Origin of the sequence: Wolbachia endosymbiont of Laodelphax striatellus, from assembly GCF_007115015.1 — a bacterium.
Classification (GTDB): domain Bacteria; phylum Pseudomonadota; class Alphaproteobacteria; order Rickettsiales; family Anaplasmataceae; genus Wolbachia.
This window is the reverse complement of sequence record NZ_MUIX01000001.1, coordinates 1,201,122-1,258,792: the sequence shown is the minus strand read 5'-3', so window position 1 is coordinate 1,258,792 and position 57,671 is coordinate 1,201,122. Positions and strand designations below refer to the sequence as shown.

The following is a 57,671-nucleotide window of genomic DNA, read 5'->3' as shown; positions in this document are numbered from 1 at the left end:
ATTAAACCCTGTAGTGCAGCCGCTCATTTTGAATAAAAAACCACACATAATGATGGTGTGCGGAGTGAATGGTAATGGAAAAACTACAACTATAGGTAAACTTGCCTATAAATATAAGGAAAAAGGGAAATCCGTTATGCTTGTTGCGTGCGACACATTCAGAGCTGCTGCGAGTGAGCAATTAAATATTTGGGCAGAACGTTCTGATTGCTCTATTGTTACTGGAGAGCACGGTAGCGATTCTGCAAGTGTGGCATATAGAGCTGTAAATCAAGCGATAAAAGATAGCGTTGATGTTGTTTTAATTGATACAGCAGGAAGGCTACAAAACAATGTAAATCTCATGCAAGAGCTGTCAAAAATACATAGAACGATAAAGAAATTGGATGATACTGCTCCTCATGATGTTATTTTAGTTCTTGATGGAACTACTGGCCAAAATGCTTATAGCCAATTAGAGGCCTTTAGTAAAATGGTTGGTGTTACCGGGTTAATTGTAACAAAGCTAGATGGTACTGCCAAAGGTGGAGTAGTGATTGGGCTTGCAGAAGCTTATAAGGTGAAATTACACGCTATAGGAATTGGTGAAAGTATAGAAGACCTGAGGGAATTTACTGGCAAAGAGTTTGCTGAAGCGCTGTTTAAATGTGATTGAAGATTTCCTTTAACTTTTTCATATGACCAAGCTTCAATTTTTAGATGGTGTCATTCCAGTACTTCCTATCCGAGTAGCCTTTTCTTGCCATCCCAGTCTGGGATCCAGATTGCAAGTGGGTTGGGTGAGCCGTTAACGTATAAAAATTACTTCCGCATATTTTCAATCTTATTATAATTACAAATAGAGATATTTTAAGAGCTCAAAATCTATCTTTAGTCTGCAGACTTTTTAGTTAATTTTTCAATAAAAATGTAGTGTATCTTCTTCAGTGTGCGTGGGTGCACACACATACTTAATCTCTGTCGTATGTGCACTGCATTTTTTTCTAACTCTTTTTTACACAGGAGGATTTTATGTCCAGAATTCCAGATACTTGACCTTTACTTTAGCTAATAATGGGCGCCCATGGTTTTTATAAAAAAAATACAAAAAATCACTTCAGCTTATCACTCATGCTTAAAAAGTGATTATATTAATATAATATTCATATTTGTATTCTAGTATTGATATATTTAGAAAATTAAGGAGTATATTATGATAGGAAGTATGTGGAATTTTAAAAAGGAAGCAAACTTACAACAAAAATCGGATGATCTTTCGAGTCACACTGCAACGGGAGGAATTCTTCGTATATGCTCCAGCAAATGTAAAAATACTTCATCACGGCAAGAATGCCTAGAAAAATGTTTTCGAGAATCACCATTTTATAGTCTTGAACTTTCCGAACTTCATTCACAAATTAGTGAGAAATTAGCAGATAGTGCAAAAAATCTTTATGATGAGAGCGAAAAATTATTGCTTATAGCAGAGGAAATACACAATCAAGATTTAATGTATCTTTAATAACAAAAAAGAGGATATTCTATATCTTCTTTTTTTTTATGCGATAATTAGCTACTTGTTTTCGTATTCGTCCAGGCAAGGTAGTTATGAGTAAAAACAGCAAATGGTCAGTGCGTGAAACTGGAATCCAGCTAAACACTTTACAATGTTTTTGATGACGAAAAGACTGGATGCCAGTGTCTTGGCACTGGGATGACAGGAGTGTGAGATAAGGCTACATACATACTCCAACAGGTATGATGGTGTCATTCCAGTCTGGAATCCAGAAAAAAAAGAAGCCTATGTCACCTACTCAGATGACATTATGGAAGCTGGGATAACATCCTTCCCACAAGCAAAATGTTCATGCAGATAATATTTAATTGTGATTGAAGACCTCTTTTAACTCTTTTATATGACCAAGCTTAATTATTTCAATATCATGAGAAGAATAATTGCCATTTTTAGGCATAATCGCTTTTTTAAATCCTAATTTTTGTGCTTCCCTTAGCCTGAGATCAGCATGTGAAACATTCCTAATTTCTCCTGAAAGTGCAACTTCACCGCAGATTATTGAAGAAGTTGGTAGCGGTAAATTTACTAAACTTGAAATAAGGGAAGCAGCAACAGCAAGATCAGCTGATGGTTCCTGTATTTTGAGTCCTCCTGCAATGTTTAGGTATACTTCTTTATCATGCAAAAACATTTTACAACGAGCACTTAGAACCGCGATTATCATAGCTAATCTATTAATATCCCAACCAACTACTGCTCTTCTTGGAGTTGCCATATTAGTCCTTGCTATTAATGCTTGCACTTCCATTAAGATTGGTCTTGAGCCTTCAACTCCTGCAAATACGGCGCTGCCAACTACTTCTCTATCATGTACGGTCAAGAATAATGATGATGGATTATCAACAGGCATGAGTCCTGCTTTAGACATCTCAAAAACACCAATTTCATTTGCAGGGCCAAATCTATTTTTAATAGTACGTAAAATGCGATATTGATTACTATTTTCACCCTCAAAATATAGTACTGTATCTACCATATGCTCCAGGGTTTTAGGCCCCGCTATTTGTCCATCTTTCGTTATATGGCCAACTATTAAGAGAGAAACACCATATTGCTTTGCAAGAACAGTCAATTCATGAGCGCAGGTACGGACTTGAGTTACAGTTCCTGGTGCTGATGTGACTTTGCTATCATACATTGTTTGTATAGAATCAATTATCAAGAACTTAATACTCTTATTTTTTCTTATTGTTGCTACTACATCAGTTAAAGATACTGTAGATAAAAGCTTAATTTTAGGTTCATTTATTTTAAGACGCTTTGCTCTGAGGCTCACTTGCTCTAAAGATTCCTCGCCAGATACATAAAGACATTCAAAAGAGGAAAGTTGTACAACATTAGCTGCAATCCTAAGCAAAAGAGTAGATTTTCCAATTCCAGGTTCACCACCAATTAAAATGCTAGCACCTTGAACGATACCTCCACCAAAAACTCTATCTAACTCTTCTATTCCTGTTAAAAAACGATCGGGGGTAATAATTTCACTATCTGATAACGCTTTTATTGAAATTGGTGCAGATGTACTTCTCGTTTCTGTTTTTAGTACTATTTCTTCGACAACCGTATCCCAACTGTCACATGCAATACACCTTCCTACCCACCTTCCAGTGCTATGACCGCAGAATTGACATACGTATGCAGTTTTCATAAAAGCCAAAATTATTATTGTAATAAAAATTAGCTAAATAAGTGAAATAAATTTAAATAGAGAAAATTACCAATCACACTTTTTATCTTGTGGTTTTATTTGCAATATTGCTACTAAGCTGACTAATAAGCAAAAAATTACATAAAGCCCAGCAGCAAAGTCTATTTTAGGAAACATTATAGTAAACCAAGTGCATATCATAGGAGTAAATCCACCATGCAGGGCATAAGAAATGTTACGTGATAAACTCACACCACTAAATCTAACATTAGTAGGAAAAAGCTCAGCAGTAACTATCCCTATAGGATTAATACCCCTCTCGATTATAGAAAGAGCCATCACACTCAACATAATTATTAGGTAGCTTTTATAGTAATATGCAATAGATAACATAGGACAACATATTACCATTGTTATCACTATAAATAAGATTGCAGTGCGTTCTCTTCCTGTTTTATCAGCTAAAATTCCAAGCACTATTGAAGATATCGGCATTAATATACTGGTTATAATGAGTACAACTTCGTTGACATACGTTGTTACATAAGTTTCAACAGACACTATTTCTTTTGCAATTGTTCTAAGAAATATGGTAAATCCAACAGCAACATTAACAGGTACAGATATTAAAATGGCAAGTATCAGAGCTCTTTTATAGCGTTTTGTAAGCTCTATTATTGGTAAATTAGGTAAATTTCTTTGTTCTCGATTTTTTTCATACACTGGAGTTTCTCCTAGTGTATATATACTATATGCGCTTATTAATCCTAAAATGGCTGAAAAAATAAACGGCAGCCTCCAACCCCAAGCGTTAAAATCAGTGGTTTTTTTACAGATGATCACTGCAACCACAGAGAGCAATATGCCAATGGAGCGACCAAAACTTATTATTCCAAAAAACATTCCTAGTTTTTTCTTATTAGGTAAATGCTCTATGAGATAAACAGAGCTACCTCCTTGCTCAGCGCCAAGTGCAACCCCTTGTATCAGATGGATTGTAAGAAGCAACATAGTAGAGGTTATTCCTATTTTACTATAACTTGGAATAAACGCAACGAGACTAGAAGGAATCGATATTAGCAAGATAGCAATCGTTAACGCCATTCTCCTTCCATACCTATCACCAATGTGACCAAATACAGATGCACCAAGTGGTCTTACCATTGCACCCAGTCCTGCAATTCCAAACAATTGCAATATGCTGTAGTAGATATCTTTTGCATAACAAAATTCTCTACTAATTATATTAACCAGATCAATAAAGAGCATATGGTCATACCATATTGCGATTCTACAGAGTATTGTTGCAATCAATACTCTTGTTTGTTGATTGTACACTTAGTTTAATTTGTAAATGTCTACTTATTTTTATTTTGGCTGCTTTTTAGAACTTTGCAACTCAAGCGTATGGCTTATATGTAAATATTATTAAAATTGGAACTTGCATAACCAGCCAGTCTGGGATCAAATAAAAAAATCTGGTCATCCGCTGGAATGACATGGTGGAATGTGTCATTCCAGTACTCCTTTTCTTGTCATCCCAGTGCTCCGACACTGGGATGACACCTCTCTTAAATTACTTTAGCTACAAATATCAAGAAATTTACCAAGTAGAAAAAAGACAAAAGAAACCCCCTATTAGCTAGCTCTAATCCTGAAAATTGGCCTGTCTTAAACAGCCCGTTTCAGCTTATATGGTTAAAAAACTGGAAGTTTTGTAAAGAAATAAGATGCACATAGTGCAAAAAATTAAAAATAAGACGACAACTGTGTTATGCTTTTGTCGTTTAATCTGCACAGACGAAGATAAATAGTATAGCGTTATCCTTATGGTAAGGGAGTTGAAAAAATTTATAAAGCAGGTTCTTTCATTAGTTTTTTTGCGAACATCAAACAATTACTTAGAAAAATTGGAAAGACCATTAAAATATTTTTTTACTTTTTATTCTATATATTTCAACATATTACCTTTAAGTACTAATAATTATGGCATTATTAATAGTTGAGTCGCCAGCAAAGGCAAAGACGATAGGTAAATATTTGAGTAAAGAATTCAAAGTGGCTGCATCTTTTGGCCACGTCAGAGATCTGCCAGCGAAGAATGGTTCTGTTGATCCTGATAATGACTTTGCCATGAAGTATGAGATTATTGAAAAAGCAGAAAAGTATGTAAAAGAGTTAGTCAAGGAAGCTAGTAAAACATCAGATATATACCTTGCAACAGATCCAGACAGAGAAGGGGAAGCAATAGCTTGGAATGTGATAGAGGCACTAAAGGAAAGAAAAGCAATCAATGATGAAAGCAACATTCATAGAGTAGTCTTTAACGAAATAACAAAAAGAGCAGTGCAAGAAGCTATAAAAAATCCACGTGAAATTAATATGGACTTAGTGCGTGCACAGCAAGCACGCAGAGCTTTGGATTATCTAGTTGGATTTAGCTTGTCACCGCTGCTGTGGACAAAATTGTCGGGAAGCAAATCTGCAGGGCGAGTGCAGTCTGTTGCATTAAAGCTTATATGCGAACGAGAGGATGAAATCAGTAAGTTTATAACACAGGAGTATTGGAGCATAAAGGCAGAAATGCAAAATAGCAAAGATGAGGCTTTTTTTGCTATGCTAAGCCACTATGACAATAAAAAGCTAGAAAAATTTGATATTAAGAATGAAGAAGAGGCAAAGAACTTAGTCAGGGAGATCGAGTCAAGGCAGTATGCTGTAAGCACAGTAGAACGCAAGCAAGTTAAGAGAAACCCGCTTCCTCCATTTATCACCTCAAGTCTTCAGCAAGATGCAGTGAATAAACTGTATTTTAATGTGAAAAATGTTATGCGAGTAGCGCAAAATTTATATGAAGGTATCAATATTGGTGGTGAAATCGTAGGGTTGATAACTTACATGCGTACAGATGGGTTTCATATTGCAGATGAGGCTATAAACTCAATTAGAGGGTCAATTAAGTCGTTATATGGTGATAAATATTTACCGCAGTCTCCTCGTAAATATGTAAAAAAGGTCAAAAATGCTCAAGAAGCACATGAAGCAATCCGGCCAACTGATATTAATAGAACGCCGGGTAGTATTAAGGATTACTTAACGCCAGAGCAATTTAAATTGTACGATTTAATCTGGAAAAGAACCATTGCAAGTCAAATGGAATCAGCGATTCTTGATCAAGTGGTGGTTGAAATTAGTTCTATTGACCAGAAAGTGATTCTGCGAGCAAGTGGATCGAGTATATTCTTTGATGGTTTTTATAGAGTCTACCAAGATAACATAGAAGCCGAAAATGAAGGCCTGTTACCTGCCATGAAAGAAGAGGAAGCGTGCAAGTTGATTTCTGTTGATCCGAAACAGCACTTTACTCAACCGCCACCTCGTTATAGTGAAGCGAGTATAGTAAAAAAAATGGAAGAAGTCGGTATAGGTCGCCCATCAACTTATGCAACAATTATTTCGGTATTACAAGATCGTGAATATGTTTCATTGGATAACAAAAGATTTATTCCAAGCAGCCGCGGTAAAATCGTGACTATATTTTTGGAAACTTTTTTTCAGCGTTGTGTAGAGTATGACTTTACAGCACAAATGGAAGAAAGGCTTGATTCAATCTCAAATGGACATGCAGATTGGAAAAAAGAACTAGGCTATTTTTGGGTGCCATTTTTTAATCATGTAAATTCTGTTAAGCAAATGACACATGATGAGATTTTTAGTGGTATTCATGATTTGGTAGTCAATTGGTTTTGCTCAGAGGAAGGAAAGGAAGAAATAGGTAAGAAATGTCCTAATTGCTCTGGTGGTATATTGAAATTAAATTTTGGAAAAGCCGGTGTGTTTCTTGGATGTTCTAACTATCCTGCATGCAATCATACAAAAGAAATTACGGGCAGTAATGACAATTCAGAATATCCAAAAAGTTTGGGTATAGATGATGTGACAGGCCAAGAGGTAATGATCAAAAAAGGTCCTTTTGGACTTTATCTGGAGTTTAATAGTGAGTCAGAAAAGAAAAAAAAGATTTCTGTACCAAAAGATATAAATGTTAATGATATTGATCTAAATACCGCCACTCGATTACTTTCCCTGCCGAAAATAATCGGAGAGCACCCTGAAACTGGAAAAGAAGTAAAAATAGGTCTTGGACGATTTGGGTACTATATTCTCTATGATGGTCGATACTTTTCTCTTAAAAAAAGCTCTAAGGAGGTATTAGACACACAATTAAACGAAGCTATACAAATTATTGAGAGCAGCCCACGCAAAGAGCTAAAATCTCTTGGTTTTAATGAAAAGGGAAAAGAAGTTTTTATCTGCAACGGTAGGTACGGATTCTATATAAAATGCGGTAAAACAAACGTTGCTTTGGGCAAGAATGCAGATATTGAAAGTATAGATCTGAAGAAAGCCTTAGAGTTAATTAAGAATAAAAAGTAGACTTCTTGCATAACCATTCTTTATATGTTCTTTATTGTTGTTCCAGCGCTACACGCTGGAACTGAGAAAAAAAGAGCCTGAATTACAAGAAAGAAAATATTCAGATAACGAGAAAGTTGTCATCTGGTTAGCAGCTACAGTCGTGTGACGCAGACGTGCTAACAGGAAAATAGTCTCAAGCTTTACTGGCAAAATGAAAAGTAAGACCAGCTTCTATACCGTGTGTGTGAAACACTTGATTGCCTATACTGATACTTTCTTTGTGTAACTTCTGGTCCGATGGTTTTTGACTTTTATTCAATTCTAATATCTTTTTTCCATCTGGGTTTACCGGTTGCTTTGCTTTCATTTCTCCTAACACCTCTGCTTCAAAATCAACATTACTACCAAGAACACCAAAACCTCTATATCCGATGTGCATATTTACATCTTCGTTTATACGATAATCAAAGCCAGCTTTCAATTGACCTGCAGGTCTTATTGACGATTTTTCAAACATTGTCATTCTTGTTGCACCGACTCCAACTCCAACATAAGGAGAAAAAGATAAACTATCACTTTTCCAATAATGATAAACATTTGCCATTACAGATGCGTTTTCTACTTGGTCATGATTAATTACAGTTTTATACATATAAGTTTTTTTATTAGCACTCTCACCAACGTCTTTTAGATACGAAACAGTTACTTGATTACTTGATAAACCAATATTATCTACTTTTACAGAAGAGTACATCCCTTCCAATTCAGCTCTATAGCTATTATTGCCTAGTTCTCCTGTGTAACCAAACGTTACATTTGCAGCAAAAGGTGGTTTATAATCTCCTTTATACTTACTTATTAACTGACCTTCTGTTCTCTGAGCGTCTATGTCATTTATAGATACACGGTTATCATCTGTAGCATCTTTGCCTCCAATTTTTGCTTTCAACTTACCCAAGTTCAAATATTGACCGTAATATCCACCACCAAAGTAAAATCCTTCTGTTTCACTTGCAAAAGATTGTTGTGACAACAATAAAGCAAGTGCTGTAACTGCTAATGTTTTTTTACTCATCATGACTATTCCTCTAGTTAAAATAGCTAATCTAGTACTAATTAATTAAAAATGATTTAATATGAAAAAACTAATTATTTTCTAAGCTAAAAAATAGGTAAAATTAACCTCTATCCTCGATTTTATTGCCGTCTAGTTTGTCCTCATCTTCAAATTCATCATCATCGTCAAATTCATCCTTACTGTCTTCATCATCAAACCCATCATCGTCTTCCTCATCATCAAACCCATCACCACCTTCAAACTTATCATCAATATCCTCGTCTTCAAATCCATCTTCAATCTCTGGCTCATCGTATACTGCATCTTCAGTTTTAGCTTCAACAGGATAATCAGCAGCTTCAATAGCATTACTCTCTTCTTCATTACTAATCTTATCTTTGTTAGCAGCAGAAAAGACCTTGTTTGGATCATATGGCTCTTGTGTAGGCACACGTGTTGGTTTAATCAGCCTTCTTGTGAATGTGCTATCACTATAGTACAAAATTTTCTTTGACTTAATTGGATAAGTCGATTCTATCAAAATTATCTGATCATCACGTGGCAGCATAATAATTTCTTGAGGTAAGAGCAATGCTCTCTGTGTTTCAGAGATATGCAATGATCTTGATGCAGGATTCAAGTCTAAAAATTTAGGTTTGTTTAATGATTCTTGTTGTACAGTTTTGTTTCCTATAAGCTGAGATATCAAATTAGCCGTTTCAATATTATTGGCTGCAAAAGTTATTCTATAGGTTGAGTTTGATAAAAAGGAGTTCATTCCTGCTTCTTCATATATTCCTTTAAGCTGTTCAGTATCTTGAACAATTAAAAATAACCTTACTCGATAGCCACGAAAGTATGCGATGCCCGTTTGAAATTGCTCCATTTTTCCAAGTGTTGGAAACTCATCCATTAAAAATAATACGCCGTAAGGCTCGTCATCCGATGGCAATTTTCTACATAAAAACTCAGTTGCCTGTTGGTAAAAAACCTGCATTAAAGGCCTGAGCCTAGTTAAGTTATCAGGAGTTAAACCAACATAAACTGTAGTTTTCTTCTTTTTAAAATCCAAAATATTAAAATCACTTGATGCAGTTGCAGTATCGATCAATGGGTTTGCCCACAATTCAAGCGACGAGTTCATAGTTGACACAACACCTGATCTTTCTTTGTCAGCCTTTTGCAAAAAAGCTGCAATGTTCATATACGCTACCGGATGTATTATTTTACCCATTGTGTCCAAAACTACAGCAAGATTGTAAACTACGTCATCGCTACGCATCGTACGCACAACCTCACCAAAAGATTTAACTTTCTCTGGTGCAGCAAGTAAATATAGTACCACCCCAACAAATAAGCTTCTTGCTTCGTTTTGCCAAAAATCTTGTTCAGGCATGATTAGGTTAGCTATTTTTTGCACATCGTCAACCATCTGTCCAGGTTTTTCACTAATCCATTCCAGTGGATTATAACAATGGCTTACCCCATCTGGCTGAGCTGGGTTCCATACATATACTTTTTGTCCTTGTCGCTCTCGCCAACCACTTGTTATTTCATAGTTTTCTAATTTTATATCATGCACAATTACCGAATCATTCCAAAATAACAAATTAGGAATTACAAAACCAACACCTTTACCAGAGCCTGTAGGTGCAAAGAGCAATGCATGCTGAAACCCATCAGCAATAAAATATCCTCTCTTATCCTTACCAAGCAATAGACCTTTTTTGCTTCTTAATCCCGCTTTTCGTATATCTTTCTCTGATGCCCACTGTGAATCTCCATGAAGTGATTCTTTCTTTTTAAATGGCCGCCACTCAATTAGTCTTTCTCTCACATTCCACAAAATAATCATCAAAACAATTTGAGGCAGTACAGAAGATACAACTAATTTAATTTTGAGCTCAAAGCTATATAACTCTGGATGATGCCAACAATATTGTATATGATCAAAAATTGTCGGCCAGAGAGCTTGAGGAAAAGGTGTCAAGCTAGGATTAATTGCTCTAAAATCTACACCATCTGGACCGTCAACAAACAGGTAGAATAATATACCAGACAAATAGAAGCAAAATTCAAGTATGCTAAAAGATACTACACCTCCTATGAGAATATTGCGTAGGTGATTTCCATTACTCATAAACTACTTTTTCTTAACTTACGTATAAATTTAAGTATTTTCATTTGAAGATCTAGTAAATAATATTTCAGAAATGCTTCTTTTTCCACCACTGGTCCTTTTGAGTTGAATAACAATGTCAATTACATTTCTAATGTATGGTATGATCTGATCTGGGGGAATGCCAAGATTTGCTTGCATAACCATAAGTTTTATTTGCTCAAGAGCCATTGCCGGACTATCTGCATGAAGAGTTGATATTGACCCTGGGTGGCCAGTGTTTATTGCTCTAAGAAAACTAAAAGCTTCTGCTCCACGCAGCTCACCAACTATTATTCTATCTGGTCTTAAACGTAAGCACGCTTCTATCAAATCTTGAGTGGTTACTTTTGCTCTGCCCTGCCCTCCTTTAGAAGCAATAAGATGTACTCTATTCGGATGATCATTCAAAACTATCTCTCTTGCATCTTCAACAGTAATAATTCTTTCTTCAGATGGAATAGCACGCAAAGTAGCATTAGTAAAAGTGGTTTTACCAGTGGAAGTTCCACCACTAATTATGATATTTTTCTTACTTATTACAGCATATTCTAAAAACTCTTTTATTTTTTTTTGTTTCAGTAGCAAATCTAGGTGACGATCTACTGGATTATCGGTCACTCCTATAACAGTTTCAGAAAAAGCCCCCATTTTTTCATAATCATCCAATGCCAATTGCATAGAAGAAGGTTTGCGAATTGAAATGACTACTTTATCAGGCTCACATGCTGGAGGAAACACTATCTGTATACGATAACCATTTGGTAATGTAGCTGAAAGCAGCGGTGTCTCTTCGCTCAGTTTTTGTTCTGTAGCTTGAGCAATCAACCTGCTCAGAGATTTTAAATGATTAAGATCAAATATTTCTAACTTTTCGCATCTTATTTCACCGCGATTTTCAATCCATACTTCCTTCGGTTTATTTATTGATATTTCATTTACACCTTCCTCTTGAAATATCCCTTGTAATGGCTCCAAGTATGTATCAAGTGCAGCATAGTTCATTTCAGTTATTTAATATTGACTGTGGAGGAAATACTATATCTTGGTTAACAAATACTTTCAATGCAGTTCCTTGATTAACATAAATAGTTGGTTTTTTATCTACACTCCTATCAACTATATCTCGCATGTCTTTGGAAAAATCATTGATTGACTTCCCAATTGCTTCATCATAAACAGATTTGCTTCTTTTCTGAGTTTGCCTCAACAGTTGACGTACATCGTCTAAAGTTATACCGATATTGTCACTAGTAATTGCATCAACTCCACTAGCTCCAGAACTTTTTATCACACTTACTATTTCTTCCTTTATTATTCTCAGCAAATCCTGATCACTTTTAGCATTTCGAATTTTTTCAATAGCCCTAATACCCAATTTCCATTTTTCGTCTCCTACCTTCCCAACTTCAGTTTTTATAGAATTCTCCAATCTCTCAACAATAGCCCCTTTGAGAGAAGAAATATCTATTTCAGTTGCAGTAATAGACTTCACTGCATCCATGGCAGTTAGCGCATCGATAAGATTAGAGGCTTTTTGTCCTATAACGGCTGAGCCAATCGAAACACCAGCAAGTGCCACTGAAGAGAATAATGCACTTGCTATTTTATTATCAACTATTCCAGCTATCCCTGCCCTTCCAAGCTCATCGGTACCAGATGATGAAATAGCAACATCTATACCATGAGGAAGAATGATCCTATTCCAATTTATGTTCACGCGGGCTTTTGCAACATTTGAGTCGAATGAATAACCACCTATTAACCTTGAACCTTTTGGTATTAAAATTGTATCACCAGTTTCTGCATAAACGTCTCTACTAACAACAGCACGGAGCATTCCTTGTAAGTCAGAACTTATTGCAGTTTCAAGAATAGCGTCAATAACTTTACCTTGAATAATCATTAAACCAAGCTTTCCAGCTTTGGTAGCTTTGCTCGATTGTGCTGAGGTATTGGATAAAACAGCATCTGTAGCTTTACCTTCCCCACTACTACCTGAAATTGCTAACATTTGTGCACTACGTCTGTCTCTAGGATAACCGCCACCCCCTATTGTAGGAAATGAAGTAGGCAAATTGCTAATAACATTACCAGAAGGAAAATTTTGCTTTGGTAAAACAGGTATATTTGACAAGGGAATTTCTTTTAGTTGCTCTTCTTTTTTTGTCACTTCCTCTTTTTTGATTTGTTTTACTTCTGGTATGACTTGTGGAATAGGAAGAGGAGGTAAGGGTGGCAAGAGATCAGTTGCTATCCTCTCGGAAACTACTACATTATCTGGAACTTGTTCTAACTTTCCTTTCAATTCTTGAATGTTTTGCTTTGTTTCCTCTTTTTTAACAATCTCTGGACCCTCTTTATTAGAAGGACTAAAATAAAGATAGTACACTCCACCAACTAAGAGCGCTACCATAACTATCATCAATGCCTTATAACCTTGATTAGAGCCAACTGTTACTACCTTGCTTTCTATCTCTGATTCATCTTCTACACTATTATGCCTTTCTTTACTCATATTATATGTACCACAACTAAAGTGACCTATTTATAACTTCAACTTCACTACCTTCATAACGCATTAATAGCTTTTTATGTACTCCTTTTATTACAACATAATCATCAAATAACAGCCTTTTACAGGATTCGCCTTCTATAAAAATCTGAGGAATTTTATTACTATTTCTAAACTTTAAATAGGTTAAATAACCATCATCGAATAACTCAATTGGAACTATATCTACGTTACCACCTTCATCAATATATGTATAGTTGTACCTCGTATTATTTTCTTGTATTATTTTTTCTGGCTTTTCTGTAATGTATTGCATTTGAGTAGGTAAAGAAACCTCATCTAAATCAACATCAAATTCATCTTCTTCTTGAGGATAATAAAAACGTATTACGTAAGATATATCCTTTTCAACGGAATAATCATGATCCACTTTTTTAGCATCAGTATCTGGGTATTTATCGTAATTTGGTCTTGAAATTAGATCAAAAATGTAATTTCTCTTTTTAGTTGTCGTAATAATCATGTTAGTGCGACTACTGACTTCAAATGGCATGACAAGCAGTTTATTATCATAAGGATTAATTTTCCAACTTGATGCATCACCAACAGCAATATTTTTGACTTTTTCCCCTTCTGCAAACTCAATATAAGAATAGTAACCTTGACTAAAAATTACTGTAAACACCTCATTAGGGCTATATACAAAAGTCTTTATTCTACTATCTACAGAAATAGGTTTATTATTAATAGATGCATTTAAGTTACCACTTATTAGTAAAGCTAAAACTAACAATATCCTACACATATTCATCATCTACTCTATATGAAATAACTTGAAACCCTAACGGGTTAATATATCTTTGCTGATCATTCATTTCAAGCGATGCATATTTATACGACATCACAACTATCTTATTTTTCCTTGAGGAATTTCCATCTTTTCGTGTAAATTCTATAGAAAATCTCACTTGAAGAGCATCATTACCTAATTTTTGAATTGAACGAATTTTTAACTCACCTTTAGCATCTGAATATAAATTAAAAAGGTCATTCATATTCTGCGATTTTATATAATTGCTAAATTCACTATATACACTAGGCGAAGAAAACAACCTTACTTTTGTATAATAATTATAATTATAATTATATGGGTCAAAAACCTCTCTTGCTTTTATATACTCTGAAATAAAATAATCGTTCAGCGTTTCATTTGCAGAATATTGTTTTACTGTAACAGGATCAACCAATTGCACTATGCCTGACTTTTTATCAATTTCTATAACGAATGGCTCAATAGTGCTACTTGTGCTAATTTTAAATATAGCTAATATGCTTATAGAAATTGCAACTAGTAATATTAATGTAAATAAAAGTAAAGTATTTCTCTGAGCAACAACTGTGCTATAGCGACTTGAATTCCAATTTATATCCTTATCCAATGACTCATTACTTTTTTCTTGTTTTAAAAATTTCAGCATCTCAATATTCTTAAAAATCTTAACTTATATTAATTAACATAGCAAGCTAACAAAGTAGTTATAACAAAAAAGCTAATAAACCCTTAATCCATGGCCTAACTTGCCAAATTTTGTTTCCATATATGAATCATTATATTCATTGCGTTCCATAATAAGTGGTACACACTTTGTAACTTCTATACCGTTATTTTTCAACTCTGATAACTTTCTACCATTGTTTGTAAGTAATTGTATTTTGTTAATGTTCAATTTCTTAAGTATTTTAGCTGCAACAGCAAAGCTCCTTTCATCATCTTCAAAACCCAATACTCTATTTGCATCAACAGTATCAAGATTATATTTTCTTTGCATACTGTATGCTCTTAACTTATTAGTTAAACCAATGCCTCTCCCATCTTGCATCAAGTATAATATAATGCCATTCCCAAAGTCAGTCATTATTTGAATCGCTTGATGCAACTGGCTTCTGCAATCACATGATAAGCTGTCTAATAAGTCTCCTGTATAGCATGAAGAATGAATTCTCACTAATGGCTCATTATCTTTATCTGGATTGCCAATGATAATTGCATAATGTTCTCTTCCGCCACTTTTGGTTCTATAAGATATGATATCTACTTCTTGAGTCTGCTTTAAAAATAATGATGTTTTGCACACTTCATATACATCCTGATTTTCTTGAAAATTATTTATGAATGACTTGTCCAGTGCAATAACGTCATTTTTCTCGCACCAATTTCGCATTTCATGGTTATTCTCAAAAGTCATATCAGCCACTAACGCGTATGGCAATAATTCTGAGAACTTAAGCAAGGCAATAGCACATTCATCTATTGTCTTTGAGCATTGCAACTCTTTCATGCAATCTTCCTTTGAACAGTTTATTAAATAGAGCAGTTCATCAAAATTATTTACCAACAGACGTTTGCTGTTATGTTCTTTATTCTGAGATATGTATTTTACGTTACTTGAAGTTAAAGTAACATATACATTACTTGATATAAGCTTGTATTGATTAAATAAATCTCTTTCTAAAACCTCAGCAGCAGCAAACAATAGGTAATTACTTTCATCATATATTACAATTGGCCGACCGCGCCTGATTTCGCTGATAGCTCTTTCTACCTTATTGCTACTCTGATTTCCTATAAACATTTTTACCCATATTAAACAGCGATCAAAACTGGTGCGGCCGAGAAGACTTGAACTTCCAAGGCCTTATGAGCCACAGCGACCTCAACGCTGCGTGTCTACCAATTCCACCACGGCCGCACTTTATTCTAGTTTCTATATAATTACTTTAAATTACTTAACCATTTTAGGATTTTTCATCTAAAGTGTCAATCTGATACTAGGATAATTTAGGAAATGGTGCGACCTGAAAGTCTTCGGTCATATTGTTTAAAAGGAGAGGAATTCATTCAGAAAGAAACTGAAAGGATTCTAAAACTTATTAAACCAGATGTTTTGCCGTCTGAGTCTACGCATCAGTGCGAATCGGGCAACCGGTTGGTGCCAAGCGATGCGGACAATGAACCTCCTCTTGAAAAAGAAGATGCTCAATCGTGAGAGGAGCATAAACTACAAGTATCATGTGGTTGGAGAGCTAGGCTAGTGGTATGGTGAACGTAAGTGAAGCTTCATAAGTATCGTAATGATTAAGGAGCTAAAGATGCTGATAAGCTCTGACCAAAAGGTAATGTGGATAAGTTACATTTTTCATTTCTAGATGTACGCAAATAATAATTCCACCGGTATAGAGAAGCCACCTAACCCACTGTTGTATGACTGGAGAAACAGGGTAAGCCTGTATTTTCGCCTACATGGCAAGCAAACCGCAAGGAATGCTGATGGAAGTGCAGGTAAAGGAGAATGGAGAAAGCGAATGCCATTTTGTAACGAAATGGATAGAATTTGTAACATTAATTCGCGTGAAAACGAGCAGACTTCCATTTGGTCCCTCGTGACAAGAAACTTTGTTAACCACTTAAGGTAGGAAAGCAGATGATTACAAGTAAACCTGTAAGTGCATCTACCGAAAGCTTTGAAGCATGGAAGCAATTGCCATGGAAGAAATGCCAGAAAGTTATTGTGAGGCTACAAAGACGTATTGTTAAGGCTGTCCAAGAAGGAAGATGGGGTAAGGTAAAAGCTTTACAACATCTTCTCACACGCTCTTTTAGCGGAAAAGCTTTGGCTGTTAAGAGAGTAACTGAAAACCAAGGAAAAACCACAGCAGGTGTAGATCGTCAACTATGGTCAACTTGCAATGCTAAATTTCAAGGAATAAAGCTGTTAAAACAAAGAGGATATAAACCTTCTCCGCTCAAACGAATTTATATCAGTAAATCTAATGGCAAAAGAAGGCCTCTCGGTATACCCACGATAAAAGATAGAGCGATGCAAGCATTATATCTGTTTGCTCTGGAACCGATAGCTGAAACGATCAGTGATCGTCACTCCTATGGCTTTAGACCTAAAAGATCCTGCGCGGATGCTATTGCTGCTTGTCACTTATTACTGGCAAGACGCAATCGACCACAATGGATACTAGAAGGTGATATCAAAGGGTGCTTTGACAACATTAACCATGAATGGCTTATGAAGCATATTCCTATGGAAAAGAAAATTCTTCATAGTTGGTTAAAGGCTGGTTTCCTAGAATCGAAAACTCTGTATCCCACAACTGCTGGCACTCCGCAAGGAAGTATAATTTCTCCAATACTAGCTAACTTTACCTTAGATGGTCTTGAACAGTTATTAGAAAGTCGCTTTGGTAAATTAGGTAGCAAAAGAAGAGGAAAAATCAGAAGTGGAGTGAATGTAATCAGGTACGCAGACGACTGTGCGCTGTAGAGACACGGGAAGTGTTGAAGCTATGCAATAGATGAGGGAGGGTCCCTCGGAGTCGGTTTGCAAGAGCAGGCTTCAAACAGCCATAAGCTGCTTTGGTAAAGAGCTAAGGTAGTGAGCGTTATGGAAAAGGCACAATTATGTGTCATGTATGAAACAGAGAGACGAACGCAAGTAAACCACTGATGAAGTGTCGAAAGCGTAGAGACGACGTCAAAACCAGGGGGTAGTCGTTAACCTGGGATAAATCTACCGGGAGCTTGTTTACTGGGTGGGTGGCGTCCGGCATAAAAGTGGCGTGAATCTATTTTAGGCTATTGCATGGAACTACGGGAACCTGTCGTTTCGATGATAAGGAAGAAGTCCAAAGAGCCGATCTCTGAGGATGAGAGTACCGATGCGAAAAACAGGGGCGGATTAGCTCATAGTAGTGAAGAAGTTTCTGTAATGGAAATGGAGCGAAGGAGCTGAGTTATTTAGTTTTAATTATTTTGTCAACCGTAATGGGAGGAATTAATGAATAAAACAAAGTCTTTTGATATACCGAAGCAACTTATTTGGAGAGCTTATAAACAAGTATCGAAAAATAAAGGTGCTGCAGGTGTAGATGAGGTCTCGATAACAAAGTTTGAGGAAAATCTAAAAGATAATTTGTACAAACTATGGAATCGGATGTCATCCGGAAGTTATTTTCCCGAGCCAGTAAAAGCTGTTGCAATACCGAAAGATACGGGAGGACAAAGAACTTTATGTGTTCCTTCAGTGTCCGACAGGGTAGCACAAACAGCCGCTACTATGTATCTTGAACCGATAGTAGAGCCGAAATTTCACGAGGATTCATATGGTTATAGACCAAATAAGTCTGCATTGGATGCGGTATATACAGCACGGAAGAGATGTTGGAAAAATGATTGGACAGTAGATCTGGATATATCTGGATTCTTCGACAATCTGGACCACGATTTAGCAATGCAGGCTATCAAGAAACACACAGACTGCAAATGGGTCATACTGTATGTTGAGAGGTGGATGAAAGCCCCCATTCAGCAAGCAGATGGCAGTAAGGTAGTTAGGGATAAAGGAGTTCCGCAAGGAGGTTCAGTTAGCCCAATCATCTCTAATATATTCATGCATCATGTGTTTGATATATGGATGAAAAAGAACTACCCGACAGTACCATTTGAGAGGTATGTGGATGATGCGATAGTGCACTGCAGAACTAAGAGACAGGCAGAATTTATGAAAGTAATGATCGAAGAAAGATTGGCTAAGTGTAAATTGAGGTTACATCCCGAAAAGACACAGATAGTGTACTGTAAGGATGGTAATAGGAGAGATGAGTTTCCTACACAAAACTTTGATTTCTTGGGCTATACCTTTAGAGCTAGAGGAGCAAAGAATAAGAAGGGGGAGTGTTATGTTTCATTTCTACCTGCAATCAGCAACAAAGCCAAGAAGAAGATCAAGAAAACCATAAAGTCATGGAGAATACATCGGATTACGTGGACCACATTAGAGGAAATATCGAAGAAAATAGATCCAATAGTCAGAGGCTGGTTTCAGTACTATGGCAGGTTTTATAAATCGGAGATGTATACATCTCTCAGAAATATAGAGAGATACCTCATAAGATGGGTCAGAACCAAATATAAGAAACTTCGAGATCATGGAAGACTAGCAAAGCAATTTCTAGGAAAAGTGAGAAAGAGGTCTCCAAATATTTTCTATCATTGGACACTTGGGTTAGGATCAAAGGGCTAAATAATGGGAGCTGTATAAACCGAGAGGTTTCCGTACAGTTCTGCGAGAGACTGGTGGAGAAGTTCCGCTGGTCTACTCTCCTTATTATTTCAGGTTTCACACATGAAGTACTGGAAAAGGAAGTTAAGCCTTTAGTATCATCCTTTCTTCATGAGCGAGGTTTAATTCTGTCAGAAGAGAAGACAAAGATTACATCTATTACAACAGGGTTTGACTTTCTTGGTTGTAATGTACGTAGATATAATAAGAAGTTAATTATTAAACCTTCGAAAGAAAGTATTAAAAGACTTCTTAATAAAGCACGTACATTGATAAAAGCAAATATAGCGAACACTCAGGCTATAGTAATTAAGTCACTCAACTCTCTACTGAGAGGATGGGGAAATTACTATCACCATGTGTGTGCTAAAAAAGCGTTTAGAAAGATCGACAATGAAATTTGGCATAGTTTATGGAAATGGGCAAAGAAAAGACATCCTCGTAAAGGATTACGTTGGATAAAGAATCGTTACTTCAAAGTAATGGGTCAACGCCAATGGGTTTTTGCTGCACCCATATGCAAGAACAAACCAAAAGAGATACGGTATTTAAGACTGCTTAAGCTGATTGATATACCTATCAGACGACATGTTAAAATCAGAGCGGATGCAAATCCCCTTGACTTAAAATGGAAAAAGTATTTTGATGAGAGAGTGAAACGAACAAGAATGTTAGCAAGCTCCTTTTCAAGAGAAGGTTCTCTACTGTTGGTGTCACCATTAAGAATGATGTTTCCTGAGGAATCATGAAGGACAAGCCGGTTCTAGAAAAGAAGAACTTAGATAAGGGGCTCAAGCGTAGTGTGGGGAAACCTGCATGCTGCGTTTCTAAGGGAGGGAGTAGTAGTAATACTGCTTCCTTACCTGACCATCTATAGTAATTAGAAGAAAGAATGAAAAAGTACAGAAGTAGAAATGTGAGTTGACAGAATAAGAGAAATATATTATATTTGATAGTAAGACTATTTAAAATTAATTATGCCGTTGACGGTAAATACACCAGACAACATACAAAGACCTTCAAATTTAAAAAAAGCAAGAGATATTTTACTAGCCCCTGTGAGATGGCTAGTCATTGGTTTAGCTGTAGTATTACTCATAGCATTTATTGTTTTTGTCATAGCGTTAATTCTAGTTGCTCAAGCATTGGGTAAGCTATATCTTCTTGCAGGAGGCAAATTACCAGAATGGTTAGAGCAAAGAACTGAAGCATTTATGGAGGCAGTGCGTGTCCCACAAACAACGCATGATACTAATGTAAATGATGCAATTAATATTAACGTTCAAAAGCTAAAAGAAAACTATGGCGAGCCTGATGTTGATGATAAGTTTATAGAGGAAATAGAAGGATTTATTGATCAGTTAGAGTGTATAGCAAATGGTACACAAAAAGCTGTGGATAAAGATCAACTCACAGAAGATGAGAAAAAACATGCACTTAAGTGCTTGGAGCGTATAAAAAACAACCCTGATACACATAGTGGAAGCGGATTAACATTGAAGCAAGTTTTAAATTTGGTTTGGAAAGCTTGTAAAGATGAAAATAAAAAAAGTGCTGATGATAATATAGATATTAATACCCGCATATCACAGAGAAAATATCAACTGGTTAAACATTTAGTAGAATCGCAAACAGAATATGGAGTACTTGTTGGCAGTGCATGTTTTACTGGTACCTTTAACAGTATTGTCTCTTCCTTGTACACTTTTGAAGAATTTTTCTTCTTGCAAAGAGCGGATAAGGCTACTGTAAAACAAGAGTTTGAAAATGATCTACAAAAAAAAGGTGAAGAATTATTTAATCGGCTTTCCAATGATAAAGAAAAAAAAGAAGTTGCAGAAGCTTTAAGTAATCCTTCTACAAATTTCTTTATTAGCTTTATAGAATCATTTAAAAATCACTCTGCACGTGCAGTTTTAGGCGATAAAAGATGTGATGAACTAATAAAAGAGCATTTTGGTAATCTTCAATATAAACCAACAATATCTTGCTTTATAAAGTAATCACTTCACCAGCGGCAAAGTGATGCCACACTGATTCATATATTTTCCTTTCATATCATCATATGACTTCTCACACTCACTTTCGCCGCTTAAAAACACAAATTGGCATGCTCCTTCATTAGCGTAAATTTTTGCAGGAAGTGGAGTAGTGTTAGAGAATTCAAGTGTGACGTGACCTTCCCATCCAGGCTCCAAAGGTGTGACGTTTACTATAATACCACATCTTGCATAAGTTGATTTACCAACACAAATTACCAGTACATTCCTTGGTATACGAAAATATTCCACCGTGCTGGCAAGTACAAAACTATTTGGTGGGATTATACATACATCTGTTTCCTTATCTATGAAACTATTCTCAGAAAAATTCTTGGGGTCTACAATAGCTGAATTAACATTAGTAAAAATCTTAAACTTATTACTAACTCTTGCATCATAGCCATAAGATGATAATCCGAAAGATACAACACCCTTACTGCTTTTATGATTCATAAAAGGCTCTATCATTCTAGAGTTTTCAGCCTTTTCCCTTATCCATTTATCTGGCATAACTGCCATAATTGTCCTTTAAAGTTTTGTAATACTTATAATAATATGTAATAGAATTTAAATGTAAACCTGAATTAGCGTTACACTCTGGAATGGCAAAGTTTCCAGTATAAACTACCTATACAAAAATAAATTGGCAATATTTCAAGCCTGCCAAGCAGCATCAAAAACGATAGAAATAGCTTTACTCCACCACTAAAGGAGGAATAATTACCTGAAGGACCTATTAGGTTACTAAATCCTGGGCCAGAATTTGTAAGCATTGCAGAAACAGAGCTGATGCTAGTTATAAAGTCCGCATTGCTCAAGCAAGACATCACTATTGATGATATAGTGAACGTTAACATGTAAATCGCAAAAAACGTAAAGACGGATTGAACTTCATCATTTTCCAGTATTTTACCATTGAGTTTTACTCTATCGCTTTCACTTGGATTTAATAAAGAGCTAAAGTACTTCCTTATAGACTTTAGAAAAATGACTAAACGGAAGATTTTGATTCCACCACTAGCAGAACCACCACATCCACCAATAAAGGCTAAAAAGAAAGCTAAGACTGAAATAAAGCTCCAATTCAAGTAGTTGCACATTACATAGCCAGTTGATGTGATAGAGGAGGTAATGGTGAATGTGCTGTACCTAAATGATAAAAATACTCCTAAGTCAAAATTTTTATATAACCAAAAACAAGCAAGCAAAGATGAGATAACAACTATCTTAATAAAGTAAGAGACCTGTTCATCATAACAAACGTCTAATCGTCTTATAATTTTTAAATAGCTCAGAAAAGGTAAAGAGCCTAAAATCATAAAGATAATTGTTATGACCTCCAATATAGGGTTATTGTAGTAGCCTATAGAATCGTTATAGTTAGCAAATCCACCAGTTGATACAGCGGACATTCCGTGACATACTGCGTCAAATAATGTCATGCCAGCTAGATAGTACGAAAATATGCACAATAAAATTAGGCAGTAATATATTTCTGCAATATGTATTACTACGCTTCGCGTATGTGGTAACTTTCTTTTAAGAGCATCTGAGTACTCAGAATAGAGTAAATTATTTAAGCTCAAAACCTTAAATATGGGAAAAATTGCAATTCCTACTGTAATTACTCCAAAACCACCTATACCGTGTAGCATTGCTCTCCACAGTAGTATCCCCGGAGATTGTTGCTCGATGCAACTTAGAATAGTTGCTCCTGTGGCTGTAATCCCAGATACTGCTTCAAACAGTGCATCAATGTAGCTTAAACTATCAAGATAAAATGGAATAGCTGCAAATAGAGATAATGCAATCCAGGTACAACTGGTAATCGCAAAAATTGCCGGCATTCCATGTAACCTACTTAGTTTACCCAGTAGAATAAAAATCGCACTAAATGTGCAGGTAACTATAAATCCAACCAGAAAATTTTTCCATTCGTAACCTAGATAATTATTAGTAATAGCAGGAATAATCATTGCTACGCCAAACAACAATAGAAAAATTCCCACAATAAACGCAATTAAACGTAAAACTTGCAGATTTTCCATAGAAAGTACTGTGAAAGCTATATGTTATTAAAACTTCAACCGCTTTGCTAATTTTTTCTCTTGACTTGATTATAAATACGTATAATTATAGCGCTAAATTTGCCATAAGAGATAGAGGTAGGGTATAGTATTAGATTGTGGCCTTATTAAAACTCAAGAATCATTATATTTTGCAATTTTGAATAACAATCTTCAAGAGGTCCAGAATATATTAAATATTAATTCTTACAGTAATATACAAAAGGTTTTCAGAAGCCAATTCCCGAGTGGTCGTACAATCTTTGATGTTGCTAAATCCATAGGAAATGAAGAAATCATTCAGACACTTCAGCAGAAAGCTAATGAATACACTAATGCTTTATGGAATAAGCGTAAAGCAACTCAAAATTCATTACGTTTTGCAGTTGTGAATAGCAGTCTTCGAGAAGTCCTAAACATAATCAAAAAAATTAATTCTGAGGAGGATATAGATTATACACAAAAGGTTTTAAGGAGTAAGTTCGATGGTAATTATACTATCTTAGATTTTGCTATTTTAAAACAAGAAGGAGATATCATTAAGGCATTTTGGGATAAAGCTGATAAAAACACTCGTGTCTTCTTGAGTGATAGTGCAATCAAATCAGCTAATTATAGTTCAAATTTTGATGTTAAAAAATTTATTCCAGAAATTGAGAATTATAATAGAAAGTGCACTGAAAAAGCTACCAAACGAACTTATGAAGAATCTCATCAGAAAAATGATATTCGTGATAGAGCTATGCAAAAAGTGGAAAATTTAGGAAGAATAGGTACCCTTCATTGCAAATTATGTGAAGCAATAAATTCTTTGAAAATTGAAAAAGTTAAAGCAGTATTAGAAGATTGTGATACAAATCTAGAAATGATTTTAAATAGACCTATATACTCACAGAGCAAAACTACCCTTTTACTTTATCCTCTGCAAGTTGGTCTTAATAAACGATATATAGGTGATGGTAAAAGATTGAAACAAGAAGATCTGAGAAATATAAAAGAAATTACTAAACTTCTTTGGGATAAAGCTTCTCCTGATATTCGCAATTTCTGGTTTAAATTCCATCAAGATCAACAAGAAGAAAGTACAAAAGACACAAAAGCAACCTTTGAAGCTCATTTGAAAAAAGCTCCTCCTGATATTCGTGACTCGTGGCTTAAAAATCAAAGAGCTCCTGAAAATCAAGATGCAGCTGTAATAAAACTTCTTAAAGGTGAGCAACAACGACATGCTAAGATAGGTAGTGAGAAGTGGCTTGAAGATTTCATTCAAGAAGTTAAAGATTACACAGAACAAAAAAGCATAGAAGAAAACCTTGAAATAGCTACAGAGAAACCTACAACAAAATCTGTTCTACAAGACGCACAACTTTCTCAAATAAATAGAACTTGTTGTATTTTGTAGTAAATAAGTTCTTAGGAAACCTAAGTATGATAACAATAAAAACAAGAAATTTAAACGTTCTATTTTTAACCTAGTATCCAGAATAAAAAAATATCAAAGTCATCATATTATATCACGAACCTTTTCCAAGACTTTTTTTATATTTTCGCTTGAAAGTGGAATTAAGCCAAGCCTAGATAAATATCCACCTTCAGTACTAATAGAGTCTACAACTTCTCTAATGAATTCCCTTAATCCATCAACAGTATCTAAGTGTTCTTTCTTTATATAAAGATATAAAGGCCTTGCTAACATATACTCCCCCGATGATATATTTTTATAAGTTGGCTCAATTCCTGCGATTGTGCTCCCTTGAATCTCATCTTGGTTTTTCGCTAAAAAGCTGAAGCTAAATATTCCTAAAGCATTTTTATTGCTCTTCAATTTTTGTATTATTATGTTTTCATTAATTCCAACTTCTATATACCTTCCATCATCTCTGATATTACTACATGCTTTCTTTCTTTTTTCTTGGTCTTGATAATTCTCTTTGAAAATCCTTGAGTTCATGCATGAATATTGATCAAGCATAATAAAATTAATCAAAGTTTCATGTGTACCTGTATTTTGATGTGGACCATAGATTTTAATTTCTGTTTTTGGTAGAGCTTGATTTACATCAGACCAAAATTTCTTGTTATTCTTTACTAATCTATCATTGTCTTCAGAATATGCAGATAAAGTTTCAAACAGGTCATTTTTTGTAAAATCAAATCTATGGCTTTGATTTGAATTTGCAATAACAATTCCATCATAGCCGATTATGATCTCTATTACCTCATTCACTTTATTTCTTTTGCATAATTCTCTCTCTACTTCCTTCATAGGGCGAGATGAAGTGGTGATATCTGGTGTGCCTTTCCCTATTCCTGAACAAAACATTTTGAACCCTGATCCACTTCCTATCGATTCTACAACTGGAGTTTTAAAGGGAAATATACGACTGAATTCCTCAGATACAAATGAGATAAAAGGAAAAACAGTTGAAGATCCAACAATTCTGATATATCTTCTAGCATCAACATTTGACAGTGGGATGAGTAATACAAATGCAAAAATAAGGAAAAGGCGTTTCAGCATCGTTTTCGCTCAAGAGTGTAAACTTAATTATCGTAATAAAAAATCAAACTGAAAAGCTTTTTTTCTAGATTTCAAAAGGTATAACGATCAAACGTGTGCGTAATGATGAGATATGAATCACAGCATTCATACAACTGTATCTGTATCGAATCCTCTTATGTTTTTCAATACTGAAAAATTCTTTCATATTAACTTAATGATGCAATATATCCTTTTCTTTAATAGATAAGTCATCATCGACTTTTTTTACATTATCATCAGTAATGTTTTGTATTTCCTTTTTGGCAACATGAAAATCATCTTCTGAGATTTCCTTATTTTTCTTCATTTCCTCTATTTCTTCCATAACATCTCTGCGTATATTTCTAATTGCAACTCGTGCATTTTCAGAAAATTGATGCAATAATTTCACTAATTTTTCACGAGTTTCTTGTGTTAAGTCTGGAAGAACTATACGTATAGTATTTCCTTCAACAACAGGATTTAAATTCAGGTTAGCATTGATTATCGCATTTTTTACTTCACCGATAACAGTAGCATCCCAAACTTTAACTGATAGAGTTTTGTTATCTATAGCTGAGACGCCTGCAACTTGGTTCAGTTTTTGATGTCCACCATAGATATTTACAACTATACCATCAAGTAATGATGCGTTAGCTCTACCAGTACGTACACCTTTCATATCATCGTGAAAAGACTGAATAGTTTTTAGCATTCTTTCCTTTGTTTTAGCTTTTATTTCGTTTAACATAAATTACCTAATGTTTACAATCTGAAACTATAGTATAAGTGCCTTGACCCTTAATGATATCAACCATTTTTTCTCTTTTTAAAGAAAAAACTACAATTGGGATAGAATTCTCACGAGCAAGTGAAATTGCTGATGCATCCATAACTTTTAAATCACGAGTTAGCAAATCTGTATAAGAAAGCCTATCATACATCACAGCATCCTCATTTTTTTTTGGATCAGCAGAATATACACCTCTTACTTGCGTACCTTTTAGAATAACATCACAATTCATTTCAACAGCACGTAGAGCTGCAGCTGTATCTGTGGTAAAAAATGGGTTACCTGTACCTGCTGCAAAAATGACAACTCTACCTTTTTCTAAATGATGAATAGCCTTCCTTCTTATATAAGGCTCACATATGGTAGTCATAGGTATAGCAGATAATACCCTAGAAACTATAGAGCTTTTTTCTAAAAAATTCTGCAAAATTAAAGCATTAATGACAGTGCCAAGCATTCCAATATAATCACTGCTTGCTCTTTCACAGCCACTTAAAGATGCTGATGCACCACGAAAAATATTCCCACCACCAACAACAATACAAACTTGAACTCCGAGATTACAAACTTCAACTATGTCTTTGGATAGTTTATCTATAACTTCCATATCATGGCCAAATAGCTTTGATCCCATCAAAGCCTCCCCAGAGATTTTGAATAACACTCTGGGGTATTTTACTTCTGAAGTTTTGTTACTTATTTGCACCATCCAAAGTAAGTAACTTATAATTAGCTAACTTAACAGCACTTGATTCTATAAAATCAGCAATCTTCATTTTATCATCTTTTATAAACTTCTGCTCTAGCAGAACAACTTCTTCATAGTATTTAGCCATTCGTCCATCTACTATTTTTTTCGCTACCTCTTCAGGTTTATTTAAGCTCTTTACTTGCTCCTCAATTATAGAACGCTCATTGTTTAATTTTTCTTGATCTAAATCATCTATAGATAAAGCTTCAGGTTTCATAGCAACTACATGCATAGCTATTTGCTTTCCAATCTCTTGTTTATCACCAGATGATTGCAATGCTACTAAAGCACCAATCTTACCTAAGCCATGCATATCACCATGTACATAGCCAGCAATAATCCCATCCTTAGTTTCTAGGTAGCAAAGATTGCTTAACTCTAACTTCTCACCAAGAACCGATGTACCACTCATAATAGCTTCCTGCACTGTACCAACATCTTCATATTTGGCATTTTTTAACTCATCAAGATTAGTACAACGTTCTTGACAAGCAATTGATGCTAAACTTGAAACTAATGCTATGAACTTCTCATTTCTAGCAACAAAATCAGTTTCACAATTGACTTTAACCAATACACCATAATTTTTAGCCAAGCACATAGCAATAAGCCCATCCGAAGCTACTCTATCAGACTTTTTGTCAGCTTTAGCAAATCCTATTGTACGTAACCTATCAACGGCTTTCTTAATATCACCATCACACTCTTCTAACGCTTTCTTACAATCGCTTAAGCCAAGCCCTGTTCTATCGCGTAATTCCCTTATACTACTTGAATCCATCTTCATTTACTTACTATTACCTCCCTTTCTGTTTCAACCTTAATACGCTTCTTTTTAGTTTGCACAATATCCTCTTCTTTTTCTTGAATAAGCTCATCATCCTTAACTCTAGACCTTGTCAAACTAGACTCTATTCCAGCTAATATAGAATCAGCAACTAATTTACAATAGAGCTCTATTGATTTTCTTGAATCATCATTTCCTGGTATAGGATAAGTAATACCATCTGGGTCAGAATTGGTATCAAGTACTCCAACTACAGGAATACCCAGTTTTTTAGCCTCTTTAACCGCTATATGCTCTTTGTTAGTATCAATAATGAATAAAATATCAGGAACTGCTCCCATTTCTCTAATGCCACCCAATTCTTTATCAAGCTTTTTTCTTTTCTTTTCAATATTTCCTAATTCTTTTTTTGTTAAGATACTATCTTCATCATTTAATATTTTCTCATATTGTATCAAAGTTTTTATCGAAGAAGAAACAGTGTTCCAATTAGTAAGCATACCACCAAGCCATCGATCATTTACATAATATTGACCACAACGAACCGCTTCACTTGCAACAATATCTAAAGCTTGAAATTTCGTACCAACAAATAAAATGCGACCATCTTGAGATGCAACATCGTATAAAGCTTTCATCGCCGCCTCTAACAATGGTAATGTTTTTCGTAAGTCTATTATGTGTATACGATTCTGTTGATGTACACCATATATATATGGGACCATTTTCGCATTCCAGCGACTAACTTTATGGCCAAAATGCACACCAGATTCAGCTAAATCACGTATAGTGACTTTAGGCAAATTTGTCATATTTACTCCTCCAAATAGTTTATCCTCCATGGCATAACCCTAACGGGACTACTTGCATAAGCCATGTGTGAAATTAAGTTATTTACATAGTAATAAAAAAGACAAAAAAGCGCAAACAAAAAATATTGACAAGTAGCAACACGTTGATTAGCTTTAAGATTGCAAACGTTAAAAAGCAATGGGGGGTGTAGCTCAGTTGGTTAGAGCGCATGCCTGTCACGCATGAGGTCGTGAGTTCAAGTCTCATCACTCCCGCCATTACAGCAGAAACACCTTAAAATTCCTTAAGTTTCTTATTAACTTGAATTAATTTCTTTCAGAGACTTGACATGATATTGTAATTGCTGCTTAATCTATTTAACTTTATCGTTAATAATTGGGATTAAATATGTTCATTTCTGAGGTTTTTGCAGCAGATGCGACTAACAATGTATCAGCATCTGTTGCTAGCTTTATTCCACTCATTTTAATATTTGTAGTATTTTATTTTCTCATTATTCGCCCCAATCACAAAAAACTAAAAGAACATAGAAGGATGATAGATCAAATAAAACGTGGTGATACGGTTATTACTTCTAGTGGAATAATAGGTGAAGTAAACAAAGTTGACGAAGTAAATGCACAACTAATACTAGAAATAGCACCAAAAATTGAAATAAAAATCCTAAAATCTGCTATATCTGAAATCTTAAATAAAGAAATTCAAAAGCCAGTAGCTAAATCTATTGAAAAAAGCAAAGTTGAAAAGAATGGCAAGAAAAATAAACTAGAGGAAAGTAAAAAAGACAAAAATGCTTCATAATTTAAGAAGTGTGTGGAATATTAGGTATAGTAAGTAGCGGTGGTTCAGTAATACCAACTTTACTAACCGCGTTGCAAAAATTGGAATACAGAGGTTATGACTCTTCAGGTATAGCAATCATAAATAATAGAGGTAAGATAGAAGTAAAAAAATCAGAAGGTAAAGTTGAAAGATTGTGTGAAGTTGTTCATGAGAGCAAGATATCTAGTAGCAAAGTTGGTATAGCACATACTCGTTGGGCTACACATGGAGCTCCAAATCTTAAAAATGCTCATCCCATTTATATAAATAATGTTGTTGTTGCTCATAATGGCATAATTGAAAATTACAATATATTAAAAAAGGATCTGGAGGAAAAGGGAGTATCTTTTCATACCGACACTGATACAGAAGTAATACCAAACATATTAACTTCATATCTTGATGAAGGGTTATCACCAGTTGATTCTATATTTAAGTGTCTAAACAACTTACAAGGTTCACTTGCTTTGGCTTTATTATTTGCAGAATATCCAGATGCATTGTTCGTTGCGAAAAGAAATTTACCTTTGGCAATAGGATATAACTGTAATAAAGTGTTTGCTGCTTCTGATATTAATACTTTGAATTCATTTGTAGAAAAAATATTGCATTTAGAAGATAATGATATTGCAGTAATAAAATCTAACGAATTCAGTATATATAATAATGGTATACAAGTTAAACGCAGAACAGAAAATAGCAGTCCAAGAAGTTTTCTAATTAGTAAAAATGGTTACCCTAGCTTTATGCTAAAAGAAATTTTTGAGCAACCGTATGCATTAAACAAAACAATAAATCAATTTTATAAACAATATAAAGAAATCAACAAAGAATTATTTTCTGAACTAGGTTACATTACTATAGTTGGATGCGGTTCATCCTATTTTGCTGGACTAATAGCAAAGTGTTGGCTGGAAAGTATTGCTCAAATTCGGGTATATCTAGAAATCTCGTCAGAATTTAGGTATAGCAGCGTCAAGCTCGAAGAAGGTAGTATTGGCTTATTCATTTCTCAATCTGGTGAAACTGCAGATACTATGGAAGCACTACGTTATGCGAGATTGCAGAAACAAATGATCATTAGCATAATTAATACATTTAATAGCAGCATAGAAAAAGCCTCAGATATTGTATTGCATACTCTTGCTGGACCTGAGATTGGTGTTGCTTCGACAAAAACCTTTTCTACGCAGCTTGCAATTTTAGCATGCTTTTCTGTAGAGCTTGGAAAAATAAAAGGTATACTGGGTAGAGAGAGGATAAAGGAACTAAGCGGTGCTATTAATTCCATTCCCGAACATGTAGAGCATGTTTTGAATGTGATGGAAATACAACATATATCAGGCAGTATATTAGAGCACAATAATATAATTATAATTGGGAGAGGAAGCTCATATGGAGTTGCAATGGAAGGTGCATTGAAGATAAAAGAGCTTTCATATATCAACACAATTGGTATTGCAGCGGGAGAAATGAAGCACGGTTCTATCGCTTTGATAGACTCTACTGTACTTGTTATCGCAATTATTCCTTACGATAATTTATTCTTTAAAACGCTATCCAATATACAAGAGATTATTGCAAGAAAAGGTAAAGTAATTGCCTTTAGTGATAAGCAAGGAGCACCGCTCTTAAAGGGAATTTGCATAGATGTGGTGCAACTTCCAGAAGTTGACAATTTTGTTTCTCCAATTATCTACAGTGTTGCTATGCAATTTCTTGCTTATTCTATTGCAGAAAAAAAAGGGTTAGATGTAGATTGTCCGAGAAATTTAGCTAAATCTGTCACAGTTGAGTAACTTATTTAAAGTGAGTTGCTAATTAACAGCTCTCATTGTCAGTTATAAATTACTGAATTTTACTAATAAATTCATTAGCCCTCTGCGAAAGAATATGTAACTAATGTAAGGATGAGAGAGGCTAAAATCCACGCCTCAAATTAACAAGATTTGCCATTATGGTTACCAGACACAACTTAACCTAGCAAGCAAGAATTAACTAACAGAAAAATTGAAAACTAATATCAGTCTCTTATGTAATGCTACTAATATTTTTCTAAAAAGCAATATGTTTTCTATTCAGGAAAGTCTACATCGCCATAACAATATTTACTAGAATGAGGTCTTGTCTCACTGTAAAAACGCAACCAATGATCAACGTCTATCTGAAGATCTTCTAATAAATTGTAGGTTGTTTTACAAAAAAAGAGGAGTAAATGAGAGCTCAGTAACTTGATTATAGAGTTGTACTGCCTTTCCATATTTGAAGCAAGTTGTTATTCTATCTCAAACCATAGCACAAAGTAAATATGGCAATTTACACTAAAATTTTCTGTTTATGATTTATATTATGTAAAGATACTATTTGACCTTGAGCTTTAAAGATATTATGTAATAGCATTATTTAATATGCGAGGTTTGTTATGGCTAAAGTAAATGCAGGTGAAAGCGCAAGAAAGCTCAAAGAAATTAAATTTCAGCCTATGTCGCCAAAAAAGTTCAAAGGCAGTCAGTCTATGTCACCAAAACGGAGTCGGAATTCTGGTGAAAAGCTATGGAGTGCATTTCACTCATTAATGAACGTAATATCGGAGCTAGAAGAAACAAAGGTTACAGTGGAACTAAAAAAAGACACTGAAATATCAGAAGAACAATTGAATAAAATAATAGCATTAAAAAATCAAGTAGAAGAAGAAACAGAGCAAATAATGATGCCATGTTTCAAGAAAATAATAGTAGAATTGAAAGGAACAAAAATAGAGAAATTGTCTACGGAGCTAAAAAAGCTGGCAGAAGTACAAGGTGAAAAAATACAAGAGTTATGTAAGAGACTAAAATCAGGTACTGGAACAGAAGAAGATCAAAACAAACTCAAGAGAGCAGTAAAAGGATTAGCAAAAGAGTGTTCCAAAGAGCTCACAAACTACGTATCTGATTCAAATCCGATAATGTTGTACACTGCTGTTATTGGTGTTGGTCTTGCTGTTGGGCTGGTAGCAAGTACTATACTTGAACATACAACTAGACTAAGTATGTTAGCAATAATTATCATAGCTACAGCATCTGCATTCGTAGCTGGTTGTGCTACATACGCAACACTAAGACCTAATACTAAAATAGATGAATCAAAAGAAGTCCAAATAAAGAGTTCTCATCACTCACTTTCCTAATCACACTTTAATTCAAGCTTTATCAGTTTTATTCAAGTTGCTTCTCCTAAGAAACTCCATTAATCAACTCTTCTTGTTGAACTAGTGTGTAGCCAAACTCCTGCGCTTTCTTGATCAAATTTTTCACAATTTTCTCTTTGTAGCGTGTTTCATAATAACTCATTCCTTTTTCCACATACTCTTGTCCATACTTCAACATTTGGTAAAAAATACATGCTAATTTTCTTGCTGTGGCAGTAATTGCTTTTATTGCTCCTAGCCGTCTTTTTAATCTCCTACAATATGCACCTAATGCACTTGTGCTATTTCCCACAGCATAAGCAGCCATTCGCAGGGCATTTGTAGCGCGATTAATGACTTTACGAGTTTTTGTCCCAAATACTTTTTCTCCTGTGATCTTGTTAGCAGGGCTAAGTACTAACCATGAAGTAAAGTGCTTTTCTGATTGCCACTTATTATGGTTAATGCCAACTTCTGAAATAATAGTTTGTACAGTTAGTATATCAAATCCAGGAATTTTAGTAAAATCTATTCCGGTTATCCTATACAATTTCTCACGCAAGGTGAAGTTTGGTCTGCCTCTTCTAGACTTGTTTTTTTCCTTACCTAACTCTCTACTCTCATCGGACTTTGTTTCAAATGTTTTATAGTAATTTTCTATGCTTTTATCACATTCAGTTATTTGCTCTTGAAAAAAAGTATATGCTGTATATTCTTGTTTCAGTACAAATAAATGTTCTTCTCTATAATCGCCTGTTAATGCTTTTGCTATAGTAGCTTTGTCGTTCTTCATATTCACACTTCTGAATTCAGCTAGCTTCTCGGGATTCTTTTCACCTTCTACTATTGCTTTAATAATTTGCATTCCTGTGACGCCAGTGATATCGCTTATTACTTTATGTAAATGAATATTCATTTGTACCAACGCCTTTTGCATACGATTAATATGTGTAGCAGCATTTTCAATTAAGTTTTTACGTTGCCGCACATAACTACGCAATACACACATTTGATTATCTGGCCTAAATGATCCTTCGATTAACCCATAACTGTGTAGTTGTTGAAGCCATTGGCAGTCCTGGACATCTGACTTTCTTCCAGGTACATTTTTTACATGTCTTGCATTTGCAAGTTTTACTTCAAGTCCATATGATTCAAGTACTTGAAACAAAGGAATCCAGTACACTCCGGTTGACTCCATGGCTACTGTAGTAACTTCACACTTTTTTAGCCATTTTGCTATGTTATGAAGGTCCTCTGTAAAGCAGCTAAATTTTTGTATATGCTGTTCATCACTTCCTTCTGGTACACACACATAATGTATAGCCGAACCAACATCTATTCCTGCTGCGTTAGGGTTCATTATTTCTAATTTACTTTTTGTTTTTTTCATGGTAACTCCTTCATATAATTTATAGCAGGGAAACGCTTCAGCTTGGGACGGTTGATATAATACAATCTCCTAACCGAGGTAGTCTAAGGACTCCATCAATGATTTGACCGTTNACGCTGTTTATTATAAAAAATTTCTATATATTCAAATATTGCGGTTTTAGCTTGTTGTGCAGAGTGTTGTGAAGTATCAATGAGTAACTCTCTCTTAAGTGAACTAAAAAAGCTCTCTGAAACAGCATTATCATAACAACAACCTTTGTGACTCATACTAGAAGTAATATTTTTTGTACTTAGTAAAAATTGATAATTTTTAGAGGTGTATTGCGATCCTTGATCGCTATGAAATAGTAGATTTTTAGGAGATTTGCGCCTACCAATAGCCATGAATAACGCATCTATAACTAATTGCCTATTTACTGCATTACTCATTGACCACCCAATCACCATGCGTGAATATAAATCTATTATTGCTGCCAAATATAACCATCCTTCATTAGTTTTTATGTACGTAATATCAGTTACCCATATCTTGTTAGGTTGATCAGCGATGAAATTCTGATTTAATATGTTAGGAGTTATAACTCTATTGTCTATTTGTGGTTTTTTACTTTTAAACTTTCGTCTAAGCTTAGCTTGAATGCCATTTTTCTGCATAATATTTTGCACTGTTTTGATGTTATAATTTTTACCTAAAGCCTTTAATTCAGCGTGAATTTTAGGAGCTCCGTATCTGCATTGTGATGATCGATATACCTTCTGAATATCTTGTATGAGCTCTTCTCTTATTGATTTTTTGTTGTTTTTTTCCTTAGTAATCCATTTATAATAACCACAAGCAGATACGTTCAAAAATCTGCATAATTCCCGTATTTTATAGCAGTTTTCATGTTCTTTTATAAAAGAATATTTTACTCTTTTTGGTTTGCAAAATATCCCAGGGCTTTTTTTAAAATGTCTCTTTCCCTCGTTACTCTTGCCAGCTCTTTCTTTAAATCAAACTTTTCTTTGTCACAATGAGCTACTTTCCCCTTTCCTGGAAACGCATCTACTCCAGACATTCTATCATTGTATGTTTTTACCCATCTGCTTACCGCTAATACCCAAATCTCTTGCTATTTTTGCTGATGATTGACCTGTTTCTTTTACTAGTCTTATAGCTTCAATTTTGAATTCTGCTGTATATTCTTTTCTTTTTGTCATACCACACCTCTTTGAAAAAACGTTTTATTTTACTTCAAAAACGTCTTAACTTTCTGTCTACTTTTTCTGGGTAAGGTCACCAGCAGCTACCATAGCTCCGGACTACACAATCGCATTATCCATTATGGTAGAGCCCATACCAACAAATGCTTTATCATGCACTGTGCATGCATGTAATATGCAAAAATGTCCAACCGTCACCATACTACCAATAATCGTATCGCCGCCTGGATTTCTATCTACATGAATTACGGTGCCATCTTGAATATTAGTTTCATCACCTATTTTGATTGATCCAACATCTCCTCTGATCACACAATTAAACCAGATACTCGCATTCCTTCCTATTTCAACGTTACCTATGATACTCACACCATCTGCGATAAAAGAACTTTCATCCATTTTTGGTTCATAATCTTTGTATTTTAAAATGTGATAGCTCATAATTTAAATAAGGTTTAATACATACTTGGATTCCAGTAGTCAAGTTACTCGGGTAAAGATATTCTTGACTTATGATCCTTATGCTCCTAAAATCTTTATTTTTAGCTCTATTCATAATGTCAGTAACAGTACTTAGTGTACTTCAAATAATATTAGTTGTTGTATTGGTAATTTTAGTGCTTCTGCAGCCACCTGGAAGTAGTTCATTAAGTGGCTTTAGTAATTCACAACAGGGAATGAATTCAATAATTCCGGTAAAGTCTTCTGAAAATCCACTCAGTAGAATAACTTCTATAGTTGCTGGACTGTTCATTATAAATACACTGTTACTATCAGGATTATGTTCAAAAGATGTACATAAAAAATCAATTGCAGAGAAGATTATATCAGAAAAGAAGCAAGAAGGCCAATCAACTTCTGTTCCATTTGAAAATTAATGAAAGAAACCAAGTTTATCTTTGTTACAGGTGGAGTTGTTTCATCACTTGGTAAGGGTTTAGTTGCTTCAAGTGTGGGAGCACTTCTTCAAGCTCATGGATTCAATGTTCGCATCAGAAAGCTTGACCCATATCTCAACATTGATCCTGGAACAATGAGCCCAGCTCAGCACGGGGAAGTATTTGTTACTGAGGATGGTGCTGAAACTGATTTAGACCTTGGACATTACGAGCGTTTTACTAAAATTAAAGCAACCAAGGACGACAATATAACAACTGGTAAAGTATATAATAAATTATTAAAGAAGGAAAGGTGTGGTGATTATCTAGGCAAAACTGTGCAAATCATTCCTCATGTGACAGATTTAATCAAATCTTTCATTTTTAATGGTACAGAAGATTTAGATTTTGTAATATGCGAAATAGGCGGAACCGTAGGTGATATTGAAAGCCAACCGTTTTTGGAAGCTATACGCCAAGTTAATTATAAACTAGGAAAGCAAAAAGTTATCCTTATTCACTTAACTTTAATACCATATCTCACTGCAGCACAAGAATTAAAGACAAAACCGACACAGCATTCAGTTCGAGAGTTAAACTCTGCGGGGTTACAACCAGATATTATATTATGTCGCAGTGAAAAAGAAATTTCCGATAATCAAAAAGAAAAGATAGCCAATCTTTGCAATGTTTCTTTATCTAACGTAATACCTGCTCCTGATGTAAACCATATATACGAGTTACCGTCCTTGTATAATCAATGTGGGCTCGGGACACAAATTTTGGATCACTTTCACTTAAGTAAGCCAAAACCAAGCTTACCTGAATGGGACCAAATAGTACACTCTATGAGACATCCAACACAAGAAGTTATCGTTTCCATAGTAGGAAAATATACTGAATTTCCTGACGCATATAAATCACTGATTGAAGCATTAAACCATGGTGCAATTAGTAATAAAGCTAGAGTGAAGATAAATTGGGTCAACTCAAGAGAAGAGAATGGAAAATCTATAGATGCAAAGTTTATCAGAGAAAAATTACAAAGCTCTAATTCAGTTCTTGTTCCAGGAGGATTTGGTGATAATGGAATAGAAGGTAAAATATTAGCAATAAACTATGCCCGTGTAAATAACATTCCTTTTTTAGGAATATGTCTTGGTATGCAGCTTGCAGTGATTGAATTTGCTCGTAACGTTATTAAGCTTGAAGATGTACACTCTGAAGAATTTTATACTTGCAAACATCCAATCATCAAGCTCGCTGATGGTAAGAACGTTGATCTTGGTGGAACCATGAGACTTGGAACATACAAGTGTAATGTAAGTCCAAATTCAAAAATGGCAAATGTGTATAGTAGTGTCACTATTTCAGAAAGACACAGACACAGATATATAGTTAATTTAGATTATAAAAATAACTTAGAAGAGAATGGAATGATATGCAGTGGTATATCAGAAGATAAAACATGCATAGAGGCAGTGGAGCTAAAAAATCACTCATGGTTTATTGGTGTGCAATTCCATCCAGAATTTCAATCAAGACCATTTTCTCCTCATCCTCTCTTTACATCATTTATTAAGGCAGCTATTGACAATAGAGTTTAATAGAACTTAATAAACTATATTCTAATAGAGAGGTAAAAAATGTTACTAAGAAATAGTAAAGATAGCATTACATATAGATCTGCGACCTTCGAGCAATTGAACAGGCATGTAGAACAAATAATATATAAATTAGAGGGGGATCAAATTATAGAGGATATAATGGAAGAAGTAGTTGTAGCTATAAACGAACTAAAATCGGTAGAAGAAATAAAAAAATATTTAAAGCGAGAAATAGATAGCCTTGTAAAAAGGACAATAGTCCTTAGTGAATTCTATAACCTAGAAACAATAGAAAAGCCAAGAAAAGAAAATTATATTTACCCAAGCACCTAATGTTTAAGTACCAATACATGGAACTTGCCATAGAGCAAGCAAAACTTGCTCAGAAAGATGGCGAAGTGCCAATAGGTGCTGTAATAGTTAATGGAAACAATATCATCTCCTCTGCACACAATATATCTAATGATCCAACTGCACATGCAGAAATGTTAACAATTAGACAAGCATTTTCAACTTCCACGCTTTATGAAGCTGAAATGTACGTAACGTTAGAGCCGTGCCCGATGTGCGCTCAAGCTATCTCTTTTGCAAAAATTAAACGTCTGTACTTCGGGGCTTACAATCCCAAAGGTGGAGGAGTTGAAAACGGCACTAGAATATTTCAATTCTGTAACCACATACCTGAAGTTTATGGTGGAATATTAGAAACAAAATGTTCTCTTTTATTAAAAGATTTCTTTGAGAAATTGAGAACTTAGTTTAAGCTGTGTGATTATGATTATTGTTCTGCTTTGCATTAACTTGCTTTTTGTACGAGGTTATCACTTAAGAGCGGAAGTTGCTTCATCCAGTATTAAAACCTGAGGGTTTTTAAGCTTATACGTTGCTTTTGTCCTTTAGAAATTTTAGTCTACTATCTTTATCCAGAAAAAAATTGTAAAATCTCTATAGTTATGGTATAATTGTAAATACCGCTTGTCAATAAGCTGAGTATAAAAATGCCGTTCGGACAAATCATTACATATAGCACGATATTACTTGCTATAATTGCAATATTTCTCTTTTTGAGAAAAATATACAAAAATCATATTAGAAAAATTATATTTCCTCTAAAAGTTCTCAAAGAAGAGTGGGAAGAAAATAGAAGATTTAATGAATTGTATCAAAAAAATAAGCAAAAAGAGTTGATGAAACAACAGGAAATGCTAAGGGAGAAACAAAAGAATATGCAAGTTTACAAAGAAGATCTAGAAATAGTTGATATAGCAAAACCGTTAGGTAAATGGACAAAGATGGTTATGATGGGTAATAGTTTAATGAAACATTTTGCACAATTGATAAACAGAGAAGGTGATAAGAAAGGATTTTGGGAGCTATTTATAAAAGCTCAGTCTTCAACTAAGGGTAAGCATAAAGGAAAAGGCAGATGACGTATCCGTTGTATAACCTGCTTTCTGGCATTAAACTTCTTAAGTGTTACAGTCAGTCAAGTATAAGGGTGTCATCCCAGTGCGTGACACCATCTGCTACCTACAAACCCAATGTTCGTACAGTTGTATGTCAAACACTGACTGTTTGTTGTGCAAGCTATCCAATGTTCATACACTGAAGTGTTTAGGCTCCAAGTTCTCTTTAAAGGTCCAATAGATGCTTGAATGTAAAAATCTATCCTGTGCTCGTAATAACAAAGTATTATTTAAAAACCTCAATTTTAAAGCTGAGCCAAAATCAAAAATCTTAATCACTGGTCCAAATGGTAGCGGCAAAACCAGCTTAATCAGAAGTTTATCTGGACTTTTGACGCCAGTGTCAGGTAATATAATGTACTGTGGAAAAGATATATATGATGACCTAAAATCCTATATACCTTCCATGGTCTATATAGGACATAAAAACGCCTGTAAAGATAGCTTAACAGTTGGTGAAAACATAGAATTCTGGGCAAGAATACGAAATACTAGAGAATTAATTATGGCAGCCGTTTGTTGCTTACAGTTGCAACCTGTACTTAATATCAAATATAGTGAACTTTCTGCAGGCTGGAAAAGAAGAGTTGCGCTTGCTCGCCTCTTAATTTCTAATGCAAACGTTTGGCTGATAGACGAACCATTTTGTAATCTCGACAGTGCAACGTGTGAATTAATATTAAATCTAATCTCAATACGCTCTGAGCAAAACGGTATAGTAATTATTACAGGACATAGCTCTACAGAACAACTGTGTGACTTCAAGACAATCGACATACGTGATTTTAACAGACCTCTTGTATAATTTTTGGCCTTATTGTACTTACATCAATAATTTATTATCACATTTAATATTACGCATTAAAATTAACTCATCTCTTTCAAAGGCTCTATATTAAAAATAGAAAGCCCAGAAGCGATTACGTGCGCTAAGGCTTGGACGAGAAACATTCTTGCAGCGGTGAGGTTTAAGTTATTCTCCAGTATAAACCGCATATTTAAATCACTCTTGCCATATCCCCATAAAACGTGAAATGCTTCTGCAACTTCAAGTAAGTAGAAAGTAATTCTGTGTGGCTCATAAAGCCTTGCCGCTGTTTCTACCACATCTGGCCACTTTGCTAAGGTTTTTATGAGGAATAGCTCTCCATCTGTCTTTAAAAGTGAAGGGTCTGCTGCTGGGAGCTCTCTTGGAGCATTACGCATTAACGAATGAGCACGAGCGTGCGCATATTGCACATAAAAAATAGGATTATCTTTTGACTGTTCCTTAACTTTAGCAAAATCAAAGTCCAAGACCATATCATTCTTGCGTGTTAACATTATAAAACGAGTGATATCCCTGCCAACTTCTTCCACTACATCTCTTGCTGTGAGGAAGTTTCCTGATCTTTTGGACATCTTAACAGGTTTGCCATTCTCAAAAAAATTCACAATATTATGCAGTTTTACCTCTATCTTTGCTTCTAGCGCAGAGACAACTGCTTTGAGTCTTTTGACATAACCGCCGTGGTCACTGCCAAGCTCCACGATCATGTTGTTAAAGCCACGTGATATCTTATCGAAATGATAAGCGATATCTGAGGCAAAATAAGTCCAACTGCCATCCTCTTTTTTTAGTGCACGATCAACATCATCACCAAATTTTGTGGAGCAAAACAACATTTCTTTTCTAGAAGTCCAATTTTCACTTTCTTTACCTTTTGGTTTTTCTAGGTACCCTTCATACACTAGACCCTTGTCAGACAATATCTTTATACTCTCTTCAATTTTGCCACGTAGCTCATACTCTGAAGTAAAGACATCATGATTTACTCCAAGCAAGCTCATGTCCTCCTTTATGAGTTCTAAAATAGAACTTAAAGTATATTCTCTAATTATCTGGTTATCTTCCTCTGCTCTAAGCTCCTTGCCATATTTTTTAGCTAATCCCTCTCCTATTGGCTTTAAATATTCACCTGGGTATAAACCCTTTTCAATGCTAATTTTTTCTCCTAGAGCTTCCTTATACCGCAAATATACTGACCGAATTAGCGTATCTATCTGCGCTCCAGCGTCATTGATATAGTACTCCTTAGTAACATTATAGCCAACTTTCTTTAGTAAATTTGCCAGAACATCACCAAACACTGCTCCTCTTGCATGACCAATGTGCAGTGGACCTGTTGGATTTGCAGATACAAATTCAACATTGATGGCCTGATTGTTCCCTATATCTAGAGTGCCAAACTCCGTTTTTAGCTCATTTATTTGTTTTAAAATCCCATGCCACACTTCTATTTTTAAGTGCATATTGATGAAACCAGGGCCTGCTATTTCCACTTTTGCAACTTCATCAAAAAGTTCAAATTCTTTGGCTAAAACCTCTGCAATTTCAATGGGATTCTTTTTTTCATGCTTTGCAAGCACCATAGCAACATTTGTGTAAATATCTCCATGCGCTCTATTGCTCGGAGGTTCCACAATAAAATTTTCTGCACTTGTGCTTATAACACCCGTTTGCTTTAATTCACCTAATTTGCCAGAAATTAGAGAGGAAACCTGCTTGAAAATATTCATTAACTAAAAAGCTATAAGACCTATAACAGTATAGTGAATAAGTGGGACTAGTTGAAGGTTTATCTTAACTATTTTATCTTCCTGGATCAGAGTTTATATTAAGTCGTTGCCGTAACCATGGTAAGAGAAAGCCATAACTTCGCTGTAAACATCATTACCACCATCAGGTTCTTCAACACCATCAGGTTCTTCAACACCATCAGGTTCTCCAACACCATCAGGTTCTTCAACACCATCAGGTTCTTCAACACCATCAGGTTCTTCAACACCATCAGGTTCTTCAACACCATCAGGTTCTTCAACACCATCAGGTTCTTTAACACCATCAGGTTCTTTAACACCATCAGGCTCTTTCTCTTTCTTCAGTTCATCCTTAATACTTTCTTTCAGCTCATTCTTAGTCTTATCACTAATCTCAAATTTAAGACTTTTCTCTAGTTCATTCTTAATATTTTCTTTCAGTTCATTCTTAGTCTTATCACTAATCTCAAACTTAATACTTTTCTCTAGTTCATCCTTAATAGTTTCTTTTATCTCATTCTTAGTCTTATCATCAATCTCAAACTTAAAACATTTTTTCAGTTCATTCATAGTCCTGTCATCAATCTTACACTTAAGATCTTTACCACATTTATCATGAATCAACTTACTCTTATTGACTTTACAATCATCCAACTTTGTAAACAAATTAACTCTTACCATATCATTTACAAAACATGTATTAGTTGGCATTGGATGAGCATAGGCGCTTTTAAACATAAAATAACTCCATCAGTAAATGAATTTATTAAAAAATTAACCATAAAGTGAAAGTGTGTACTAACAATGTACACATTTCATTACTTTTATATAATATGAATAGTGCCTTCTAGTGTTGGTATACTGTGGTCAGTAGCAAGAACCATGATTATGCTAGAGTTCAGTGCTTCCACACATTCATCACATTTAGAATTGTCATAACACTTGCCCACAATTTTGCCATCTAAAATCCTAAGATCATTTTTAGTACTCTCAATAATTTCCCCACATTTCTGAGAATTCAGGCCTGTTTCCTTTCCGGTCTTCACATTGATAATCTTATCCGTTCCTGGCAAGGTCGATATTGCAAGCTTTTTTATGTCAAATGGTTCCGGTTCCTTAGTTTTAGGCTTAGTGCCAGTGTCAGGCTTAGGTTGTGGATAAGAAGGACAAGGGGGACAAGCAGGAACAGAGGGACAAGTAGGAGCAGGGGGACAAGCAGGACAAGGTGGTATACTTAAATCGAAGTCAGGAAGCTGTATATTTAAGTCGAGTCCATCATGCCGCGGGTCAAAGCGGTTATGGCAACGTGGATCAAAGTTATGATGGTACCGTGGATCAGTTATGCAAGCTGTGCGTGCAGAAATACATGGATCCATACGTGGATACGAAGAAAAATTATAAGTCATAAAAATCCTTTAAAAAGTAACTATTGAATTATTATAGGATAAAAAAGTTAATGATTTTATAATTCTAAGGTTAAAATTAGCATATACAAACTTACAGTACATTTCAAAATACGACTTTAATGTAGCAGATATTAGAGTTAAAAGTTTTACTATGGTAGAATAATGATAAGATTCCAAGAAGAAGCTGTCAGTAGTCAAATTAGTCGTGTTGCTGAAATAAATTGTAATATATGGTTACTATGAATAACAATTGCTTACCTTCTCAAGCAAAATGTGAAACACATGGGTTCCCATGTATTCTTGAAAGCACGTATAGCTAGAAATGCGTTTATGAGTTGTTTTACTCTTCTTTAGTACTAAAGAAGAGTAAAACAACTCACGGACCTATCACACACGCGATAACCAAAGTTACCCTTTCATTACCTTCATTACAACTACCTACAAAAATTCTTAAATTATCTCTGCCGCTGCAGTAGGCTTAAAATAAGTCTAGAGATGCTTCTCCAGTTTTTACAACTTCGTGCGTACCAAATTCTGTCTCAACTCCAGCTCCAGTTCCAATTCCAGTTCCAGTTCCAGTTCCAGTTCCCAAATGATATGGTGGTATATTTACCACTACTGTGTTACCAGAATCGTGAGCATGATACCATGCTGCTTCGTGACTACTGTGACATGGATGATGATAATGATTCAAATGTGAATGATGGTTATCTTGGCATGGAATGTGATTATGCTTGAAGGGTATGTGTAAATTAGGAATATGATGATCACCTATAAGACAGAACTTGTACACGGCTGTGCAGTCCTTGTCAAGGCAAGACTTATCTTCAGATTTATCAAATATGCATGCTGATTTAGAATCTGAGGAACAAGGTACATCGGTATTATGAGAGTAAACGTTGTACGGTTGTGAAATTGAATAGCGAGTCATAAAAAATCCTAAAAAAAATAACTATTAGATTATTATAGGACAAAATAATTAACAATTTAATAATTTTGAGATTAAAATTAGCATACACAAACTTACAGTACATTTCAAAATACGACTTTAATGTAGCAGATATTAGAGTTGGAAGTTTTACTATGGCAGAATAATGATAAGATTCCAAGAAGGAGCTGTCAGTAGTCAAATTAGTTGTGTGACTGAAATAAATTTTGGTAGAACTGCTATAGCCACTGCAAATGACAAGCAAGCATCTGTTTATTATATTTTTAAGCAAAATGTGAAGCACATGATTTCCCATGTGCTTTTTGAATCACATGTAGCTAGGATAGCATTATGTGAGTTGATAAATTGTTTGAGAAAACAATCTTCTAGTAAAGAAACCCAAATCCATCACAAGGACTATTACAAGCGTCATAATAGTTGTGATATGAATTAAAGTGATTGTTGCAGAAGTTACCAGCACAAGGTGTGAGTGGATTTGCATAAGCTTGTGCACAGTGCGAAATTGGTGCTGGTAAAACTTGTGTTGGCAAATTGAAAGCCGTACAAGGTGATTTTGGGAAATGACTATAATTGTAAACCATAACGATCCTTAAAAAATACTATGATATTATTATAAGCTAAAATAATTAATAAAATAATAATTTAGATACTAAATTCAGCATAACAACCAACAAGTATGACTCAAATTTTCCTTCAGTTTTTACTATATCTTCGCCAATTTTGCATACAGCCCATCTTTACTCATTAGAGAATCATGAGTACCGACTTCTTCCACTTTCCCGCAATTAATCACTATAATCTTGTCAGTTTTGAGTGCGGTTGATAGTCTGTGTGTGATTATGATTGTTGTTCTATTTTGCATTAATTTACTCAGTGCTTTTTGCACGAGACTTTCACTTTTATAGTCGAGGGCGGAAGTTGCTTCATCCAGTATTAGAACCTGAGAATTTTTCAGTATTGCTCTTGCTATTATAATACGTTGCTTTTGTCCTTCGGAAAGCTTTAGTCCTCTTTTTCCTACAAATGTATCAAATTTATCCGGCAGCTTATCAATAAATTCCATCGCATAAGCGCTGATAGCTGCTTGCCTAACTTCCTCATATTCAGCACCAGGTTTGCCGTATAGTATATTTTCCATTATTGAGCAAGAAAATATCATGTGATCTTGTGGTACTAAGCCAAACAGCGATCTTAGGTCATTTAGCCCAATTGTCTTAATATTCTGTCCATCGATAGTGATACTGCCTTCACTTGGATCGTGAAAACGGAGCAGAAGCTTTAAAATGGTGCTTTTGCCACTGCCAGATGGTCCAACAATTGATACTGATTGGCCTGCCTCTATAGAAAATGATACCTTATTTAATGCTGGCTTATCAGCATAAAAAAATGTTACATCGTTAAACGAAATTCCTTTTTGAACACTATTGATCCTTATAGGATTATCACTATCTAATATAGAGCTTTTCATGTTCATAAATTCAAATAAACGCTCTACAATTCCAAGACCTCGTTGCAAATCACTGATGTTATCGCTTAGATTGTTTACAGCCCCTGAAGCAAGTGCTGAATAAAACACAAATGAGGAGAGTTCTCCAATGGTCATATTATTACTTAAGACTTCTTTTATTCCCAAAAAAAGCAAAACAACTAGCGAACCTATCACACACGTGATAACTAGAGTTACTAAAATAGCACGCAAGAGTACTAATTTTACGTATGATTTTGATACTGAGTTTAGATGTTTCTGAAAACGAATTTTTTCATTTTCTTCTAGTACAAATGATTTAATGGTTACTATAGATCTAAAATTTTCCTCACTAAATGATGCAAGCTCACTTAATTTATCCTGAGCAAAGCGTGCATAATTGCGAACTTTTTTTCCAAGTGAAGTCATGATAATGAGCAGTATGGGTATTATTGCAGCTGCATATGCGGTTAAATGTAGATTTGTGTATAACAGCATTGCAACACTACCAGTTAGTACCACTGCATTCCTCAATATTGTCAATAAGCTGCTGTTTATTATCGATTGCAATGCAGAGGTATCAGTAATGAGTGCTGAGATAACATCTTGCACACCTGTATTCTCAAAGAAGCTTGGTTGTAAATCAGTAATACTGCTATATAAGTCATATCTGATTCTTGCGATAACTTTTTCGCTGCCAACACCAATAAAATATAACCGAATAAATGCAGTGAAAGAAATGCCTAAAACTATCAGTATTGCAACTAATAATTTGGTAGTAAAGTCATGCTCTGTACCAGAATCAATTATGTTGCTTAAGCCTCTACCAAAAAGAAGAATCGTTAAAGCTGAAAATAGAACTGCAATAAAAGCTACGGTAAAATAATGTAGACTAGGTTTTATATAGTAAAATAACTGCTTAATGTTAGATCGCATTTTATTTTAAAGTTAAGTATTTAGCTTCAGGAAAAAGTTACAATATTAGTTTACAGTGTACTTCGTTAGAGCAATACGTTCAAGAAACTTTAGCTTCTGAAGGAAAAACGCTGCGAAATTACAGAAAGTTAGCAAAAAAACTACTGAATAGACCAGAGTTTATTTTGTTCCAATGTGTAACGCCACTATTCCATAGCTCATATTGTGGAACTCAACATTCTTAAAGCCTACCTCTTCAATTTCCATTTTAAAATTAGTTTGAGTTGGAAATTCTCTTATGCTTCTTACCAGGTATTCGTAAGAACCCTTATCTTTAGCAACTATGCTACCAATTTTAGGAATTACTTTAAATGAGTATAAGTCATAAAATTTGGTGAATATCTCATTTTGATAATGCATAGGGGCAAACTCCAAGCAAATAAATTTCCCATCTGGCTTCAATACCCTATATGCTTCACTTAAAGCCTTTTTACGGTCAGAAAAGTTTCGAATACCAAAAGCTACTGTATAATAATCAAATTCGGAATCTTCAAATGGTAAACTCTCTGCATTTGCACATACCCAATTGAAATTTAGCTGATTTGAATTTATAGCTTTATCACGCCCTTTGTCCAGCATGTTTTGATTTATATCACATACTGTAACTTGAGCACTTGGCTCCCCTCTTGCTATTCTTATAGCTATATCTCCGGTTCCTCCAGCAATATCCAAAACCTTGGAGTTCTTTTTAAAATGCACACTACTTACCATCTTCTCTTTCCATAGCCTGTGCATTCCAAGGCTCATTATATCATTCATGATGTCGTAGCAATTTGCTACAGAATTGAAAACCTCTTTAACTAGTTGTGATTTATCCATATTTTATATAGAGATTGCTTACATAATTATTTTAAACTTTAGCAGTTAAATTAATATACTAATGAGAAAAATATACTACAATTAAACATATTTAATCCAGTAAATCATTAGTGTCGACAGCTTTTTCACAAAATATCATCTCTCTTATTATGATATTATCTGTAGCAGTTGTTGATATGGCAACAGACTTATACTCAGTTGCATTGCCAAGTATTGCCAACTATTTTAAGGTGAAAGGTAATATAGCGCAGCTTACGATCAGTTTAAATTTAGTAGGAGTTGCAATATCTGGATTAATTTATGGCCCATTGTCAGACTATTATGGTAGGCGCCTAATAATGCTTATTGGTATGACAATTTTTACTTTGGCAAGTATTGTATGTTGCATAGCTGATAATATTATACTTTTAATATTAATCCGTTTTATACAAGGAGCAGGAGCGGGTGTTGCAGGCGTTGTCGGATATGCAGCAATCAGGGATATGTACTCAGGTAGTGAATACTCAAGAGTAATCTCAAAGTTAAATATGGTAGTAGCACTTTCACCTGGAATAGCTCCAGTGGTAGGCAGTTATATAATTTCACATGGTTATAGTTGGAAGTTTTTGTTTTTTATCATATCACTTGCCGCAATTATTATGCTCATTTTTATTTACTTGAAGCTGCAAGAAACGCTGACTGTAAATAAAAGTAAAGCCAGTATTAATATCTTCAAGCAGTATATATTAATATTTAAGAATTATCGTTTCCTTGGATTTTCAACCATTCATGGATTAACTTTCATGTGGCTTTGGGCATACATTGCTAACTACCCGTTCATATTTGAATCAATGGGCGTTGAAGTACAATATTTTGGCTATCTTATATCAATCATAGTTATATTTTACATAATTGGAACTTTAATTAACAGAAGGTACGTACCAAAAATAGGGGTTAGCAAGATGCTAATAATAGGTTTGGTACTACCAATAATATCCGATGGTTTATTGGTATATTTTTATTTCATAAACAAGTTGAGCGTACTTATTCTTCAAGTTATTTGGATTCCAAGCAATATTGGCCTTGCACTCGTAATCAGCAATAACGTAACTTCTGCTTTAGAAACAATCAAGGGTATAGGGCTTGGTAGTGCAGTCCTCTCATTCTGCAATATGATGTTTGGAGCTATTGGAATATATATAGTAGGAAAATTTTTTCACTATAGTATTTTACCAAATTTACTGTTAACAGTTGCATGTTCTATAATTGCAATTCTTATATATAGTTTACTTAAATATACTGAAAACCACGAAGGATAATCATTGCTCGTACAGCCTAGAGCTCATGGATTATTAACTAACTTACTATAATAATGCAATTTTATAGAGAAGTGCTAAATGAATTATTCAGTCAGAGATATAGATTCTAAGCTACTTAATGCTGCTGAAAGAGGTGATATTGATGAAGTAAAGCATCTAATAAACGAAGGGGCAGATGTTAATGCAAAAGACGTTTATGAAAAGACTCCTTTACACTGGGCTGCTGAAAAAGGCCATAAAGAGATAGTAGAAATTCTATTAAAGAAAGGAGCAAATGTTAATTCAGTAGCATTTCTAGACATAACTCCTCTACTCTTTGCTGCTATGGAAGGACATGAAGATGTAGTAGAAATTTTATTGAAGAGAGGAGCAGATGTTAATGGAGTAGAAAGCTTTAGTGGAATGACTTCTTTATGGCTGGCTGCTCAAAATGGTCATGAAAGTTTAGTAGAAGTGTTATTAACAGCAGAAAATCGATATTAGCATGTATCCTCAAGCATTACGTTTTGCTGCTAGAAATGGCCATGAAGGCGTAGTAAAAGTATTATTAAGAACAAAAGGAATAGATATTAAAACACTTTCTGAGGAACTAGGCTTGGCTGCTGAAAATGGTTATGAAGGTGTAGTAAAAGCGCTACTAACAGCAGAACAAGTCAACGTTGATAGGTATTTTTCAGCACTATATTTTGCTGCTGCAAATGGTCGTGAAGGTATAGTAAAAGCGCTACTAACAGCAGAACAAATTAGTGTTTCAGAAAAAGATAGTTTTGGAAAGACTACTTTACATTGGGCTGCTGAAAGAGGTCATATAGAGATATTAAACACTCTATTAGGCAAAAAAGCGAGTGTTAATATAAAAGATAATTATGGAGAGACCCCTTTACATTATGCTGCTAAAAATGGTCATATAGAAATAGTAAAAATTCTATTAGCAGTAGACGGAATCGATATCAATGTAAAAGACAAGGATGAAAAAACTCCTTTTGATTTAGCTAAAACAGAAGAAATAAAAGCTCTATTAAAAAAAGCCGCAGAAAAAACTGATGACAGTTCAGTATCGACAGATAGTGAAGAAGATCAAGAGAAAGATGCTGGACAAGAAGGTAATGTCCAACCAGTTACACAAGAGCAAGACCCAAAGGAAGAACAACAGGAGATCAGTGCAGAAGAAGAAAGTGATGTAAAAATTGAAGCTGCTGATAATGGACATTCTATTGACATAACACTTACACAAAATGGTGTTAGTCCACGAAGTGAATCATCAACAAATGAAGAACAGCCAAGCTCTTTTTTTAGTAGTTTGTTTGGTATACTGATTAAACCTTTTTCTTTAATAGGATCATTTTTGGGTGGATTTTTTTCATGGTTGTTTGGATCTGATGAACCATCAACTGAATCTGATCAAATAATTACACCAAGTAACTCAGGAGGAGAGGAGCTAACAAACTATCAAGAGGGTGATAATAATATTATATAATAGATTTCTTGCATAACTGGAATGCAAAAGTTGATGTCATGAAACCAATTAAATTTACGGAGTATAATGGATTCCAGACTGGAATGACGCTCTTTTGGTGCACAACCTTTGGTGTATTACGAAACGATTCCCATTCAAGACAATGTCATCCCAGTGCTTGACACTGGGATCCAGAAATTTTGGGTACAAAAGTAATCCTAAGTTTTTATTGATGAGATTACGAAAGAGTGGATCCCAGTGTCAAGCACTGGGATGACAATAAGGAGCTACCTGAACGACAAGAAAAGACTACTTGAATGACAAAAAAGGGAGCATTGGCTTGCACATTCCCCTGAACAAATACCTTGATACATTAAAGTTTCTAGGTTTGAGTAGTGAAATCCGATCAGTATGAAAATTAGCAAACTCCTTTTTATTCGCTGTAGAATAAAATTTTTTATTTTAATGAAAAAATTGCTTCCGCATATTCAAGATGCCATTATAATGATGGTAGAGATATTTAGAGAGCTCAAAATCTATCTCGGTCTGCAGACCTTTTAACCAATTTTTCAATAAAAATTCAGCCACATCTGTTGTGTGTACATTCTGAATCTTTTTTATACAGGAGGATTTTATGTCTAGAATTCCAGATACTTGACCTTTACTTTAGCTAATAACAGGCGCCTGTAGTTTTTATAATTAGTGTTAACACGGTTTTTCTACTTTTTTTTTCTTAATGTTTTAACTCAATACACACCATCATCATTTACTGCTTCTAAATATATCATTGCTAAACACACGCCACTGTGTATTTCTATAGATAACTCATTGCCTAGACTTCGATTAAAGCAAGAATTCTTTCCTGGAAAAGCAAGGTTACTATGGCATAGTTCCCATTTTAATCCTTTAGTTGATATTTGAGCTTTCGGTATACCAAGTAAGGATATTTTAGTATTTTTTAGCAAAGAGGAAAAATAGGTAATACCCTTTTGTAAGGCGTACCCCACCATGGAAGGCGAAGGCATATAAAAGATACTATCTGTACTTGAAAAAATGTTGATATTTTGTAGTATATGATCAATTGCTCCTCCAGTAATACCCGTTACTATTGATGGCAATAACTTTACTGTTTTTAAGTGAGCCATTGCTTTAGAAAAGTCGCAATAATCTTGATCAGGTAGATATACTGTATTTAAATTAGCACGTAAATTCGGATTTATACTATCCAAATCTCCTATTACAAGATCAGGTTTTACGCCAATTGATAGAAGCTTATTTGCCCCTCCATCTACAGCAATAACAGGTATATCTTGTTTAAAAAACGATGAATCAGGTATTTCTCCATTTAATACTACAATAGAACGATATTCTTGCTCCACGCTACAATGTAGCATATGGTTATAAAACGCTTCGTGCAGTTTTTGCATCGTAGTAACATTTTTGAACAATTGATATTATACTGATCACTAATCCAGCAATATTACTGAGTATCACAAAAGTTAAACCCTGACAAATACCGTAAATAAGCCAAGATGATGAACAAATAAGATAATTCACCAACATTAGCATCGATACGTCACGAGTAAGTTTTGTGATATATGCTCTATATACTTGAGGCAATAACCCAATAAGAGATGTAATGAACGCGATGAAGCCAAAGCATTCTTCAATATTTATATACATACATTTTCCTACGTTTGTTTTAACAAGATCAGGTTCAAAGGGTTGTACTTTATGTACTCTCAGCTTTTTTAGAGCACCCCTAATGCGTGTAATTTATAACATCATTTAGTCTATTAATCAAGAAATTAACAGTGACTTGCATTCATGAAACCCAATCGGCTTCTATGCTAATTATTATCCAAACTAATAGTCGGCTGTGCATCCTGCTCAGAGATCAGAGCAACTAGCAAATTGTTTATCAATTGAACCTTTTGTTTTCCATCCAATTGTAAGCTTTTATTTTTTTCAAAATGGGCTATTACTTCTTCGATAATTCCTATTGCGTTTTGCACTATATGCTTTCTTGCAGAGGTGATGGCATGTGCTTGTTGACGCCTCAGCATTGCCTGTGCAATCTCAGATGAATACGCCAAATGCGATATTCTCGCTTCTGTAATTTCAATTCCAGCAATATTCAATCTTTGTTGTAGCATTGACCGCAATTCATTTGAAATTTTGTCAGAGTTTTTACGCAAAGATTCTTCATCGTTTTCGCTATCATACGGATAATTACTTGCCAGTTCTCTAATTACCGAGTCACTTTGCACAAAAACAAAATCATGATAATTATTAACATTATAATATGCCTTCGCAGGACTGCTCACTCTCCAAACAATTACTACTGAAATCTCTATCGGACTTCCATTAGCATCATTAACTTTAATTTTTTCTGTGTTAATATTCTGAAATTTCAAAGAAACTCTATATTTACTCGAAAATGGAAGCGTTACGCATATTCCAGATTTAAAATAAGTTCCAATATAATGACCAAAAAACTCTATCACTCTTGCTTCATTAGGATCATTAACGAAAAATCCTTGAGAAAAAGTCAATATTGAAACAGCAGCAACTCCAAGTGCAATTGTGCTGTCATACAAAAAAAGTACCAATAAAATTAACCCTAGCGCTATTAGTACAGGAAAAGCCTGAATTTTACTTAAATTTCTATCACTTATCGTATTTTTATCTGTACTGTCTTCATCAGATTGCTTTTTCACTTGCACCCTCTCTGCTGATTATTTCATCTACCTTACTTACAAATAATTTAAACTCTCTTAATTCACGATCAGACAACTTTATCTCATTGCCATGAGCTATCGTAAGCGGATCAATATGTTTACCATTATATATAACTTCATAATGTAAATGAGGTCCCGTTGCAACACCAGTGCTGCCAACATAAGCAATGATTTGTCCCTGCTTTACTTTAGAGCCTAACTTTATATCGCTACTAAATTTGCTTATATGTGCGTAACAAGTTGAATATTTATTGTTGTGCTTTATTTTGATGTAATTCCCATAGCCACCATTCTTTCCTATATATTCTATTACACCTTCTGCAGTGGCGTGTATAGGAGTGCCAAGTTTAGCTGCATAATCTACTCCTTTATGAAAAGCAATTTTACCATGAATGGGATGCTTTCTATTACTAAAATTCGAGGATATACGAAAATCTCCGTTCAAAGGACTTACGAAACTCTTTAAGCTTATCCCCTCTTCATTAAAATACTCTTCTTTGCCGTTTTGTGACTCATAATAATATAAACTTATAGCTTTATTGCTTGTTGTGAGTGAAGTATATAAAATTTTTTCTTCAGCCTTCTGATCACTCTCACACAGAACTTCCAACTTGCTTTTGGGCACAATGTCTTTTTTAAAATCTACACCATAATCTTTATATATGCTGATTAATCTCATTATTGTATCTGGCGCCAAACCTCCTACATCAAAAAAAGAGGATTTTATGTCACTGGATATGAATAACAACTTTCTATCACTTTCTGTAGCTTTTTTTTTCCTGATCCCGTGCTGAAGTAACGCTGGAAAGTGGTTTAGGTTGCTTTCTGTTATTCCAGTGCTTGAACAGTTTTTTAATCGAAAATGTTGTATAGCGTGCTGTTTACAATCAATTTCCAGTGTCTGGGCACTGGAATGACAATAGTCTTTCTGCGCAAATGTTTCAGTTGAATATGCTGGTAAAATACAAAGCAGTGGAAGTATTACCAGCCTCATAGTTTATCAGCAAAAATAAAATTACCTTCAACATACTGCACATCATCATTATCTTCTAGCTCTTCAACTAATATAGATAATTTATCAATTAATTCTTTGTCGCTAACTTCAATCAGGTCCTTTGGTTGCCATGAAAGACGAGCAAGTTCTGGTTCTCCAAATTTTGTATAGAAAGCGTCACGTACTTTACCAAAGTCTTTTACTTCACAAGTTATAACATATAATTCTTCTTTGTTATTTTCCTCAACATTCAATACTTCTAATTCAATTCCATAGTTAAATAAATCTTCAAAATTTATACCCCCTGCTTTATAGACAATTAAGCCTACATGATCGAAAAGGTAACTCACACATCCTGTTTCTCCCAAATTACCGCCTTTGCGAGAAAAGATATAACGTATCTCAGAAGCAGTTCGGTTGCGATTATTTGTCAGAGCATGGACAATAAGTGCAGCACCAGAAGGTCCGCAGCCTTCATATTGTATTTCTTCATAACTTTCTCCAGCAACGTTACCAGCTGCATTTTTTATTGCTGTTTCTATTTTATCTTTTGGTAGATTTTCCTTTCGCGCAGCAAAGATAGCAGAGCGAAGACGTGGATTGAGTTCGGGATCAGGCAGCCCTTGTTTTGCAGCAACTGTTATTTCCCTAATGAGCTTCGTAAATTTTTGCGAGCGCTTTGCATCCTGAGCACCTTTTCGATGTTTTATATTTGAAAACTGTGAATGACCAGCCATAAGAAAACTAATTCACCCCTTCTGCTAACATATTTTCATACTGCTCAGCTTCTAAGTCAAGGCCAAGAGCTAAGTGAGCTGTTATTAAATAACTAATAACTCTAGAAGAATATTTATCGCTTATCATATTTTGAAAACGCTTAATTGCTGCTAAATATTCACCACGCTTTAGGTAAAATTCACCAATAGAATACTCTTTTTTTGATATATGTTCTGTGATTAATTTTTCTTTTTCTTTGATCTCTTCTATATATTCGCTATTCGGAAAAAGATTAATATATTCAGTAGCTAGCTCTAAAGTTTTATATGCAATTTGTTGCCCAAGCTGCACTTTATTAATTTGCATGTAATAAGATAATACTCTTAAGTAATATACATATGGCAAATCTTCACCATTTGGATAAACGTATATATAATCATCCATATCACTTGTAGCACCGCTGTATTTACCCATATTATAGTAAGAAACTCCAGATAATAATTTTGCTTTCATTGCCCAATAAGATAAAGGATACAAATCCTCTATCTTTTGAAATGCTCTAATAGCTTGCTTATATTTTTTCTGATCATAAAGCTTAACTGCCTCCTCATATAGTTCAGTTTCAGTGTGTTCCAGATCATCCCCATACGAATGCACAAAGGAGCAAATAAGGAGAAAAAAGCATATGATTAAAGTCTTATACATAAGATTTTTTTTGATCAAAATAAAGTATAGACTAAATATTACCTAAATAAACAAATTTTTGGCATTATCATCGAGCAAAAACCTGCCCTTCCCGTATATTACCTATACCAGCACCTGTTGGAACACCTTTTCCACTCACTTCTACGTTCTCTAGCTTTCTAATATAAGAATGTATGATCAATCCACTTCCGACCATCAAAAGAGCAATACCTACCAGACCTAAAGCAGGCCCAACAGCAGATGATGCTAATGCTACTCCAGAAATCAATATTATTCTCCTGATTAGTAATAAAGAAGAACCAGCAAGCATTAACTTAGCTGTAGACATATTGCTTGTCTTTTTTTCAAATTTCTCATCAAAGCCTTGCTCTTTTTCTACTTCAGAATTTTTATTTTTCTTGTACTCACAATAGCAAAAAGTAGCACTCGCTACAAAGTAGAATATACTAGAAATTGAAAAAGCTACGTCTTCTATTATTCCTTGTGCCAATGCTTCGCTTACTATGCTAGCCACAATAACTAATGTAACTAAAGCAGCATCAGCATAGTTACAGTAATCATCAACTGTATAAGGAATGTCTCTCTTTTCTTTTTCTCCATCTTCAATATTCTCCAACTCTCGTTCTTTTTCTGCTATTTTTCTATTATTATAAATTAAATATAGCGTGCAAATGAGAGATAAGATTGTAAAGGGTAATATAGTATGGCCTAATGCGCTACTTATCACACCAAGTAATACCTGATCGCTACATGTTTTTTCGAGCTCAATTGCCATCAATAATGCAAATGGAACCATTGTTACCAATGATACACATTTTCTATGTAGCTCTCTTTTTTTTAACGTTAATAACTCTTGTTCTAGCTTCTTCTTTTTTTTTCCTTCTTCAAGTGTTAATAATTCTTGCTCAAGTTTTTTTCTCTTTTCTTCTTCATCAACTGTTGACCAGAAATCTCGAAAAAAATCCTCTATTTTAGTATCTTTCTCAGAACTTGATCTCTTAAAGGAAGACTCAGTATTAAAGCTATCTATAATAATACCAGTCATACAAACTTGACTAATTTATAAACTAATACATTATACAGGATTTTAACTAATCAGTCAATATTGTGAAATTATTAACTTTCTTTGTATACTCTTAAGCGATTCAGTCAATCTGTTTGATGCCAGCTAGAACGTAATTATAGCCTGACCACATAGTCATAACAGCTGCAGCCCACAAACAAATCACACCTATGTATTTAGTTATTTCATAATCACTCATTATTAACGCCACTATAGCAACCATCTGCAAAAATGTTTTAATTTTCCCAGCCTTACTCACAGGTAAACTAACGTTTGTAGCTATCAAGAACTCCCGCAAGCCTGAAACTAATATCTCCCTACAAACAATTATAACTGACGGTATAATTGTAATATCATCTATCTTATGCTTATAAACTAGCATGATTATTGTTGAAGCTACTACTAACTTGTCGGCAATTGGATCAAATAACTTGCCAAAATTCGATTGGACTTTCCATGCACGCGCTAAATAACCATCAAAAAAATCTGTAATGCACGCAAACATAAAGATCAATATTGTTATTAGACTTGCATACTTACTCTCTATATAAAAGCTTGATATTATTGCCGGTATTGCGAGCGCACGAGAAATTGTTAGCAAATTAGGCACGTTTTTCTTAAGCATGTCACATCACCCTACGTAGTAGATAAATTTATACAGAAGTACAATAGAGTTCACAAGCTAATAGTTGAACATTCATAAAAAC

53 protein-coding genes, 2 tRNA genes, 4 pseudogenes and 1 riboswitch (1 of these 60 only partly in view) are annotated in these 57,671 nt (G+C 34.6%); of the genes and pseudogenes, 24 read left to right on the top strand and 35 right to left on the bottom strand.

What is annotated here, in order from left to right:
* A protein-coding gene (ftsY, locus tag BVG17_RS06125; protein WP_063631204.1) for a signal recognition particle-docking protein FtsY crosses the window boundary here: on the top strand, nucleotides 1-655 show its 3' portion. Its footprint begins 257 nt before the window's first position; the window shows 655 of its 912 coding nt (coding positions 258-912); its start codon lies beyond the left edge, outside the window; it ends in the stop codon at nucleotides 653-655.
* Nucleotides 656-1,192: 537 nt separating this feature from the next.
* The gene (locus BVG17_RS06115) at nucleotides 1,193-1,501 is read left to right on the top strand and encodes a hypothetical protein (protein ID WP_063631203.1); all 309 of its coding nucleotides are present in this window, start codon (nucleotides 1,193-1,195) and stop codon (nucleotides 1,499-1,501) included.
* A gap of 358 nt (nucleotides 1,502-1,859) precedes the next feature.
* On the opposite strand, the gene radA is transcribed toward BVG17_RS06115, so the two are convergent.
* Nucleotides 1,860-3,203, bottom strand: a complete 1,344-nt coding sequence (gene radA, locus BVG17_RS06110) for a DNA repair protein RadA (RefSeq protein WP_063631202.1) — start codon at nucleotides 3,201-3,203, stop codon at nucleotides 1,860-1,862.
* Nucleotides 3,204-3,269: 66 nt separating this feature from the next.
* Entirely contained in the window at nucleotides 3,270-4,541 is a 1,272-nt protein-coding gene (locus BVG17_RS06105; RefSeq protein WP_029237667.1) for an MFS transporter, read from the bottom strand.
* A 648-nt stretch (nucleotides 4,542-5,189) separates the two neighbouring features.
* Here BVG17_RS06105 and topA point away from each other — a divergent pair.
* Nucleotides 5,190-7,640, top strand: a complete 2,451-nt coding sequence (topA, locus tag BVG17_RS06100) for a type I DNA topoisomerase (RefSeq protein ID WP_063631201.1) — start codon at nucleotides 5,190-5,192, stop codon at nucleotides 7,638-7,640.
* Nucleotides 7,641-7,815: 175 nt separating this feature from the next.
* Here topA and BVG17_RS06095 read toward each other — a convergent pair whose 3' ends face one another.
* The 8 genes from BVG17_RS06095 to BVG17_RS06060 all read right to left on the bottom strand — a co-directional run bounded on the left by BVG17_RS06095 (nucleotide 7,816) and on the right by BVG17_RS06060 (nucleotide 16,102).
* Nucleotides 7,816-8,700, bottom strand: a complete 885-nt coding sequence (locus BVG17_RS06095) for a P44/Msp2 family outer membrane protein (protein ID WP_063631200.1) — start codon at nucleotides 8,698-8,700, stop codon at nucleotides 7,816-7,818.
* Nucleotides 8,701-8,800: 100 nt separating this feature from the next.
* The gene (locus BVG17_RS06090; RefSeq protein ID WP_063631199.1) at nucleotides 8,801-10,819 is read right to left on the bottom strand and encodes a type IV secretory system conjugative DNA transfer family protein; all 2,019 of its coding nucleotides are present in this window, start codon (nucleotides 10,817-10,819) and stop codon (nucleotides 8,801-8,803) included.
* A 30-nt stretch (nucleotides 10,820-10,849) separates the two neighbouring features.
* Nucleotides 10,850-11,842: a P-type DNA transfer ATPase VirB11 gene (gene virB11, locus BVG17_RS06085; RefSeq protein ID WP_007302612.1), complete on the bottom strand. Its 993-nt coding sequence runs from the start codon at nucleotides 11,840-11,842 to the stop codon at nucleotides 10,850-10,852.
* Between the two features lies 1 nt (nucleotide 11,843).
* The gene (locus tag BVG17_RS06080; RefSeq protein WP_063631198.1) at nucleotides 11,844-13,355 is read right to left on the bottom strand and encodes a TraB/TrbI/VirB10 family type IV secretion system protein; all 1,512 of its coding nucleotides are present in this window, start codon (nucleotides 13,353-13,355) and stop codon (nucleotides 11,844-11,846) included.
* Nucleotides 13,356-13,371: 16 nt separating this feature from the next.
* Nucleotides 13,372-14,163, bottom strand: a complete 792-nt coding sequence (gene virB9, locus BVG17_RS06075; RefSeq protein WP_019236950.1) for a P-type conjugative transfer protein VirB9 — start codon at nucleotides 14,161-14,163, stop codon at nucleotides 13,372-13,374.
* Complete coding sequence (locus BVG17_RS06070) at nucleotides 14,150-14,830, bottom strand: VirB8 family type IV secretion system protein (RefSeq protein WP_007302609.1); 681 nt, start codon at nucleotides 14,828-14,830, stop codon at nucleotides 14,150-14,152. The genes virB9 and BVG17_RS06070 overlap by 14 nt, the downstream gene beginning before the upstream one ends.
* 72 nt (nucleotides 14,831-14,902) lie before the next feature.
* Nucleotides 14,903-15,985 carry a GTP cyclohydrolase II gene (locus BVG17_RS06065; protein WP_063631212.1) on the bottom strand — a complete coding sequence of 361 codons (1,083 nt, stop codon included), beginning with the start codon at nucleotides 15,983-15,985 and terminating at the stop codon, nucleotides 14,903-14,905.
* A 29-nt stretch (nucleotides 15,986-16,014) separates the two neighbouring features.
* A tRNA-Leu gene (locus tag BVG17_RS06060) sits at nucleotides 16,015-16,102 on the bottom strand.
* 99 nt (nucleotides 16,103-16,201) lie between these two features.
* Here BVG17_RS06060 and BVG17_RS06055 point away from each other — a divergent pair.
* The 7 genes and pseudogenes from BVG17_RS06055 (at nucleotide 16,202) to BVG17_RS06030 (ending at nucleotide 21,486) form a co-directional block, all read left to right on the top strand.
* On the top strand, nucleotides 16,202-16,399 hold the full coding sequence (locus BVG17_RS06055; protein WP_230609272.1) for a hypothetical protein: 198 nt from the start codon (nucleotides 16,202-16,204) through the stop codon (nucleotides 16,397-16,399).
* A gap of 435 nt (nucleotides 16,400-16,834) precedes the next feature.
* Entirely contained in the window at nucleotides 16,835-17,686 is an 852-nt protein-coding gene (locus BVG17_RS06045; protein ID WP_241654095.1) for a reverse transcriptase domain-containing protein, read from the top strand.
* Nucleotides 17,687-18,031: 345 nt separating this feature from the next.
* Entirely contained in the window at nucleotides 18,032-18,154 is a 123-nt protein-coding gene (locus BVG17_RS09995; RefSeq protein WP_255447005.1) for a hypothetical protein, read from the top strand.
* 45 nt (nucleotides 18,155-18,199) lie between these two features.
* Nucleotides 18,200-19,444: a group II intron reverse transcriptase/maturase gene (ltrA, locus tag BVG17_RS06040; RefSeq protein ID WP_143688722.1), complete on the top strand. Its 1,245-nt coding sequence runs from the start codon at nucleotides 18,200-18,202 to the stop codon at nucleotides 19,442-19,444.
* Nucleotides 19,445-19,497: 53 nt separating this feature from the next.
* Nucleotides 19,498-20,232 (top strand): group II intron maturase-specific domain-containing protein, encoded by a 735-nt coding sequence (locus BVG17_RS06035; protein ID WP_241654096.1) that lies wholly within the window; start codon nucleotides 19,498-19,500, stop codon nucleotides 20,230-20,232.
* Nucleotides 20,229-20,357: pseudogene (locus BVG17_RS09660) on the top strand (Rpn family recombination-promoting nuclease/putative transposase); the annotation flags it as partial. The gene BVG17_RS06035 and the pseudogene BVG17_RS09660, both read left to right, overlap by 4 nt.
* A gap of 103 nt (nucleotides 20,358-20,460) precedes the next feature.
* On the top strand, nucleotides 20,461-21,486 hold the full coding sequence (locus tag BVG17_RS06030; RefSeq protein WP_063631089.1) for a hypothetical protein: 1,026 nt from the start codon (nucleotides 20,461-20,463) through the stop codon (nucleotides 21,484-21,486).
* Here BVG17_RS06030 and dcd read toward each other — a convergent pair whose 3' ends face one another.
* Nucleotides 21,487-22,044 (bottom strand): dCTP deaminase, encoded by a 558-nt coding sequence (gene dcd, locus BVG17_RS06025; protein ID WP_063631088.1) that lies wholly within the window; start codon nucleotides 22,042-22,044, stop codon nucleotides 21,487-21,489.
* A 71-nt stretch (nucleotides 22,045-22,115) separates the two neighbouring features.
* On the bottom strand, nucleotides 22,116-23,573 hold the full coding sequence (locus BVG17_RS06020) for a TrkH family potassium uptake protein (protein WP_063631087.1): 1,458 nt from the start codon (nucleotides 23,571-23,573) through the stop codon (nucleotides 22,116-22,118).
* A 178-nt stretch (nucleotides 23,574-23,751) separates the two neighbouring features.
* Between BVG17_RS06020 and BVG17_RS09655 the strand changes: the two genes are divergently transcribed.
* A complete protein-coding gene (locus tag BVG17_RS09655; protein WP_241654183.1) occupies nucleotides 23,752-24,993 on the top strand; it encodes a hypothetical protein in 1,242 nt (413 codons plus the stop codon).
* Nucleotides 24,994-25,095: 102 nt separating this feature from the next.
* Here BVG17_RS09655 and BVG17_RS06010 read toward each other — a convergent pair whose 3' ends face one another.
* The 5 genes from BVG17_RS06010 to rpsB form a co-directional block, all read right to left on the bottom strand.
* Nucleotides 25,096-26,112, bottom strand: coding sequence for a substrate-binding domain-containing protein (locus BVG17_RS06010; RefSeq protein ID WP_063631086.1), 1,017 nt, complete (start codon nucleotides 26,110-26,112; stop codon nucleotides 25,096-25,098).
* A gap of 193 nt (nucleotides 26,113-26,305) precedes the next feature.
* Nucleotides 26,306-26,863 (bottom strand): ribosome recycling factor, encoded by a 558-nt coding sequence (gene frr / locus BVG17_RS06005; protein ID WP_017532537.1) that lies wholly within the window; start codon nucleotides 26,861-26,863, stop codon nucleotides 26,306-26,308.
* A 7-nt stretch (nucleotides 26,864-26,870) separates the two neighbouring features.
* Complete coding sequence (gene pyrH / locus BVG17_RS06000; RefSeq protein ID WP_039950243.1) at nucleotides 26,871-27,614, bottom strand: UMP kinase; 744 nt, start codon at nucleotides 27,612-27,614, stop codon at nucleotides 26,871-26,873.
* On the bottom strand, nucleotides 27,598-28,443 hold the full coding sequence (gene tsf / locus BVG17_RS05995; protein ID WP_063631085.1) for a translation elongation factor Ts: 846 nt from the start codon (nucleotides 28,441-28,443) through the stop codon (nucleotides 27,598-27,600). The genes pyrH and tsf overlap by 17 nt, the downstream gene beginning before the upstream one ends.
* Nucleotides 28,440-29,255, bottom strand: coding sequence for a 30S ribosomal protein S2 (rpsB, locus tag BVG17_RS05990; protein WP_063631090.1), 816 nt, complete (start codon nucleotides 29,253-29,255; stop codon nucleotides 28,440-28,442). Before rpsB ends, tsf begins: the two co-directional genes overlap by 4 nt.
* Nucleotides 29,256-29,436: 181 nt before the next feature.
* Between rpsB and BVG17_RS05985 the strand changes: the two genes are divergently transcribed.
* From BVG17_RS05985 to glmS, 3 genes are all read left to right on the top strand, one after another.
* A tRNA-Asp gene (locus BVG17_RS05985) sits at nucleotides 29,437-29,513 on the top strand.
* A 130-nt stretch (nucleotides 29,514-29,643) separates the two neighbouring features.
* A complete protein-coding gene (gene yajC / locus BVG17_RS05980) occupies nucleotides 29,644-30,057 on the top strand; it encodes a preprotein translocase subunit YajC (RefSeq protein ID WP_006012489.1) in 414 nt (137 codons plus the stop codon).
* Between the two features lie 8 nt (nucleotides 30,058-30,065).
* Nucleotides 30,066-31,877 (top strand): glutamine--fructose-6-phosphate transaminase (isomerizing), encoded by a 1,812-nt coding sequence (gene glmS / locus BVG17_RS05975; RefSeq protein ID WP_063631084.1) that lies wholly within the window; start codon nucleotides 30,066-30,068, stop codon nucleotides 31,875-31,877.
* Between the two features lie 256 nt (nucleotides 31,878-32,133).
* Here glmS and BVG17_RS05970 read toward each other — a convergent pair.
* Nucleotides 32,134-32,266 (bottom strand): annotated as a pseudogene (locus BVG17_RS05970) (IS481 family transposase); the annotation flags it as partial.
* Between the two features lie 234 nt (nucleotides 32,267-32,500).
* Here BVG17_RS05970 and BVG17_RS05965 point away from each other — a divergent pair.
* Nucleotides 32,501-33,247, top strand: coding sequence for a hypothetical protein (locus BVG17_RS05965; RefSeq protein WP_063631083.1), 747 nt, complete (start codon nucleotides 32,501-32,503; stop codon nucleotides 33,245-33,247).
* A gap of 46 nt (nucleotides 33,248-33,293) precedes the next feature.
* On the opposite strand, the gene BVG17_RS05960 is transcribed toward BVG17_RS05965, so the two are convergent.
* The 3 genes and pseudogenes from BVG17_RS05960 to BVG17_RS05950 all read right to left on the bottom strand — a co-directional run.
* Nucleotides 33,294-34,640 carry an IS110 family RNA-guided transposase gene (locus tag BVG17_RS05960; RefSeq protein WP_143688718.1) on the bottom strand — a complete coding sequence of 449 codons (1,347 nt, stop codon included), beginning with the start codon at nucleotides 34,638-34,640 and terminating at the stop codon, nucleotides 33,294-33,296.
* Between the two features lie 113 nt (nucleotides 34,641-34,753).
* Nucleotides 34,754-35,842, bottom strand: a pseudogene (locus BVG17_RS08830) (IS3 family transposase); the annotation flags it as partial.
* Nucleotides 35,843-35,947: 105 nt separating this feature from the next.
* Nucleotides 35,948-36,286, bottom strand: a pseudogene (locus BVG17_RS05950) (gamma carbonic anhydrase family protein); the annotation flags it as partial.
* 116 nt (nucleotides 36,287-36,402) lie between these two features.
* Between BVG17_RS05950 and secG the strand changes: the two are divergent.
* The 6 genes from secG (at nucleotide 36,403) to ccmA (ending at nucleotide 40,601) form a co-directional block, all read left to right on the top strand.
* Nucleotides 36,403-36,723, top strand: coding sequence for a preprotein translocase subunit SecG (gene secG, locus BVG17_RS05945; RefSeq protein ID WP_007302593.1), 321 nt, complete (start codon nucleotides 36,403-36,405; stop codon nucleotides 36,721-36,723).
* Nucleotides 36,723-38,330: a CTP synthase gene (locus tag BVG17_RS05940; RefSeq protein ID WP_063631082.1), complete on the top strand. Its 1,608-nt coding sequence runs from the start codon at nucleotides 36,723-36,725 to the stop codon at nucleotides 38,328-38,330. Before secG ends, BVG17_RS05940 begins: the two co-directional genes overlap by 1 nt.
* A gap of 39 nt (nucleotides 38,331-38,369) precedes the next feature.
* Complete coding sequence (locus tag BVG17_RS05935) at nucleotides 38,370-38,663, top strand: hypothetical protein (RefSeq protein WP_063631081.1); 294 nt, start codon at nucleotides 38,370-38,372, stop codon at nucleotides 38,661-38,663.
* Nucleotides 38,664-38,680: 17 nt separating this feature from the next.
* Nucleotides 38,681-39,088: a nucleoside deaminase gene (locus BVG17_RS05930; RefSeq protein ID WP_010404879.1), complete on the top strand. Its 408-nt coding sequence runs from the start codon at nucleotides 38,681-38,683 to the stop codon at nucleotides 39,086-39,088.
* 240 nt (nucleotides 39,089-39,328) lie between these two features.
* Complete coding sequence (locus BVG17_RS05925; protein ID WP_063631080.1) at nucleotides 39,329-39,760, top strand: hypothetical protein; 432 nt, start codon at nucleotides 39,329-39,331, stop codon at nucleotides 39,758-39,760.
* A gap of 217 nt (nucleotides 39,761-39,977) precedes the next feature.
* On the top strand, nucleotides 39,978-40,601 hold the full coding sequence (gene ccmA, locus BVG17_RS05920; protein ID WP_063631079.1) for a heme ABC exporter ATP-binding protein CcmA: 624 nt from the start codon (nucleotides 39,978-39,980) through the stop codon (nucleotides 40,599-40,601).
* Between the two features lie 62 nt (nucleotides 40,602-40,663).
* Here ccmA and argS read toward each other — a convergent pair whose 3' ends face one another.
* From argS to ubiE, 6 genes are all read right to left on the bottom strand, one after another.
* On the bottom strand, nucleotides 40,664-42,355 hold the full coding sequence (argS, locus tag BVG17_RS05915; protein WP_063631078.1) for an arginine--tRNA ligase: 1,692 nt from the start codon (nucleotides 42,353-42,355) through the stop codon (nucleotides 40,664-40,666).
* A gap of 93 nt (nucleotides 42,356-42,448) precedes the next feature.
* Entirely contained in the window at nucleotides 42,449-43,114 is a 666-nt protein-coding gene (locus tag BVG17_RS05910) for a hypothetical protein (RefSeq protein ID WP_143688862.1), read from the bottom strand.
* Nucleotides 43,115-43,200: 86 nt separating this feature from the next.
* Nucleotides 43,201-43,782 (bottom strand): hypothetical protein, encoded by a 582-nt coding sequence (locus tag BVG17_RS09640; protein ID WP_241654181.1) that lies wholly within the window; start codon nucleotides 43,780-43,782, stop codon nucleotides 43,201-43,203.
* Nucleotides 43,783-44,260: 478 nt separating this feature from the next.
* Nucleotides 44,261-44,713, bottom strand: coding sequence for a hypothetical protein (locus tag BVG17_RS05900; protein WP_143688861.1), 453 nt, complete (start codon nucleotides 44,711-44,713; stop codon nucleotides 44,261-44,263).
* Nucleotides 44,714-45,434: 721 nt separating this feature from the next.
* Nucleotides 45,435-47,132, bottom strand: a complete 1,698-nt coding sequence (locus BVG17_RS05895; RefSeq protein WP_063631075.1) for an ABC transporter ATP-binding protein — start codon at nucleotides 47,130-47,132, stop codon at nucleotides 45,435-45,437.
* Between the two features lie 159 nt (nucleotides 47,133-47,291).
* Complete coding sequence (gene ubiE, locus BVG17_RS05890) at nucleotides 47,292-47,990, bottom strand: bifunctional demethylmenaquinone methyltransferase/2-methoxy-6-polyprenyl-1,4-benzoquinol methylase UbiE (protein WP_063631074.1); 699 nt, start codon at nucleotides 47,988-47,990, stop codon at nucleotides 47,292-47,294.
* 149 nt (nucleotides 47,991-48,139) lie between these two features.
* On the opposite strand from ubiE, the gene BVG17_RS05885 reads away from it, so the two are divergent.
* From BVG17_RS05885 to BVG17_RS05875, 3 genes are all read left to right on the top strand, one after another.
* The gene (locus BVG17_RS05885; RefSeq protein WP_063631073.1) at nucleotides 48,140-49,288 is read left to right on the top strand and encodes a Bcr/CflA family efflux MFS transporter; all 1,149 of its coding nucleotides are present in this window, start codon (nucleotides 48,140-48,142) and stop codon (nucleotides 49,286-49,288) included.
* 78 nt (nucleotides 49,289-49,366) lie between these two features.
* A complete protein-coding gene (locus tag BVG17_RS05880) occupies nucleotides 49,367-49,771 on the top strand; it encodes an ankyrin repeat domain-containing protein (RefSeq protein WP_241654180.1) in 405 nt (134 codons plus the stop codon).
* A 1-nt stretch (nucleotide 49,772) separates the two neighbouring features.
* The gene (locus BVG17_RS05875; RefSeq protein WP_063631072.1) at nucleotides 49,773-50,765 is read left to right on the top strand and encodes an ankyrin repeat domain-containing protein; all 993 of its coding nucleotides are present in this window, start codon (nucleotides 49,773-49,775) and stop codon (nucleotides 50,763-50,765) included.
* 725 nt (nucleotides 50,766-51,490) lie between these two features.
* Here the strand turns inward: BVG17_RS05875 and BVG17_RS05865 are convergent.
* The 8 genes from BVG17_RS05865 to pgsA form a co-directional block, all read right to left on the bottom strand.
* Entirely contained in the window at nucleotides 51,491-52,171 is a 681-nt protein-coding gene (locus tag BVG17_RS05865) for a thiamine diphosphokinase (protein WP_063631071.1), read from the bottom strand.
* Nucleotides 52,143-52,427 (bottom strand): SemiSWEET family sugar transporter, encoded by a 285-nt coding sequence (locus BVG17_RS05860; protein ID WP_017532519.1) that lies wholly within the window; start codon nucleotides 52,425-52,427, stop codon nucleotides 52,143-52,145. Before BVG17_RS05860 ends, BVG17_RS05865 begins: the two co-directional genes overlap by 29 nt.
* Nucleotides 52,416-52,518: riboswitch (TPP riboswitch) on the bottom strand. It overlaps the preceding gene by 12 nt.
* A gap of 76 nt (nucleotides 52,519-52,594) precedes the next feature.
* Nucleotides 52,595-53,464, bottom strand: coding sequence for an SPFH domain-containing protein (locus BVG17_RS05855; protein ID WP_063631070.1), 870 nt, complete (start codon nucleotides 53,462-53,464; stop codon nucleotides 52,595-52,597).
* Nucleotides 53,448-54,479 (bottom strand): M23 family metallopeptidase, encoded by a 1,032-nt coding sequence (locus BVG17_RS05850; protein WP_063631069.1) that lies wholly within the window; start codon nucleotides 54,477-54,479, stop codon nucleotides 53,448-53,450. Before BVG17_RS05850 ends, BVG17_RS05855 begins: the two co-directional genes overlap by 17 nt.
* Nucleotides 54,476-55,216, bottom strand: coding sequence for a YebC/PmpR family DNA-binding transcriptional regulator (locus tag BVG17_RS05845; RefSeq protein ID WP_063631068.1), 741 nt, complete (start codon nucleotides 55,214-55,216; stop codon nucleotides 54,476-54,478). Before BVG17_RS05845 ends, BVG17_RS05850 begins: the two co-directional genes overlap by 4 nt.
* A gap of 7 nt (nucleotides 55,217-55,223) precedes the next feature.
* Nucleotides 55,224-55,901 (bottom strand): outer membrane protein assembly factor BamD, encoded by a 678-nt coding sequence (gene bamD, locus BVG17_RS05840; protein WP_063631067.1) that lies wholly within the window; start codon nucleotides 55,899-55,901, stop codon nucleotides 55,224-55,226.
* Nucleotides 55,902-55,968: 67 nt separating this feature from the next.
* A complete protein-coding gene (locus tag BVG17_RS05835; protein WP_063631066.1) occupies nucleotides 55,969-56,946 on the bottom strand; it encodes a hypothetical protein in 978 nt (325 codons plus the stop codon).
* Nucleotides 56,947-57,046: 100 nt separating this feature from the next.
* Entirely contained in the window at nucleotides 57,047-57,589 is a 543-nt protein-coding gene (pgsA, locus tag BVG17_RS05830) for a CDP-diacylglycerol--glycerol-3-phosphate 3-phosphatidyltransferase (protein ID WP_017532514.1), read from the bottom strand.
* Between the last annotated feature and the right edge of the window lie 82 nt (nucleotides 57,590-57,671).

What these genes read in the sequence shown, in the direction of transcription:
- BVG17_RS06115 (WP_063631203.1), top strand. Translation starts at nt 1,193, where the DNA reads ATGATAGGAAGTATGTGGAATTTTAAAAAGGAAGCAAACTTACAACAA.
- radA (WP_063631202.1), bottom strand. Translation starts at nt 3,203, where the DNA reads ATGAAAACTGCATACGTATGTCAATTCTGCGGTCATAGCACTGGAAGG.
- topA (WP_063631201.1), top strand. Translation starts at nt 5,190, where the DNA reads ATGGCATTATTAATAGTTGAGTCGCCAGCAAAGGCAAAGACGATAGGT.
- BVG17_RS06095 (WP_063631200.1), bottom strand. Translation starts at nt 8,700, where the DNA reads ATGATGAGTAAAAAAACATTAGCAGTTACAGCACTTGCTTTATTGTTG.
- BVG17_RS06090 (WP_063631199.1), bottom strand. Translation starts at nt 10,819, where the DNA reads ATGAGTAATGGAAATCACCTACGCAATATTCTCATAGGAGGTGTAGTA.
- virB11 (WP_007302612.1), bottom strand. Translation starts at nt 11,842, where the DNA reads ATGAACTATGCTGCACTTGATACATACTTGGAGCCATTACAAGGGATA.
- BVG17_RS06080 (WP_063631198.1), bottom strand. Translation starts at nt 13,355, where the DNA reads ATGAGTAAAGAAAGGCATAATAGTGTAGAAGATGAATCAGAGATAGAA.
- virB9 (WP_019236950.1), bottom strand. Translation starts at nt 14,163, where the DNA reads ATGAATATGTGTAGGATATTGTTAGTTTTAGCTTTACTAATAAGTGGT.
- BVG17_RS06070 (WP_007302609.1), bottom strand. Translation starts at nt 14,830, where the DNA reads ATGCTGAAATTTTTAAAACAAGAAAAAAGTAATGAGTCATTGGATAAG.
- BVG17_RS06065 (WP_063631212.1), bottom strand. Translation starts at nt 15,985, where the DNA reads ATGTTTATAGGAAATCAGAGTAGCAATAAGGTAGAAAGAGCTATCAGC.
- BVG17_RS06045 (WP_241654095.1), top strand. Translation starts at nt 16,835, where the DNA reads ATGATTACAAGTAAACCTGTAAGTGCATCTACCGAAAGCTTTGAAGCA.
- BVG17_RS09995 (WP_255447005.1), top strand. Translation starts at nt 18,032, where the DNA reads ATGATAAGGAAGAAGTCCAAAGAGCCGATCTCTGAGGATGAGAGTACC.
- ltrA (WP_143688722.1), top strand. Translation starts at nt 18,200, where the DNA reads ATGAATAAAACAAAGTCTTTTGATATACCGAAGCAACTTATTTGGAGA.
- BVG17_RS06030 (WP_063631089.1), top strand. Translation starts at nt 20,461, where the DNA reads ATGCCGTTGACGGTAAATACACCAGACAACATACAAAGACCTTCAAAT.
- dcd (WP_063631088.1), bottom strand. Translation starts at nt 22,044, where the DNA reads ATGGCAGTTATGCCAGATAAATGGATAAGGGAAAAGGCTGAAAACTCT.
- BVG17_RS06020 (WP_063631087.1), bottom strand. Translation starts at nt 23,573, where the DNA reads ATGGAAAATCTGCAAGTTTTACGTTTAATTGCGTTTATTGTGGGAATT.
- BVG17_RS06010 (WP_063631086.1), bottom strand. Translation starts at nt 26,112, where the DNA reads ATGCTGAAACGCCTTTTCCTTATTTTTGCATTTGTATTACTCATCCCA.
- frr (WP_017532537.1), bottom strand. Translation starts at nt 26,863, where the DNA reads ATGTTAAACGAAATAAAAGCTAAAACAAAGGAAAGAATGCTAAAAACT.
- pyrH (WP_039950243.1), bottom strand. Translation starts at nt 27,614, where the DNA reads ATGGTGCAAATAAGTAACAAAACTTCAGAAGTAAAATACCCCAGAGTG.
- tsf (WP_063631085.1), bottom strand. Translation starts at nt 28,443, where the DNA reads ATGAAGATGGATTCAAGTAGTATAAGGGAATTACGCGATAGAACAGGG.
- rpsB (WP_063631090.1), bottom strand. Translation starts at nt 29,255, where the DNA reads ATGACAAATTTGCCTAAAGTCACTATACGTGATTTAGCTGAATCTGGT.
- yajC (WP_006012489.1), top strand. Translation starts at nt 29,644, where the DNA reads ATGTTCATTTCTGAGGTTTTTGCAGCAGATGCGACTAACAATGTATCA.
- BVG17_RS05965 (WP_063631083.1), top strand. Translation starts at nt 32,501, where the DNA reads ATGGCTAAAGTAAATGCAGGTGAAAGCGCAAGAAAGCTCAAAGAAATT.
- BVG17_RS05960 (WP_143688718.1), bottom strand. Translation starts at nt 34,640, where the DNA reads ATGAAAAAAACAAAAAGTAAATTAGAAATAATGAACCCTAACGCAGCA.
- secG (WP_007302593.1), top strand. Translation starts at nt 36,403, where the DNA reads ATGTCAGTAACAGTACTTAGTGTACTTCAAATAATATTAGTTGTTGTA.
- BVG17_RS05940 (WP_063631082.1), top strand. Translation starts at nt 36,723, where the DNA reads ATGAAAGAAACCAAGTTTATCTTTGTTACAGGTGGAGTTGTTTCATCA.
- BVG17_RS05935 (WP_063631081.1), top strand. Translation starts at nt 38,370, where the DNA reads ATGTTACTAAGAAATAGTAAAGATAGCATTACATATAGATCTGCGACC.
- BVG17_RS05930 (WP_010404879.1), top strand. Translation starts at nt 38,681, where the DNA reads ATGGAACTTGCCATAGAGCAAGCAAAACTTGCTCAGAAAGATGGCGAA.
- BVG17_RS05925 (WP_063631080.1), top strand. Translation starts at nt 39,329, where the DNA reads ATGCCGTTCGGACAAATCATTACATATAGCACGATATTACTTGCTATA.
- ccmA (WP_063631079.1), top strand. Translation starts at nt 39,978, where the DNA reads ATGCTTGAATGTAAAAATCTATCCTGTGCTCGTAATAACAAAGTATTA.
- argS (WP_063631078.1), bottom strand. Translation starts at nt 42,355, where the DNA reads ATGAATATTTTCAAGCAGGTTTCCTCTCTAATTTCTGGCAAATTAGGT.
- BVG17_RS05910 (WP_143688862.1), bottom strand. Translation starts at nt 43,114, where the DNA reads ATGTTTAAAAGCGCCTATGCTCATCCAATGCCAACTAATACATGTTTT.
- BVG17_RS09640 (WP_241654181.1), bottom strand. Translation starts at nt 43,782, where the DNA reads ATGACTTATAATTTTTCTTCGTATCCACGTATGGATCCATGTATTTCT.
- BVG17_RS05900 (WP_143688861.1), bottom strand. Translation starts at nt 44,713, where the DNA reads ATGACTCGCTATTCAATTTCACAACCGTACAACGTTTACTCTCATAAT.
- BVG17_RS05895 (WP_063631075.1), bottom strand. Translation starts at nt 47,132, where the DNA reads ATGCGATCTAACATTAAGCAGTTATTTTACTATATAAAACCTAGTCTA.
- ubiE (WP_063631074.1), bottom strand. Translation starts at nt 47,990, where the DNA reads ATGGATAAATCACAACTAGTTAAAGAGGTTTTCAATTCTGTAGCAAAT.
- BVG17_RS05885 (WP_063631073.1), top strand. Translation starts at nt 48,140, where the DNA reads ATGATATTATCTGTAGCAGTTGTTGATATGGCAACAGACTTATACTCA.
- BVG17_RS05880 (WP_241654180.1), top strand. Translation starts at nt 49,367, where the DNA reads ATGAATTATTCAGTCAGAGATATAGATTCTAAGCTACTTAATGCTGCT.
- BVG17_RS05875 (WP_063631072.1), top strand. Translation starts at nt 49,773, where the DNA reads ATGTATCCTCAAGCATTACGTTTTGCTGCTAGAAATGGCCATGAAGGC.
- BVG17_RS05865 (WP_063631071.1), bottom strand. Translation starts at nt 52,171, where the DNA reads ATGCAAAAACTGCACGAAGCGTTTTATAACCATATGCTACATTGTAGC.
- BVG17_RS05860 (WP_017532519.1), bottom strand. Translation starts at nt 52,427, where the DNA reads ATGTATATAAATATTGAAGAATGCTTTGGCTTCATCGCGTTCATTACA.
- BVG17_RS05850 (WP_063631069.1), bottom strand. Translation starts at nt 54,479, where the DNA reads ATGAGGCTGGTAATACTTCCACTGCTTTGTATTTTACCAGCATATTCA.
- BVG17_RS05845 (WP_063631068.1), bottom strand. Translation starts at nt 55,216, where the DNA reads ATGGCTGGTCATTCACAGTTTTCAAATATAAAACATCGAAAAGGTGCT.
- bamD (WP_063631067.1), bottom strand. Translation starts at nt 55,901, where the DNA reads ATGTATAAGACTTTAATCATATGCTTTTTTCTCCTTATTTGCTCCTTT.
- BVG17_RS05835 (WP_063631066.1), bottom strand. Translation starts at nt 56,946, where the DNA reads ATGACTGGTATTATTATAGATAGCTTTAATACTGAGTCTTCCTTTAAG.
- pgsA (WP_017532514.1), bottom strand. Translation starts at nt 57,589, where the DNA reads ATGCTTAAGAAAAACGTGCCTAATTTGCTAACAATTTCTCGTGCGCTC.